The 56,639-nt window shown below is 56.4% G+C and carries 60 protein-coding genes and 1 pseudogene (1 of these 61 only partly in view); 43 read left to right on the forward strand and 18 right to left on the reverse strand.

Annotated features, from left to right (window positions below):
- Positions 1–113 precede the first annotated feature (113 nt).
- The 6 genes from B3527_RS06850 to B3527_RS06875 all read right to left on the reverse strand — a co-directional run bounded on the left by B3527_RS06850 (position 114) and on the right by B3527_RS06875 (position 2,681).
- A complete protein-coding gene (locus B3527_RS06850; protein WP_035552434.1) occupies positions 114–551 on the reverse strand; it encodes a hypothetical protein in 438 nt (145 codons plus the stop codon).
- 214 nt (positions 552–765) lie between these two features.
- Entirely contained in the window at positions 766–990 is a 225-nt protein-coding gene (locus tag B3527_RS06855) for a toxin-antitoxin system HicB family antitoxin (RefSeq protein WP_035552436.1), read from the reverse strand.
- Positions 987–1,433: a putative toxin-antitoxin system toxin component, PIN family gene (locus B3527_RS06860; RefSeq protein WP_273279171.1), complete on the reverse strand. Its 447-nt coding sequence runs from the start codon at positions 1,431–1,433 to the stop codon at positions 987–989. The genes B3527_RS06855 and B3527_RS06860 overlap by 4 nt, the downstream gene beginning before the upstream one ends.
- Before the next feature lie 80 nt (positions 1,434–1,513).
- Positions 1,514–1,972: a single-stranded DNA-binding protein gene (locus tag B3527_RS06865; protein WP_290479185.1), complete on the reverse strand. Its 459-nt coding sequence runs from the start codon at positions 1,970–1,972 to the stop codon at positions 1,514–1,516.
- Positions 1,973–2,023: 51 nt separating this feature from the next.
- Positions 2,024–2,392 carry a single-stranded DNA-binding protein gene (locus tag B3527_RS06870; protein WP_051602719.1) on the reverse strand — a complete coding sequence of 123 codons (369 nt, stop codon included), beginning with the start codon at positions 2,390–2,392 and terminating at the stop codon, positions 2,024–2,026.
- Positions 2,393–2,489: 97 nt separating this feature from the next.
- On the reverse strand, positions 2,490–2,681 hold the full coding sequence (locus B3527_RS06875; protein ID WP_035552438.1) for a hypothetical protein: 192 nt from the start codon (positions 2,679–2,681) through the stop codon (positions 2,490–2,492).
- A 212-nt stretch (positions 2,682–2,893) separates the two neighbouring features.
- Here B3527_RS06875 and B3527_RS16920 point away from each other — a divergent pair.
- The 5 genes and pseudogenes from B3527_RS16920 to B3527_RS06895 form a co-directional block, all read left to right on the forward strand.
- Positions 2,894–3,214: pseudogene (locus tag B3527_RS16920) on the forward strand (HNH endonuclease); the annotation flags it as partial.
- Positions 3,215–3,259: 45 nt separating this feature from the next.
- Complete coding sequence (locus B3527_RS06880; RefSeq protein ID WP_035552439.1) at positions 3,260–4,099, forward strand: SAVED domain-containing protein; 840 nt, start codon at positions 3,260–3,262, stop codon at positions 4,097–4,099.
- Positions 4,100–4,996, forward strand: a complete 897-nt coding sequence (locus B3527_RS06885) for a hypothetical protein (RefSeq protein ID WP_146739683.1) — start codon at positions 4,100–4,102, stop codon at positions 4,994–4,996. It begins immediately after the preceding gene.
- Positions 4,968–5,726 (forward strand): hypothetical protein, encoded by a 759-nt coding sequence (locus tag B3527_RS06890; protein WP_155841860.1) that lies wholly within the window; start codon positions 4,968–4,970, stop codon positions 5,724–5,726. The genes B3527_RS06885 and B3527_RS06890 overlap by 29 nt, the downstream gene beginning before the upstream one ends.
- Before the next feature lie 192 nt (positions 5,727–5,918).
- Positions 5,919–6,797, forward strand: coding sequence for a hypothetical protein (locus B3527_RS06895; RefSeq protein ID WP_290479187.1), 879 nt, complete (start codon positions 5,919–5,921; stop codon positions 6,795–6,797).
- Between the two features lie 54 nt (positions 6,798–6,851).
- Here B3527_RS06895 and B3527_RS06900 read toward each other — a convergent pair whose 3' ends face one another.
- The 4 genes from B3527_RS06900 to B3527_RS06915 form a co-directional block, all read right to left on the reverse strand.
- Positions 6,852–7,028 carry a hypothetical protein gene (locus B3527_RS06900; RefSeq protein WP_155841864.1) on the reverse strand — a complete coding sequence of 59 codons (177 nt, stop codon included), beginning with the start codon at positions 7,026–7,028 and terminating at the stop codon, positions 6,852–6,854.
- Positions 7,025–7,933: an ArdC family protein gene (locus tag B3527_RS06905; RefSeq protein WP_035552639.1), complete on the reverse strand. Its 909-nt coding sequence runs from the start codon at positions 7,931–7,933 to the stop codon at positions 7,025–7,027. Before B3527_RS06905 ends, B3527_RS06900 begins: the two co-directional genes overlap by 4 nt.
- Positions 7,934–8,057: 124 nt before the next feature.
- A complete protein-coding gene (locus tag B3527_RS06910) occupies positions 8,058–9,932 on the reverse strand; it encodes a ParB/RepB/Spo0J family partition protein (protein ID WP_035552452.1) in 1,875 nt (624 codons plus the stop codon).
- Between the two features lie 118 nt (positions 9,933–10,050).
- Positions 10,051–10,947, reverse strand: coding sequence for a toprim domain-containing protein (locus tag B3527_RS06915; protein ID WP_035552455.1), 897 nt, complete (start codon positions 10,945–10,947; stop codon positions 10,051–10,053).
- 263 nt (positions 10,948–11,210) lie between these two features.
- On the opposite strand from B3527_RS06915, the gene B3527_RS06920 reads away from it, so the two are divergent.
- The 22 genes from B3527_RS06920 to B3527_RS07025 all read left to right on the forward strand — a co-directional run bounded on the left by B3527_RS06920 (position 11,211) and on the right by B3527_RS07025 (position 33,851).
- Positions 11,211–11,621, forward strand: coding sequence for a copper-binding protein (locus B3527_RS06920; RefSeq protein WP_035552458.1), 411 nt, complete (start codon positions 11,211–11,213; stop codon positions 11,619–11,621).
- Between the two features lie 66 nt (positions 11,622–11,687).
- The gene (locus B3527_RS06925; RefSeq protein ID WP_290479188.1) at positions 11,688–13,601 is read left to right on the forward strand and encodes a copper resistance system multicopper oxidase; all 1,914 of its coding nucleotides are present in this window, start codon (positions 11,688–11,690) and stop codon (positions 13,599–13,601) included.
- Positions 13,601–14,404 carry a copper resistance protein B gene (locus B3527_RS06930; protein ID WP_290479189.1) on the forward strand — a complete coding sequence of 268 codons (804 nt, stop codon included), beginning with the start codon at positions 13,601–13,603 and terminating at the stop codon, positions 14,402–14,404. Before B3527_RS06925 ends, B3527_RS06930 begins: the two co-directional genes overlap by 1 nt.
- 27 nt (positions 14,405–14,431) lie before the next feature.
- Positions 14,432–14,638 (forward strand): SHOCT domain-containing protein, encoded by a 207-nt coding sequence (locus B3527_RS06935; RefSeq protein ID WP_290479234.1) that lies wholly within the window; start codon positions 14,432–14,434, stop codon positions 14,636–14,638.
- A gap of 118 nt (positions 14,639–14,756) precedes the next feature.
- Positions 14,757–15,794, forward strand: a complete 1,038-nt coding sequence (locus tag B3527_RS06940) for a DUF2231 domain-containing protein (RefSeq protein ID WP_290481968.1) — start codon at positions 14,757–14,759, stop codon at positions 15,792–15,794.
- Between the two features lie 42 nt (positions 15,795–15,836).
- On the forward strand, positions 15,837–16,871 hold the full coding sequence (locus B3527_RS06945) for an acyltransferase family protein (RefSeq protein WP_290479191.1): 1,035 nt from the start codon (positions 15,837–15,839) through the stop codon (positions 16,869–16,871).
- Complete coding sequence (locus B3527_RS06950; protein ID WP_290479192.1) at positions 16,868–17,230, forward strand: hypothetical protein; 363 nt, start codon at positions 16,868–16,870, stop codon at positions 17,228–17,230. The genes B3527_RS06945 and B3527_RS06950 overlap by 4 nt, the downstream gene beginning before the upstream one ends.
- Complete coding sequence (locus B3527_RS06955) at positions 17,227–17,952, forward strand: helix-turn-helix domain-containing protein (RefSeq protein ID WP_290479193.1); 726 nt, start codon at positions 17,227–17,229, stop codon at positions 17,950–17,952. The genes B3527_RS06950 and B3527_RS06955 overlap by 4 nt, the downstream gene beginning before the upstream one ends.
- Positions 17,953–18,129: 177 nt before the next feature.
- Entirely contained in the window at positions 18,130–18,381 is a 252-nt protein-coding gene (locus B3527_RS06960; protein WP_035552474.1) for a DUF5676 family membrane protein, read from the forward strand.
- An 86-nt stretch (positions 18,382–18,467) separates the two neighbouring features.
- Positions 18,468–20,726, forward strand: coding sequence for a copper-transporting P-type ATPase (locus B3527_RS06965; protein ID WP_290479194.1), 2,259 nt, complete (start codon positions 18,468–18,470; stop codon positions 20,724–20,726).
- A gap of 17 nt (positions 20,727–20,743) precedes the next feature.
- Positions 20,744–21,241, forward strand: a complete 498-nt coding sequence (locus B3527_RS06970; protein ID WP_290479195.1) for a DUF411 domain-containing protein — start codon at positions 20,744–20,746, stop codon at positions 21,239–21,241.
- Positions 21,238–22,569: an APC family permease gene (locus tag B3527_RS06975; RefSeq protein WP_290479196.1), complete on the forward strand. Its 1,332-nt coding sequence runs from the start codon at positions 21,238–21,240 to the stop codon at positions 22,567–22,569. Before B3527_RS06970 ends, B3527_RS06975 begins: the two co-directional genes overlap by 4 nt.
- Before the next feature lie 153 nt (positions 22,570–22,722).
- On the forward strand, positions 22,723–23,151 hold the full coding sequence (locus tag B3527_RS06980; RefSeq protein WP_290480665.1) for a potassium channel family protein: 429 nt from the start codon (positions 22,723–22,725) through the stop codon (positions 23,149–23,151).
- Between the two features lie 109 nt (positions 23,152–23,260).
- The gene (locus B3527_RS06985) at positions 23,261–24,262 is read left to right on the forward strand and encodes an efflux RND transporter periplasmic adaptor subunit (RefSeq protein ID WP_290479198.1); all 1,002 of its coding nucleotides are present in this window, start codon (positions 23,261–23,263) and stop codon (positions 24,260–24,262) included.
- 2 nt (positions 24,263–24,264) lie between these two features.
- A complete protein-coding gene (locus tag B3527_RS06990; RefSeq protein WP_290479199.1) occupies positions 24,265–25,998 on the forward strand; it encodes an ATP-binding cassette domain-containing protein in 1,734 nt (577 codons plus the stop codon).
- Complete coding sequence (locus tag B3527_RS06995) at positions 25,995–27,137, forward strand: ABC transporter permease (protein ID WP_290479200.1); 1,143 nt, start codon at positions 25,995–25,997, stop codon at positions 27,135–27,137. The genes B3527_RS06990 and B3527_RS06995 overlap by 4 nt, the downstream gene beginning before the upstream one ends.
- A gap of 4 nt (positions 27,138–27,141) precedes the next feature.
- Positions 27,142–28,248, forward strand: coding sequence for an ABC transporter permease (locus B3527_RS07000; protein WP_290479201.1), 1,107 nt, complete (start codon positions 27,142–27,144; stop codon positions 28,246–28,248).
- Positions 28,249–28,280: 32 nt separating this feature from the next.
- Positions 28,281–28,973, forward strand: a complete 693-nt coding sequence (locus B3527_RS07005) for a DUF6629 family protein (protein ID WP_290479202.1) — start codon at positions 28,281–28,283, stop codon at positions 28,971–28,973.
- Between the two features lie 230 nt (positions 28,974–29,203).
- Positions 29,204–30,706: a multicopper oxidase family protein gene (locus B3527_RS07010; RefSeq protein WP_290479203.1), complete on the forward strand. Its 1,503-nt coding sequence runs from the start codon at positions 29,204–29,206 to the stop codon at positions 30,704–30,706.
- A 188-nt stretch (positions 30,707–30,894) separates the two neighbouring features.
- Positions 30,895–32,748 (forward strand): helix-turn-helix domain-containing protein, encoded by a 1,854-nt coding sequence (locus B3527_RS07015; RefSeq protein ID WP_290479204.1) that lies wholly within the window; start codon positions 30,895–30,897, stop codon positions 32,746–32,748.
- Positions 32,749–33,007: 259 nt separating this feature from the next.
- Entirely contained in the window at positions 33,008–33,472 is a 465-nt protein-coding gene (locus tag B3527_RS07020; protein ID WP_290479205.1) for a rhodanese-like domain-containing protein, read from the forward strand.
- Between the two features lie 100 nt (positions 33,473–33,572).
- Positions 33,573–33,851 (forward strand): TMEM165/GDT1 family protein, encoded by a 279-nt coding sequence (locus B3527_RS07025; protein WP_035550595.1) that lies wholly within the window; start codon positions 33,573–33,575, stop codon positions 33,849–33,851.
- Positions 33,852–33,980: 129 nt separating this feature from the next.
- Here the strand turns inward: B3527_RS07025 and B3527_RS07030 are convergent, their stop codons facing one another.
- On the reverse strand, positions 33,981–34,838 hold the full coding sequence (locus tag B3527_RS07030) for a Rieske 2Fe-2S domain-containing protein (RefSeq protein ID WP_290479206.1): 858 nt from the start codon (positions 34,836–34,838) through the stop codon (positions 33,981–33,983).
- A 214-nt stretch (positions 34,839–35,052) separates the two neighbouring features.
- On the opposite strand from B3527_RS07030, the gene B3527_RS07035 reads away from it, so the two are divergent.
- Positions 35,053–36,191 (forward strand): IS3 family transposase gene (locus tag B3527_RS07035; protein WP_119375279.1). Its coding sequence is split into 2 segments (ribosomal slippage): positions 35,053–35,311 and positions 35,311–36,191, totalling 1,140 coding nucleotides; the frame shifts between segments, so codons are not numbered across the junction.
- Positions 36,192–36,222: 31 nt separating this feature from the next.
- Here B3527_RS07035 and B3527_RS07040 read toward each other — a convergent pair.
- Positions 36,223–36,720, reverse strand: coding sequence for a trypsin-like peptidase domain-containing protein (locus tag B3527_RS07040; RefSeq protein WP_290479207.1), 498 nt, complete (start codon positions 36,718–36,720; stop codon positions 36,223–36,225).
- Between the two features lie 361 nt (positions 36,721–37,081).
- Here B3527_RS07040 and B3527_RS07045 point away from each other — a divergent pair, with 361 nt between their 5' ends.
- Both B3527_RS07045 and B3527_RS07050 read left to right on the forward strand, forming a co-directional pair.
- Positions 37,082–37,783, forward strand: coding sequence for a hypothetical protein (locus tag B3527_RS07045; protein WP_290479208.1), 702 nt, complete (start codon positions 37,082–37,084; stop codon positions 37,781–37,783).
- A gap of 137 nt (positions 37,784–37,920) precedes the next feature.
- Positions 37,921–38,262, forward strand: coding sequence for a hypothetical protein (locus B3527_RS07050; RefSeq protein WP_290479209.1), 342 nt, complete (start codon positions 37,921–37,923; stop codon positions 38,260–38,262).
- On the opposite strand, the gene ppk2 is transcribed toward B3527_RS07050, so the two are convergent.
- Positions 38,263–39,045, reverse strand: a complete 783-nt coding sequence (gene ppk2, locus B3527_RS07055; RefSeq protein WP_290479210.1) for a polyphosphate kinase 2 — start codon at positions 39,043–39,045, stop codon at positions 38,263–38,265.
- Positions 39,032–40,306, reverse strand: coding sequence for an SAM-dependent methyltransferase (locus tag B3527_RS07060; protein WP_290479211.1), 1,275 nt, complete (start codon positions 40,304–40,306; stop codon positions 39,032–39,034). The genes ppk2 and B3527_RS07060 overlap by 14 nt, the downstream gene beginning before the upstream one ends.
- A gap of 211 nt (positions 40,307–40,517) precedes the next feature.
- On the opposite strand from B3527_RS07060, the gene B3527_RS07065 reads away from it, so the two are divergent.
- From B3527_RS07065 to B3527_RS07120, 12 genes are all read left to right on the forward strand, one after another.
- A complete protein-coding gene (locus B3527_RS07065; RefSeq protein ID WP_290479212.1) occupies positions 40,518–41,147 on the forward strand; it encodes an RNA polymerase sigma factor in 630 nt (209 codons plus the stop codon).
- Between the two features lie 499 nt (positions 41,148–41,646).
- Positions 41,647–43,290, forward strand: coding sequence for a DUF3141 domain-containing protein (locus tag B3527_RS07070; RefSeq protein ID WP_290479213.1), 1,644 nt, complete (start codon positions 41,647–41,649; stop codon positions 43,288–43,290).
- Entirely contained in the window at positions 43,287–44,522 is a 1,236-nt protein-coding gene (locus B3527_RS07075; RefSeq protein ID WP_290479214.1) for an acetate/propionate family kinase, read from the forward strand. The genes B3527_RS07070 and B3527_RS07075 overlap by 4 nt, the downstream gene beginning before the upstream one ends.
- The gene (locus B3527_RS07080; protein WP_290479215.1) at positions 44,519–45,583 is read left to right on the forward strand and encodes a bifunctional enoyl-CoA hydratase/phosphate acetyltransferase; all 1,065 of its coding nucleotides are present in this window, start codon (positions 44,519–44,521) and stop codon (positions 45,581–45,583) included. The genes B3527_RS07075 and B3527_RS07080 overlap by 4 nt, the downstream gene beginning before the upstream one ends.
- Positions 45,570–46,760 carry a thiolase family protein gene (locus B3527_RS07085; protein ID WP_290479216.1) on the forward strand — a complete coding sequence of 397 codons (1,191 nt, stop codon included), beginning with the start codon at positions 45,570–45,572 and terminating at the stop codon, positions 46,758–46,760. The genes B3527_RS07080 and B3527_RS07085 overlap by 14 nt, the downstream gene beginning before the upstream one ends.
- Before the next feature lie 117 nt (positions 46,761–46,877).
- Positions 46,878–47,666 carry an enoyl-ACP reductase FabI gene (fabI, locus tag B3527_RS07090; protein WP_290479217.1) on the forward strand — a complete coding sequence of 263 codons (789 nt, stop codon included), beginning with the start codon at positions 46,878–46,880 and terminating at the stop codon, positions 47,664–47,666.
- Positions 47,667–47,674: 8 nt separating this feature from the next.
- Entirely contained in the window at positions 47,675–47,887 is a 213-nt protein-coding gene (locus B3527_RS07095; RefSeq protein WP_290479218.1) for a YHS domain-containing protein, read from the forward strand.
- A 24-nt stretch (positions 47,888–47,911) separates the two neighbouring features.
- On the forward strand, positions 47,912–49,960 hold the full coding sequence (locus B3527_RS07100; protein WP_290479219.1) for a copper-translocating P-type ATPase: 2,049 nt from the start codon (positions 47,912–47,914) through the stop codon (positions 49,958–49,960).
- A gap of 249 nt (positions 49,961–50,209) precedes the next feature.
- Positions 50,210–50,488, forward strand: a complete 279-nt coding sequence (locus B3527_RS07105; protein ID WP_290479220.1) for a DUF2933 domain-containing protein — start codon at positions 50,210–50,212, stop codon at positions 50,486–50,488.
- 8 nt (positions 50,489–50,496) lie between these two features.
- Positions 50,497–51,168, forward strand: coding sequence for a methyltransferase family protein (locus B3527_RS07110; RefSeq protein ID WP_290480616.1), 672 nt, complete (start codon positions 50,497–50,499; stop codon positions 51,166–51,168).
- A 108-nt stretch (positions 51,169–51,276) separates the two neighbouring features.
- A complete protein-coding gene (locus B3527_RS07115) occupies positions 51,277–52,152 on the forward strand; it encodes a patatin-like phospholipase family protein (RefSeq protein WP_290479222.1) in 876 nt (291 codons plus the stop codon).
- Positions 52,153–52,278: 126 nt separating this feature from the next.
- Positions 52,279–53,265 (forward strand): fatty acid desaturase, encoded by a 987-nt coding sequence (locus B3527_RS07120; protein WP_290479223.1) that lies wholly within the window; start codon positions 52,279–52,281, stop codon positions 53,263–53,265.
- A gap of 5 nt (positions 53,266–53,270) precedes the next feature.
- Here the strand turns inward: B3527_RS07120 and B3527_RS07125 are convergent, their stop codons facing one another.
- The 3 genes from B3527_RS07125 to B3527_RS07135 form a co-directional block, all read right to left on the reverse strand.
- A complete protein-coding gene (locus B3527_RS07125) occupies positions 53,271–53,786 on the reverse strand; it encodes a hypothetical protein (RefSeq protein ID WP_290479224.1) in 516 nt (171 codons plus the stop codon).
- Between the two features lie 40 nt (positions 53,787–53,826).
- Positions 53,827–54,381 carry a ubiquinol-cytochrome c reductase iron-sulfur subunit gene (gene petA, locus B3527_RS07130; protein WP_290479225.1) on the reverse strand — a complete coding sequence of 185 codons (555 nt, stop codon included), beginning with the start codon at positions 54,379–54,381 and terminating at the stop codon, positions 53,827–53,829.
- Between the two features lie 317 nt (positions 54,382–54,698).
- The gene (locus B3527_RS07135; protein WP_290479226.1) at positions 54,699–55,160 is read right to left on the reverse strand and encodes a hypothetical protein; all 462 of its coding nucleotides are present in this window, start codon (positions 55,158–55,160) and stop codon (positions 54,699–54,701) included.
- A 126-nt stretch (positions 55,161–55,286) separates the two neighbouring features.
- Between B3527_RS07135 and B3527_RS07140 the strand changes: the two genes are divergently transcribed.
- Positions 55,287–56,195 carry a DMT family transporter gene (locus tag B3527_RS07140; RefSeq protein ID WP_290479227.1) on the forward strand — a complete coding sequence of 303 codons (909 nt, stop codon included), beginning with the start codon at positions 55,287–55,289 and terminating at the stop codon, positions 56,193–56,195.
- On the opposite strand, the gene B3527_RS07145 is transcribed toward B3527_RS07140, so the two are convergent.
- Positions 56,192–56,639, reverse strand: the 3' portion of a protein-coding gene (locus B3527_RS07145; protein WP_290479228.1) for an RNA polymerase sigma factor. The gene runs 122 nt beyond the window's last position; only the last 448 of its 570 coding nucleotides appear in the window; its start codon lies off the right edge, out of view; its stop codon occupies positions 56,192–56,194. The genes B3527_RS07140 and B3527_RS07145 overlap by 4 nt on opposite strands.

A 56,639-nucleotide genomic window follows, 5' to 3' on the forward strand; every position in this document is an offset into this window, starting at 1 on the left:
AATTTGGCACCCCGCTAAGACCAACCTACCCTCAGCTCAAAAAGCGGGCGAACCCGTCAGACCATGTGCACGAGCCGGGCGGGCTACCGTTTGGTTATACGCGCGGTTCGTGTTTAACTGAGTGGGCCAGTCTCAAGGCGCTCATGCCAGATCAGCGCAGCCTGATCGAGGCGGTCCATGTCGCCCTCTTTCAAGAGATCGATCACATGCCTGAGGCCGTCTTCATCCGGAACCGGCTGGATCAGGAACAGCCAGGCGAGATTGTGATAACCCTTGCAAATCTCATTGATCACATGGGCCATGCCGGGGATGGCGGCGCGCCGGTCCATAAGCGTATCGACGGGAATACGAAACTGATGGGCTGAATTGCGCAAGGCGAGCAATTTGCCTTCCCCGATCCATTGCAAGATCACCGTCTGCGGCAGGCAGAGCAAGATGGCGGCATCCTTGATGTCCAGGAGCGTAAGGCCTGGATAGATATCCGCCCAATCGCCTGTTTTGATCAGACGGGCGGCTTTCTCCTCCAAAGGGCCCATCTGTTCAATGCCCATCACTTGCCCCGCCTCCGTGTCTACATGCGCCCATTCGTAGACCTGACATGCCCGCCGCGTCGACTTAACTCCGGTTCAGTATCGCAAAAAGGCTCAATGCCTAGATGATAGAGATCGCAAAAGATGAAGACGCCCATTCAGCCATGAAAAACTCATATCCACTCCACGCAAAGAGCAGACCAAAAGCACCGGTGACACCTCGGTATCTGAGCGGCTAATCAGTTTTGTAATGCTCGTCCAAGCGCGCTAAAATGCGCAAGCGCTCAGCCGCATTTCCGCGCGCTGCGCGGGCTCTGAAGCGCACTTCGGTATCGGCTTCAGCGATCACCCGAGCGGTGAGTTCTTCAAGCAATTTATTTAGACTGACGCCTTTGGCGGCGGCGAGGTCTTTCAGACGCTCATGTTGGGTGTCAGGCAGACGTAATGTAATTGTGCTCATGATTGGCTCCTAGTCTCCAGATAGCCGCCCGCGGTGACGACATTTAGGCCTTCAAAGACGAGGTCTGCGCGGGCGAAATCCTTTGTGTTCGCCGTTATGATGGCTTCGGCGTTTGCAGCGACGGCAAGTTCGATCAAATGATTGTCTCCTTCATCAGGCAGGTTTGGGCGCCACAAATAGTATATGCTCCGCCATTCAGAAACGCTGAGCAAGGCATCAAGAAGCGTGTCGATATCGCCTCGCGTGGCCGGGGCTGACGCAAAAAGTCGGTCTCGCGAGAGGACGTCTTCATATTCCCGCAAAAGCGCATTGCCAAACACAGGAACAATCTGACGCTCCAATGCAAGGCGTAATACCGCTCGCGGCGCGCCGCGAGCATTCATCCGCGCAGGCACGAAGATATTCGCATCAATGACAACGCGATCCATAAAAATCGACGGCATATACGACGGCAATCATCAAACAAAAGTTCCATGCGAGCAGCCGCCCGCGAAAGCGGGCGGCTGCCTTAGGGTGTTAGGGACTAGAACGGAATTTCGTCGTAATAGTCCGACGTCGAACTTGCGGCCTCGTTGGTTTCGGTACCGGACGTGGAATCATCGCCGGGCAGATCTTCGGATCCGTAGGATGAACCCGCGCCCACCTTGTCGAGCAGGTCGATCCGATCGGCGACGATTTCGACGCCGAACCGTTCAATGCCGTCCTGATCGGTCCAGCGGGTGTTTTGCACCCGCCCTATGATTTGAAGGAAAGACCCCTTCTTCACATAAGGCTGAACGAGTTTTTCGACATAGGCCTCGCCCCAACAGATCACAGAGAACCATTCGGTATATTCTACGATCTCCCCGCTTTCCTTCTGGAATTTGCGGGTTGTGGCGATCCGGAACCGGGCGCGTGTGGCTTTCTGTTCCGGAGCGATACTGATTTGCGGATCTGCGCCGACATAGCCGTCGACGACGAAGACATTAATATCACCAGACATGGGTGATCTCCTCTTGAGTTGAATTGGGTTGAAAAGCGGGATGCAGCGATCTCACGCCGCATCCTGGTCGGTTGAGCTGCGCGTCATTGGCGCGGGCCGCTCCAGCAGTCTCAGATCGTCAATAACGACTTCAGTGCTGTAACGGGTGACCTTGTTCTGATCTTCCCAGCTACGGGTCTGCAGCCGGCCACGGATGCGCAGCCGCTTGCCCTTAGAGCAAAAGGGCTGGATCACCCGCGTGATCAGCTTTTCATTGAAAGTGACGAGATCGAAGCCTTCGACCTCCTCCACCCAATCCTCGCCTTTGCGATAGCCCCGCGTTTGCAGCACCCGCAAATTGGCGACAGGGGTTCCTGCGAGGGTGGACCGGATATCCGGGTCCCGCGCCAAGCGCCCTGAGAGGATGAATTCTTGAGACATGGTGTCTTCTCCTAGTGTTGTGGCCGGAAGGGACTGTTCCCCGCCGATCCACTTCCAAAAGGCGAAGCCCTTTCCTGTTGGATGGTGCCGCCATCATTTAAACCGGCGGCGGCTCCGAACGCTTGAAGGCGGGCCTGACGGCGATGATTGCGAATACCAGGTGACCTGTCAGATGGAACGCGGCGACCATCGGGTCGCAGGAGCGCTCACGCGTCAGCGTGAAGCTCGGGTCTTTCCCCTCCCCCACGCTCCGGCGGGCATCCCCATCACTCAGAGAGGCGATTTTCATCAGCGACTGCGTGTTTTTCTCTGCCGGCTCTGGACCGTTTCTGAGCCCTTATTATCCGTTGCCATCTCTTTTCTTTCGCCAACAAAATCGCTCGGTCTTACTTGCTTCTACCACGCAAAAGCACAAAGAGTGAACATTTTTCACCACCAGGTCTTGTATGAGAAGGTATGTGAAACCACATCATATTGCGGCATACGTAAGGGAAACTGCTGATGGCGATTTCGAGTTCAGTCTCTGGTTCTCCAGAATCTGCTGCAACAGATATTGAGCCACCTTGCGTAACGCCAACTCGTGCCATTTCACACCGCACCAGCACCATTCTCTTCGTTCGCGCCGGCGGTCGTTGCCAGCGCCGGGGCTGCAATGCACGTCTATTTGAACATCACCTCTCCAAACAACCTGGCAACTTTGCTGACCGTGCGCACATTGTCGCCTTCTCTGAAGGCGGTCCCAGAGGAAATGACGGTCCAAGACCTCCTGATATAAATGAAGTCGATAACCTCATGGCCTTGTGCAAGGCCTGTCACAAGGAGATCGATGATCACCCTGAATGGTTTTCTCGGCACGATCTGAGAGCGATGAAAGACGAACACGAACGCCGTGTCGACGCCGCGCTTGATGCATCACCAGATCTTGCTTCCCACATCATTTCGTTCGCTGCGCCGATTCGTGGATTCCGGATCGCAATTCCCCGGCAGGATATGTTTTCGGCTATTCTTCCGCGTCATGCGTTTGATGGCTTGCAGACCTCAATCGATCTTGGGGCATTGACCGGATTGGATGAGCAAGAAGATTTGCTATCTATCGCCTGCCGACGCATCGATCGGGCGGTCTCTTCCGCTTACGGCACCGCCGGTCCTGTAGAAGCGGCGGGACATGTCTCACTCTTCGCGATCGGCCCAATTCCCTTGCTCACCTTTCTGGGAGCGCAGCTCGGAGATAAAGTAGCGGTAGACTTATATCAGCGCCACCGCGACACTGAGGATTGGCGCTGGAAGCCAGACACTGCATTCGATCCGATTGGCTACTGTCTGGAATATCTGGAAGATCGAGGCGAAGATGCGCCTGTGGCCATTCTGCTCTCCCTGAGTGGCAAGATCGATATGGGGACGCTACCGGCCGAAATCTCTGAAACTCACACAATCTATGAGATATCCCTGAAGGATGTGGATCCCACGCCCACCTTCCTCAACTGCGCGCGGGACCTCATCGCGTTTCGAACCTTTTGGCACGAGACGCAGTCCAAGATCGCCGCCCGGCATGGCGATGACCAACCCATCTCCATTTTCCCGGCGGTCCCAGCGCCCATTGCTGTATCGATCGGCAAAGATCGTCTGCCGAAAGCCCGCGCGCCACTTCGCCTTTATGACAATGACACCGCCAAAGGCGGATTCACATTCCAGATGGAGATAGACTAAATGAGCAGGACGTCAGACCTACAAGCCTTATTGGAGGCGCAGCATATTTCGCCAGACAGCCGCGAAATGGCTGAGCTTCAGAATCACCGAGCGGGTGTCGAAGCGGCTATTCGCGCGGCATTCCACGGAGCCAGTATTTCGATCCAATATGGTGGATCTAAGAAGAAAGGCACGATGATCAAAGAGAGCTATGATCTCGACATCATCGTGTATGCTTATCATGACGAAACCCGCTTAGGCGAGAATCTTTCCGACATTTACAACAATGTCGCTACGGCGTTGTCGCCGGACTATTTCGTTCATCCCAAGACAAGTGCGCTACGTCTCTATGCCAAAGCCGATGGCGCGCGGGGCGACCGTTTGCACATCGATGTGGTTCCTGGGCGATATGTGGATGAGAGTCGAGGCGACGCCTATCTGCATCAGAATAGCGGCCAGAAATCGCGTCTGAAAACCAATCTCCAAACCCATGTCGATCATATCAAGACTAGCGGCGTTATCGGTACGTTGAAACTCGGCAAGCTCGCGCGTGTGCGCTACGATCTCGATATCAAACAGTTTGCGCTCGATCTCGTCCTTATCGAACTCTTGAAAGGCAAAACCGCAGAATCTCTAGATCAACAGTTTACCCATGTGCTCCAGATCATCGCTGACCGGTCGACCCCAATCACGATTGAAGATCCCGCCAACCCTGCTGGAAATGATCTGTCAGGATTGTTGGACACACAAGTGTGGTCAGAGCTCAGAAATGTCGCGACCACCATGTTGAACCAGGCCGACTCGGGCGGATGGGGGCTTGCTTTTGGCGAAGCCGAAAATCTCGGTCCCGCAAGTGCGGCTATCATAACCCGAGCGGCAGAGACCGTTGATGCGCCGACAAAACCTTGGGCGAGATAATCGCCCCCGGCGATGGTGGAAGATACGCCCGAGCGCCCTCGACGACATTACCACCGCTTTAAGCGCTCAGCCCTTGCTGAGGCTGACAGAGGTCGATGGCAAATTAATACTAAAGGGCATGTTCGGTGTAAAAAGCGAGGGACAGACCGTCGATAGTTTCCCGGTTCGCATCCACTTTCCCGGCAACTATCCACACGGGTTGCCGATCGTAGAAGTTTTGGGTGAGCGCATTCCAACTTCGCCAGATCGACACATAAACTCCGATCGTTCTGCGTGTCTGTATGTTCCCGAAGAGTGGCTTGCCCACCGGCCTGATGATCGTTTCCTCACCTTTCTTAGAATTCCCGTGCGAAACTTTTTCCTCGGGCAGCTCTATTACGAAACGCACAAACGGTTTCCACCGACTGGAGAGCGCCAGCATTATGGCGCGGGTCTGATTGATGCATATTCAGATATCCTGGGTGTTCCTGCCAAGATCAACGAGATTCATTATTGGCTCCGTATCCTGGCCAGCAATCGCTCAAAAGGTCATTGGAAATGCCCTTGTGGATCTGGAAAAATCGTTCGGCAGTGCTGTAGACAGCTTGTTTTCGACAAGCAGCAAAACACCCCTGTTTGGCTGGCGAAACGTATGAAACGTGAAATATTAAAAGAGCTTGAGCACAGAAGGCAAAAACGCACTCGTCGGCGGGTTGATGACCAGAAGCGCGACGTCAGAGAGGCTGCGTAGAATATGAGGGTTGAACGAAGAGGAAAAATTGAGCCGCTTACGCCGCGTTGGATATTATTCCTGCGCGAGGCCATGGGCGGCGTCGACTTGGACGCCATTCAATCCTCCGAGGTTCTGCGCGCGGACTTTGCCTGTCTGTCTGGCTTGATCGCACTGGAGATCAAATCCCTTGAAGAAGACGGGACCGAGCGCATGGACAACCTGACGGATGAACTTCGTCAGCGTCCCGATTGGCCGGAATTCCTTGGAAGCGCACCGGTTCAAGCCATGACCCGTCATATGGATGACCCAGAAGCGGTGAACGCAAAATTCGTAAACCGGATCGGCCGAGCGATCGTGAACCATCTAAAAAAGGCCAACAAACAATTGGGTGCGCATCAGGACAATTTCCCGCGCAAGAACCTTGTCCGACTGATGCTGCTCATCAACGAAGATCATGAACTGTATGAACCCGCGCTCATTGCGCACATCGTACAGCGCGCATTGAAGCGGACAAAGGATGGACGCCCGCTATACCCCAATATTGATACGGTAATTTTCACAAGTGAACGACATGCGACGGTCAAGAATGGCCAAGTCGTCTTTCCGCTCATCGCGGTTGAGGGTTCTGGACTCGAAACAGACATTTGGAAAAGAACGATTGTCGATCATTTGTTCGAGCGCTGGGCGAACTGGACACATACGCCAACCTACAAAGGCAATCCTAAAGACGTAGCCTTCACCACCCTGGATCACGTTCCCGAAAAGATGGCGCGCCAAGATTTGTGGCGACTTCAATATCGCCGCCGCCCATACATGGCGCATATAAGTGATGAAGACCTGAGAGACCGCTTCGATGAAGCAATGGCGACGTCGATGCTCACCATGCACAAGCATGCGCCTGTCAAACCCTCAATCGCGGTAAGAGACCAAGCGATCATTTTGTTCACCCATGTGATGATGGAAATGAGCGAACGGGGCATAACCGCCCCGAAATTTGCACTCGAATCTAAACGATTGGTCGCCGCCGCAGGGCGGCTTAACATGCCGCCCCCGGTTGTGACTTGGTTTGAAAGCATGGACAGACGTTGAAGACTTCTGTCTTTGCAAAAATAGGCCAAAGTAAGCGCATCGGCTTGCTATGCCTTACCGCACCAACTCTCCTTCCAGCATTTTGGCATGCGCCCACTCAGCTGCCGCCTGGCTCGCAAACAGATGATAGCAGCCCGCCACGAGCACGCACCACGCCCCGACATCGCCCGGCTCAAGCCCAGCGCGGCGGACGTCTTCAGACGTTAATCGGAAAGGATCAGAGACGCTCATGCTGCCACCTCTTTCCCCTGAGTCGCAATTTTCGGCGAGATCAAGCCTTTGCCCACTGAGAAGGCCAGAATGTAAGTGACCGCTTTGTCGGCATGCGACGCAGCGCTCAAAAGCGCGTTCGGATGGGACCGAATCGTTTCGGCCCAATGGCCAATATAGGCAGCGTGAGAATGCAGGTGTTCAGGCTTCAGCGCAAAGCGCGCGCAGAGCAACACTGATCCAAGCTCAGCAACGAGCTCTTCAATGGCATACCCTTCATCGCCCCAGCGTTTAGATTCGAAATTCCGATCCAGGCGTTTTTCATGGCCTGTCGCATGAATTTGCTCATGCGCTTTGGTCGTCAGATACGTCTCGGGGCTCTCAAACGCCTCTGGCATGGGCAGCTGGATGAAGTCACTGCTCGGCTGATAGAAGGCCCGGTCGCCGCCATGGCGAAGCTCAACCGGAAACGCGTCGAGCACCTTATCAACTGGCGCGTTGTCGACCTGGTCTTTTCTGACCGGATAAAAGGCGTCAGGAAGCCCGTCGCATTGGTCGGCGCAGAACACCGGATAGCATTTAAGATATCTCAGAACCCGCGCGTCCTCATCGTCGTCGCTGTCTTCAACGATGCGCGTCTTGTAAAGTATGGCTGGCATAGATCGCTCGCCTTTGCGCACTTGACCGCCCGCGCGCTTGGCTTGGGCGTAAGTCAGCCAAAAGGGCGAGGCATATCCTCCAGCCGCGCCCGCCATTAAGAGCGTGATGGCATTCATACCGCCAAAGGGCTGTCCATCGGCGCGAAGCGGCAAATGCACCTCTCCGCAGCTTCTTGCGTCCCAGGGTTTTCGCCATGGACGAACGCCTGTTTCCAACGCCGCCACGATTTGATCGACAATCCGGTCGATCGGTTTCTCACCGGCCATTTTGGCCTCCATGTTTTAAATAGTTTCAGGGTTGAGGAGAGCGATCGAGCGCCCTTAAAAAATGCGCGGCCGCTAGGACATTTGCCCCGGCGGCCGCCAGTCAGGAGGAGACGCCCGTCTGGGCTCAGGTGCCGGCGTCGCCGAGGCGCACAATGGGGTGTACCCAGGCCTGCTCTGCCGTCATGTCTTCGACTTGGCTGACGAGGCTCATCTTCTTCTGGCTCTCATCAAGCACGCTGCCGAGATCGGCCGCGATATCGACTAGAGCACCCTTAGTGAACCCGGTCAGGGTCACAGTGTCGGGCGTCCAGTGCTTGGACGCCTCCGCGCCAATCTTGGCCGCGACGGCGCCGGCAAAGCCGAGATCAGGGCTCCCGACATAAGCCTGCCGCGGCTCGGTCAGGTCGACGCATTGGGCGACCAGGACGGCGAGGCAGGCCAGTCTGTCGGTATCCTTGAGCCCAAGGAGATGTTCGATCAGATCTTTGCCGTCTGGAGGCGTCACCAATCGATCTACTTCTTCTGTGGTAGCTGCCCAGCTCGTATCCTCTTTGACCACGTCATTCCCGATCCCGGTGCTAAACACCGTTGGTGAGATCTTAAGCGGACTTGCGCCCTGACAGGTGTCACGCAGACGGCCCGAAAGCTGGGCAATGAGAAGCGCGATTGCGACATCGGGACGAGCTGCAAGATCCTTGGCGAAGACCCGCGTGCGGATTTCGCTGAGGCGCTGTTTAAGCGCGCCGGACGGATTGAGGTGACGCTTGCCGATGTCGTCTTGCATACGAACTGCTTCGTCGGCCTTTTTGGCATCAACATCCTCAGCAGCATCCAAATCAGTACCGGATCCGGTGCCGGCGGTTTCAGTCTCCACGTCAGGCAGCTTATAGGTCACCACCGGCATGGACCCAAACGCGATGCGCGCGGTCATGCGGGCGCGAATGTCGCCTGAAATGGCGCTCAGCAGAAACGTATGAAGCGCTTCGAGCGCCGCGATGACAGCGGACCGGCTTTCCAAAGTACCGGTGTCGACATGGTCTCGCCATGCTTCATAAACCGCGCTTTCGAGCGTTTCCCATGTCGTATCGAAATCGACTTCACCTGGCTCATCGCCCAGTTCAACGAGATCTTCGAGATCGACGCAGTCTGCGGGATCGTCGGTCTCCACCACAACTTCAACATCGGCGAGGCCCCTGCCCGCAATGGCTTTGAAAAGCGGCTCAACCGCGTCGGCGAACGCTGTTTTCACGGCTTCGCCGGTTATCCAGAACGTATAGTCATCGAAAAGATCGCCCTCGATCTTCCCGCCAGCCTTGGTGTAGGCGGTCTCGGTTATGAATTGGGGGAGATGCTCATCAGAGCGACGCTTTTCAGCTTTGAGAAGATTGCGAAGCTGCCAGTTTTGAAGTTCGCCCGCCAAAGCCTGCTCGATAAACCCAGCGCGCCGGTCCAAATCCGTAATCTGACACAGGGTCTTCGCCATATCGAAACTGACCTCTCGGTTTTCCAAAGCGGTGAGGAAGTCGGCCGGCAAGGCGCCAAGCGCCTGGTATTGGCGGACGGTTCGGGCTTCGACGCCTAAAACGCCAGCGATTCGGTCCGGGCTCTTGATGGATTTGGAGAGCGCGGAGACGGCTTTGAAGATCTCCACGGGCGTCATGGCCCGCCGTTGGATGTTTGCCACCAGACCCGCCGCCATATGTTTCTGGGTGACATGCATGACGGCGATCGATTGATCACTGGACAGGCGACCATCGTTTTCCAGCCGCTTGAGAGCGAGAAAACGCCGGCGGCCATCAATGACCTCGAAGCCGCCGCCGCGTTTGATCACGATCAGGGGTTGGACCAGCCCGATCGCAGCGATCGATGTGGCGAGCGCTGCAACGTCTTCATCTTCAGCCACGTCTGCACGAGGATTATCTTTGCCAATTGAAAGCTGGCTGAGCGGAAGGGATAGCGCCTTATGCTCGGGCGCTGCGAGGGTTTGAGTATCGGCCATGGGGGCCTCCTTCTGGTTTTAAAGTATCGCCTGGCCGCACCGGCCAAGCCCCCAAAAGGCGGAGCCCTTTCCTGTTAGCGCGATGTCTTTGAGATCGCTTTTCCGACAATCCATGCGGCTATGGCGCATCCGGCAGGCGGTCATCATCGTTCCAATCGGCGCCTGGTCTTGTCGGCGCGCGCAGCTCGCAGCGAACGCCTCGTCCACGATTGAGAGCGGCGCAGGCTTGCGCGGCTTTAAGCCCCGGAGCGTCATGATCATGGGCAATTACGAGCCGGTCTATGCCGGGCGGCGCCTGGAACACAGCGAGATTTCCGGTGTTCAGGAGCGCCCAGGCGGGCATCTGGAACCTTCGCGCTGCTGAGGCCGTGCTCTCCAAGCCCTCTCCGACCAGAAGTTGATTGGTCGGCTTTGCCAGATGGATTGCGAAACCTTTCTGCCGACCGAAGACAAGCCGTCGCTTCGTGAGCGTTCTACCCTCAAAGAAGAACGTCGCTTGAACGCCTTCAAACCCGCCACGTGCATTCGAGATCCGAGCGATAAGACAAGGATGCATGGCAGAGCCCGGTTTCATCGACATGGGCCACCTCGGCAGGAACCCAAGGCTTGGGTTAGAACTGAGACTGTCCAGTCCACGTTGTTTCAAATAGCGCTCTGCAAGCGCACCCCGTGCAGGCCGGCGCGACACCCAGGCCCGCCGGGCATGGTTGGTACTTTCGGGGCGGACGTTTTTGTGGGCTGTTTGCGGATCATGGCGCTTTACGCCAAACGAGCGACGGTCGCTGTTTCCGACGAAATCGCCTTCGCCGGCAATACCGTCTCTTAAAAAGGCGGCCTTTACATCTCGCCAATCGGTATCGGAAAAGCAGTGGATCAAGAGTTTTCCATCTGCATTCAGACGAAGTGAAACGGATCGATCACGTTTAGAATGACCTGGCGCGGGTATCGCGCCGCTCTGACGGTCGCAGGCCAACCGGCCTCCATACCGGGACACTATGATTTGTATGAGGCTCATGGACGGGGCTCCTGTACGCTGCCGGCTCGCCCGGCGGGCGTCGCCCTTTCCTGTTCGATTGCCTGAACGTGCAATCGACCTTTTGATAGCTCTGAAAACCGGACGGGGCGGGCCCGCATTTGCTAGAGCAAGCGTGCCGATAGGCTCACCCCTTAAGAGTTGAAATTCTTAAGGGGGACATGATGTCCGCGCGTACTATGGCTGCGGCTGCTATTCTCGCCGCAAGTCTGTGATAAGGGGATCTCGCCATGAAACTAAAACACATGTTCGCACTCAGCTTTCCAGCTTTACTCCTTTTCGGGGCCGCCGCTTGTACCAACAGCCCTAACCCAGTTGAAGAGAAGGCACCTGCCGCCAGCGAGGTGGTGAGCGACACGCCTCATGTTGCGCGCGCTTTTGGCTCTGTGCTGCAGCGCGATCTCGAGACGCGCATTCTGGAAATTACACATAGCCCGGTACCAGAAGCAGACTGGCCGATCATGCAAATGGAATTCTACGTCTCGAATGAGATTGAGTTAGCGGATTATCGGGCGGGCGACGCCGTTGAATTCATTTTCAATTTCGCGGCCGAGCAAACGCCTGTCATTATCGCCATGCGGCGGACGAGCGCTCAGGAACTAATAGGCGCGTTGTGGCCCGAGGCGTTCCCAGAAGACGACACAGAAACAGAATAAGATCTGGTCTGAGGGCTAAAACGCCCGGTCGCGTATCAGAAACTCCACCCCACTTGGAGTTTATTTATGCTATCTCGACGATCGCTCATCAAAACCACGCTTGGCGCCGGCACCGCTCTTGGAACCGCCGCTCTGCTGCCAGCGTGGGCGCGTTCCGCTGAACAAGGTAATCTTGGCCTTCCGACCCTGACCGGGACGCAATTTGACCTGACAATCGATCAATTTCCCGTCCGGCTAGACGGTCGCGCCGGACTGGCAACTGGGATCAATGGCACCTTGCCCGGTCCACTGGTTCGCTTTCGCGAAGGCGACGATATCACGATCAATGTCACCAACAATCTCGAAGAAGACACATCAATCCACTGGCATGGCTTGCTGGTCCCGTTCTATATGGACGGCGTGCCAGGCGTGGCGTTTCCTGGAATCAAGCCTGGCGAGACCTTTACCTATCGCTGGAACCTGAACCATAGCGGCACCTATTGGTACCACTCCCATTCCGGCCTGCAGGAACAGCTTGGCCATTATGGTCCGCTGATCATTGATCCGAAATCACCCGATCCATTTGCGTATGACCGCGAATACGTTCTGGTCCTCTCTGATTGGAGCTTTGAGAGCCCGCACCGCATCTTCTCCAAACTCAAGAAGATGAGTGATTCCTATAATTACAATCAGCGCACCCTACCGGACTTTTTGGCAGATGCCTCCGATAAGGGGCTCGGCGCAGCGCTAGATCAGCGTATAATGTGGGGGGCTATGCGTATGTCGCCGCGCGATCTCTCCGATGTCACGGGCGCAACCTATACTTATTTGATAAATGGCCATGCGACGGCCGACAATTGGAACGCCATATTCCAACCGGGCGAAAAAATCCGCCTACGCATCATCAATGCATCGGCCATGACGCTTTTCAACTTCCGCATTCCTGGCTTGCCGATGAAGGTCGTGGCGGCGGACGGCCTCAACCTGCAACCCGTCGAGACTGACGAGTTCCAGATCGGGGTTGCCGAAACCTATGATGTGATTGTCGCGCCCGAGACCAGCGATACTTTTGCGATGGTCGCGGAATCGATCGACCGCTCTGGTCAAGCCGTAGCGACCCTCGCGCCGCGCGCTGGAATGCAGGCAAGCGCGCCAGCGCTGCGCCCCGTACCAACTCTGACCATGGCTGACATGGGAATGGCCGGTCATGGCGACATGAATATGAGCGCGTCTGAAGATATGACCGGTATGGATCACAGCGCGATGGGCCATGGCACCAACGCGCAAACGTCCACCATGGATCATGGCGCGCATAGTATGGATGGCGGGCCTGCACCCGAAATCACGCGTGGCCCGGGTGTCGCCAATGTTGCGATGATGCCAATGAGCCGGCTCGATGAGCCCGGCATCGGCCTAGACGATCAGCCACACCGAACCCTGAGCTACAGTCAGCTGCGCAGCAAGGACGCCAATCCGGATCTGCGCCTGCCGGAGCGCGAGATCGAACTTCACCTCACCTCCAACATGGAACGCTACATGTGGTCGTTCGATGGCGTGAAGTTTTCCGAAGTTACCGAACCAATCAAATTCTATGAAGGCGAACGCGTTCGTCTAACCATGATCAATGATACGATGATGCCACATCCGATCCATTTGCACGGCATGTTCTTTGACCTTGTGAATGGCGGCGGTCACCACAAACCCCGTAAACACACTGTCATCGTCAAACCTGGCGAGAAGCTCTCGGTTGATATCACAGCCAATCATGTTGGCGATTGGGCGTTTCACTGCCACCTCCTTTATCACATGCATGCTGGCATGATGCAGGTCGTCTCGGTCATCGGTGCTGATGACGCCCCAATGCACCGGCAGATGGATCATGACGGCATGGATCACGGCGATATGGGAAAGGCCCCGCCGCCCGAACCTCAGATCGGCGACGACATGATGGGGCATGGTCATGGCGAACATGATGGCATGACCCATGGGGAGAAAAGCTGATGCGAAAGCTTTCAAAGACACTCCTCCTCGCCATGGCGGCAACGCTCGCAATCACGCCGGCATTTGCTGAAGAAGACGATGGAACCTCACCGCCCTGGTCACAAGCCGACGAATATTATGGCCGCGAAGCGATGAGCAAAGCCCGCGCTGATGTGCAACACGAAGCCGGTGGCCAAACCAATTGGTTTGTCATGGCTGACCGCTTTGAAACTCAGATTTTTGATGATGAAGAGGCATTGGTGTTTGACGCCCAGGGGTGGTATGGCGGCGATATCAACAAGCTCTGGATCAAGGCTGAAGCTGAATACAGTTTTGAGGATGAAGACCTTGAAGACGCGGAGATCCAAGCCCTCTGGTCGCGCGCAATCGCGCCCTATTTCGATGTGCAGGCAGGTTTGCGATATGATCTAGAACCCAAGGGCCGCGCCCATGCCGTGCTCGGCGTGCAAGGATTGGCACCCTATTGGTTTGAAGTTGACGCTGCTGCCTTTGTAAGCACCGAAGGCGACGTCACGGCGCGGGTCGAGGCCGAATATGAGTTGCTGCTAACCCAACGTCTGATCCTTCAACCCCGCTTAGAAGCGAGCCTCTCCGCTCAGGATATTCCTGACCTGCAGCTCGGTTCAGGTTTGACCAGCGTCGATGCCGGCCTGCGCCTTCGCTACGAAATTGTTCGCGAATTCGCACCATATATTGGCGTCGAATGGCAAAGCGCTATTGGCGATACCGCAGACTTCATTGAGGCGTCTGGAGGCGAAAAAGATCAAACGGCATTGCTCGTCGGTGTGCGAACCTGGTTCTAAACATGATGGAGATCTAAATTGGCCGATATGGGGCATATGATTTTTGGCAATCTTGGCGCGCTGATTTTTTGGGGCGTCCTGGCATTGCTGATCTATGTCGCTGTGCGTGCGACCATCAATCGGGTCGGGTCGGACTCCAAGTCCAACGACCCGGTCGATATCCTCCGGCGACGATATGTGCGCGGCGAAATAGACAAGGAAGAATTTGATCGTCGCATGAAAGACCTGACCTAAAGCCGCTTGCAGACCCCACAATTCTTGAGGGGTCGGGCAAGTGTCCGGCGTATCACCCAGACAATGCCAGTCGCTGAAGACAGCGACGCTCACGCATATGGCTAACTGGGAGGCGCTTTTGGGCGACTTGATTGAACCGAACCTGCATCCGATTCTGGTGCATTTTGCCTATGCGCTTAGCCTCACGGCTTTTGCCTCTTATGTGTTGGCGGCCTTCTCGCCTGTCGAGCGATGGCGAGCGACCCTGCGGCCGGCTGCGGACTGGATGCTGGCCTTTGGTGCGATCGCGATCGTGTTGACCATAGCAGCAGGGTTTCAGGCCTATTACACGGTAGCTCATGATGCGCCGTCGCATGCAGCGATGACCACGCACCGCAACTGGGCTGTACCATCCGGCCTCGCCATCCTGATATTGGCGGCCTGGCGCTGGACGGGAAGAACAAAAGCCCCCTCTGGTATTTTCGTCACAGGCTTGGCTGCGGCCGCGCTCGGCTTAACCGTCACAGCCTGGTGGGGCGGTAAAATCGTCTATGGCTACGGTCTTGGCGTCAAAAGCCTGCCGCAGGTAACCGGAGATGGCCACGACCATGATCATGGCGGCGGCGTCGCCGCGGCAGATCATGATATGGATCCCATGCCAGACTCGGCACCGACCGCGGATGTCCATGACAATGCCGACGGCCATCACGACACCGCCCCAACCAGCCATGACAATAGTGATGGGCACCACGACGAAGACAGCCCGTCCGCGATACCTGCGCCACAAGCCGGTTCGCCGGCGAGCGTCGCTGACGCTTTCGGCGAAGCGCTAAAAGCAGGGGATGAGGCGGCGCTGCGCGCGCTGTTTGCGCCCGGCGCTGTGATCGCAGAAGGCGGCGGCGCAGAGCGTTCATTCGAAGAGTATGCTGGCCACCATATGTCTAATGATATGGCCTATGCGGCGGCGGTTTCATTCGATCTCAAAGACCGAAACATTCTCGAGAATGGCAATATCGCTACGGTGATCTCTCAATCGGAGATTAACGGCGCCTATAGAGGCGAGCCCGTGCACCGCCAAGCTATGGAAACCATGGTTCTCAAACGCGACGCTGGGGTCTGGAAGATTCACCATGTCCATTGGTCATCCGCGCCGATCACCGAAGATCACGAGCACTGATAAATGGCTGGGGGTGGCCAAACACAGCTTGCGGACCCGCTGATGGGTCAAAACCACTTCACCGCGGTGCGGTGGGTGTTGGCGATCGCTGTAGTCCTCGGTCATATCTGGCTCCTCACGACAGGGTTCGAACCGTTCCGCATCCACGAATGGACTGCCAGCTATATGGCCGTGAACGGGTTCTTCGTCCTGTCAGGCCTCTTGATTGCCAAGAGTCTTCATACAAGGCGCGATATGAAGGCTTATGCAGTTTCACGGTTTCTGCGGATCTACCCGGCTCTGGTGATTATACTTGCAGCTTTTGTCCTCGTCTTCGCGCCTGTCTATTCGGCCGAGGGCGGCGGATCACTGTTTCAGCCGGAGACCTGGCAATACACCTACAAAGTCTTGGCGCTTGGCGATCCCGACAGCGCGCCCGCACAGATATTCTCTCAGAATTTGGAAACCGACTTTAACGGGCCGCTCTGGACCATTCGGTTCGAGCTAGCAGCGTACATCCTAGCGGGCATCGCGTTCATGTTTGGCGCCGTCAACGGCCCATGGCGTGTTCTTAGCGTCTTCTTGCTTGTGCAATCGGTCTATCTTGGCGCGCCTGTGTTCATCGATACGAGTGCGCTCCCGCCGAGCGTGATGTCCTTGCTCCGCCTCTCATCGGCCTTTCTGCTCGGAATGACGCTTTGGCAGTGGCCTATTTTGCGCAGGCCGCCCCTGTTGGCGGTCGCAGGTCTGATTGCAGCGTTCGCGCTCCTTGGCGGCGGCCCCCTCGGCGAATTGTTTGCGACCCTTGCCCTCACAAGCCTTATGCTTCGAGCTGGATTGCCAAAACGTGCGTCCGTCCGCATCGCCAAAATTCCGGACTATTCGTACGGGATTTATATCTGGCACTATCCGCTTTTACAGGTATTTCTGGTTGGCCAACCAGATCTTAGCCCCGCTGCCCTGGCTATAATGACTGCGCCGCTCATTCTGCTCGTGGCGGCCACTTCGTGGCATGTCATCGAAAAGCCAGTGCTTGCTCTGAAGCTGCGCGCCCGACCGATAAACCAAAAAACCGTATCGCCGGAGGTGGCCGCATGACATCCGCGCCGCATTCACTGATTGAAACATTGCTTCGGGCTCAAAGCCAATTTGAGAAGCTTATAAACGGCGCATCTGAAAACACACCCGCAACTAAGTTTGCAGAAATGGCATTCATGACGGCCGAGGTGTGCATTCTTCTTTCTGAGGCATTTGCGAAGTCGATCGAACACCGCCGAGAAAATCTCCTCAGGGCAATACGAGCGATGGCAGGTATTTTCAGAGGCCTTGAAAGAGCCTCGCTGGAAACGACGAGCAAAAGCCCGAACACGCTCGGGACCGTATGCGGTCAATGCGAAACAGCGATCTACGCTTTTCTTAAAGCAACCGAGCCTGACACTCAGGGGAGATTGAAATGAGCGCGGCGCCCTGGTCTGGTGCGTTGGCCATCGGGGTCGGCTGGGCCGCGCTCGACGCTCGCCTTGGCAAAAACAAGGCACATGCTCACTTGGCACATCAGGTCATACTCGGGCTGGATGGCGCAGTCGTGGTGACGACAAACTCAGAGATAATAGCCCCGAAAGGCAAGGCTATTCACATCCCTGCTGGGCAGACCCATTCCATCGGTCCTGAGGGACGCCTGACGCGCTCGATCTATATCGATCCACGCTTTTCCGGAATTCGAAACGATCAGCAATGCAATCAGCCTGCCTGCCTTTCGGATGATCTATCAGCCGCTCTAGAGCACATCAGCGACATTAATCAGGCGCGCGATTGGGCGAAAAGGTTCGCGGGCCGGTTGCCTGGTTCGGCCATAGATTCACGCCTGCAAAAAGCCCTTGGCAACGTTCGCGCACTCGCCAATCCCGCCGCTCTGGCGCGTGAGCTCGCGCTGTCTCCAACTCGGCTGCGAGAGATCGTCAAGGCGGACTTCGGTGTTCCGCCCAGCAAGCTATTGCAATGGTTGCAATTGCTCGGCGCCGCCAAGGCAATGGAGGCGTCCTCCAGTCTCGCTGATGCCGCGGCGGCGGGCGGTTTTGCAGACCAGGCGCATTTCACACGCCGACTGCAACAATGGTTCGGGGTGACCCCAAAAATTGGCCTGTCGGGTTTGGAGGTGTCCGTCGATGATCTCAGCTGATCCCTCACCCAACGCGGATTGGTCGGCGCGCTTGTCTTGCTCAAGACAAGCGATGCGGGCCCTAAGTATATATACGGAGTTACCAATACCCCCTATGGGTATTAACTCATTTTCGAAGCAACGCATCGCTGTCGCACGAATTATGTGGCGGCAACAACCAAAGAGAAGGAAAACACCATGCGCCTCATCCCCACTGGGCACGCCCTATCCATTTTTCTCGCCATCACGTTTACGCTCTGTATCGCATGGGGGTTGGTCGCACCGCCTAGTCTCCACATGCACGGTGCGTGGGAACAGCTCCTACCCGGATTTGAATTCATTTCGGTTTCAAGCTTCTTCCTCGGCCTCATCGAGTCCTACGTTTACGGCTGGTATATCGCGCTTGTCTTCGTGCCGCTCTACCGGCTGTTCAATCGCCAGAAAGCCTAATGCAAGAACTCCATTAAGGATCAGCCGCCCAACCCGGGCGTTGACCTTTAAGAGTGACACTGAAGCCAAACCCCGGAGGGGCGGATATGACCAATACCGATCATAAACATCACGACCATGGACATCATGATCACCACCACGGGGATGATCATGATTGTTGCCATGGTGGCGGAGACGCCGATGCCGGCGCGGACGGCAAATATGATCTCGTCCCGCAGGGCTACTCAGGCACGGTCTATACATGTCCGATGCATCCAAACGTTCGCGACGTCCGAAACTCCGGGTGCCCGATATGCGGCATGGCACTGGAGCCCGAAGGTGTTGTTGTAGGCGAAGAAGACACCTCAGAACTCGACGATATGACCCGTAGATTCTGGATCAGCGCCATCTTCACCATCCCACTTGCCATTTACGCCATGGGTGACCTGATCCCCGGCAAACCCCTCGAAGGGCTCTTGCCCGCCGGTTGGTCCCAATGGGCTCAATTCGCGCTGGCCGTTCCTGTCGTCCTTTGGGGCGGATGGCCCTTCTTTGTGCGCGGCGTTCGATCGGTACGCACGATGAACCTCAACATGTTCACCCTCATCTCGCTTGGCGTCGGCGTGGCTTTTGTCTTCTCGCTTGTTGCAACCGCTTTGCCAGGCATTTTTCCGCACGCCTTTCGCAATGAGGCCGGCGAAGTCGCTGTATATTATGAAGCCGCTGCGGTGATCACGACGCTCGTATTGCTCGGCCAGGTCCTGGAGCTACGAGCCCGAAGCGCGACATCGGGCGCCATCCGCGCGCTCCTTGAACTCACGCCGCCAACCGCAAACCGGATCATGGCTGACGGCCAGGAAGAAGAGGTTTCCGTCGACGATGTCCAGAGCGGTGACCGGCTACGGGTCCGGCCAGGCGAAAAAGTACCTGTCGACGGCGAGGTTGTTGAAGGGCGTTCGAATGTCGACGAATCCATGATCACTGGAGAACCTATTCCAGTCGAGAAAGCAGCAGGGGATCCAATTACCGGCGGTACAGTTAACGGCACCGGATCACTCGTTATGGCCGCGACGCGCGTCGGCGAAGATACAATGCTATCGCAAATCGTACGCATGGTCGCCGAAGCCCAGCGCTCACGCGCGCCCATCCAGAAGCTCGCCGACACAGTGGCCGGCCTGTTTGTCCCGGCCGTCGTCGTGATCGCGATTATCACATTCATCGTCTGGGCGATTTTTGGGCCGCACCCGGCCATGGCTTTTGCGATCGTCAACGCCGTGGCTGTGTTAATTATTGCGTGTCCCTGCGCACTTGGTCTTGCAACGCCGATGTCAATTATGGTCGCCACAGGAAAGGGCGCACAGAGCGGCATTCTTATCAAAAATGCTGAAGCGCTCGAGACGTTTGAGAAAGTCGACACGATCGTCGTCGATAAGACTGGCACTTTGACAGAGGGCCACCCCAAACTTGTGACAGTCGAGCCTGCGAGTGGTCTCGCAGAAGCAGACTTCCTAGCTTACGCTGCCGCGATTGAACGCGGAAGCGAGCACCCTCTTGCGCAAGCCATTGTCAACGGGGCCGAAGAGCGCGGCGCAGCGCGCCTGGAGTCGACTGATTTTGAATCGGTCACCGGAGAAGGCGCGCAGGGCCGGGTCGATGGAAAGCTTTTCGCCATCGGCAACGCCAAGATGATGCGCCGGGTCGGTGCTTTTGACGAAACACTGAAAGCCCATGCTGAAAGCTATCGCCGCGACGGCCAGACGGTGATGTTCGCCGCTTTGGACGGCAAACCGGCGGGCCTGATTGGTGTCGCCGATCCAATCAAAGAAACGACCCCTGAAGCCATAGCCGCCTTGCACAAGGCTGGCATGAAAGTCGTCATGCTGACAGGCGACAGCCTGGCAACAGCACAAGCGGTTGCACGCCAAATCGGCATTGATGAGGTAGAGGCCGATGTGTCACCAGAAGACAAAAACCGGATCGTGCGCGAACTCCAATCGAAAGGTGCGGTCGTCGCCATGTGCGGCGACGGCATCAATGACGCGCCTGCCCTTGCTCAAGCGGATATCGGAATAGCCATGGGAACCGGTACAGATGTGGCCATGGAGAGCGCCAGTGTCACCCTGGTCAAAGGCGATCTTCGCGGTGTCGCCCGCGCGCAGCGGCTGAGCCGCGCGACGATGGGCAATATTCGCGAGAACCTGTTCTTTGCCTTTATCTATAATTCGCTCGGCGTGCCGGTTGCTGCCGGCGTCCTCTATCCGTTCTTTGGACTGCTTCTCAGTCCAATTATCGCCGCCGCCGCAATGAGCCTCAGCTCATTCTCGGTCATCGCGAATGCGCTGCGACTACGCTCCGTCAAACTATAATTTCGAAGGAAACTCTTATGTCAAAATGGATTCTTGGCGCCTTGGCCACCGCCCTTTTCGCGCTTGCCGCTGGGTTTTTCGTCTCGGGCGGTTTAGCGAGCCCTGCAAATGCGCAAACCATTACCGTCTATAAAACACCCTGGTGTGGATGCTGTACGGCCTGGATAAATCACCTTCAGCGCGATGGTCTTGAAGTACGTGTTATCGAACGCGAAGACCTTGCACCTGTGCGGGCCTCGCTGAACGTGCCCGATGAACTTGCCTCCTGCCACACCGCGTCGGTTGATGGCTACGCGATTGAGGGCCATGTCCCGGCCTCGGAAATTCGTAAGCTTCTGGAAACCCGGCCAGATGCGGCGGGGCTTTCGGTGCCTGGCATGCCAATGGGCGCTCCCGGAATGGAAACGACAAGCCCGCCTGACGCCTATGATGTCATTCTGTTCAGTGCAGAACAGCAAAGCGTATTCGCGAGCTATGTCGGCCGATTCCCGGCTGAACAGGCGGTTGGGCAATGAAATCCGAAACCTATAAAAAAGGCTCGCTAAGTCTCGCAGGAACCGTCGCGATGGGCACCGGTGTCATGATTGGCGCCGGGATCTTCGCCCTGACCGGGCAAGTCGCGCAATTCTCAGGACCGGCGTTTCCGCTCGCCTTTTTACTGGCAGCTATGGTCAGCGGGTTCAGCGCCTACACCTACATCAAAATGTCGAACAAATATCCGTCGGCCGGCGGCATCGCGATGATCCTTCAAAAAGCCTATGGGCCAACGACAATTGCCGCCGCCAGCGCGCTGCTCATGACGATGTCGATGATCATCAATGAGAGCCTCGTCGCTCGCACATTCGGCGCCTACACATTGCAACTCTTTGATGTTTCGAAAGACAGTATTCTGGTACCCGTTCTGGCCGTCGGATTGATCGTTTTTGCGTTTATAATCAACATATCCGGAAACAAAATCATTGGCGGCGTATCCAAAGTTGCTGCGGTCCTGAAAGTTGGCGGCATTCTGATCTTTGCTGGCGCTGCGCTCTGGGCGTCCGGCCTTTCTTTTGAAGCAGCCTCCTCGGCCACAACAAATGAGACTGGACCTGCGGGATTCCTCGCCGGCGTCGCCCTCGCCATTCTTGCTTTTAAAGGGTTCACCACGATCACTAATAGCGGCGATGAAGTCAAAGACCCCAATAAGAATGTCGGCCGCGCGATCATTTGGTCGCTGGCGATCTGCCTTGTTGTCTACATGGCTGTCGCTCTAGCGGTCGGGTCCTCACTGACACTTGAAGAAATTGTCGCAGCCAAGGATTTCTCGCTCGCAGAAGCCTCGCGCCCGGCTTTTGGTGATTTTGGCGTGGCGTTTACCGTGATCATTGCAATCATCGCCACCGCGTCGGGACTGCTCGCCAGTGTCTTCGCGGTTTCGCGCATGCTCGCCATGCTGACGAATATGAACCTGATCCCGCACAAGCATTTTGGCATGCCCGGCGGCATCCAGAAACACACGCTTGTCTATACTGTTGTTTTGGCTGCCTTCCTGGCCGCTTTCTTCGATCTTGGGCGGATCGCTTCACTCGGCGCAATTTATTATCTCGTAATGGATATTATTATCCATTATGGCGTGCTGCGCTATTTACGCGAAGATGTCGGCGCCCGCGCCTCTATTCTAGTCGCCGCCATATTATTCGATCTGATTGCCCTTGGCGCCTTCCTGTTCATCAAAGCGACCGCAGACCCAATGATTGTCGTCATCGCGATTGGGTCAATGGCTGCAATCTTCGCTTTCGAAGCGCTCTATCTCGGCCGGATCCGCGACAAGGAGGCGCCCGATCATGCGCATTCTCACTCGTGATGTAACTGGTCCGCCGGGGGTAAACCTAATCGAGTTCTGCGAGCGAACGGTGAGCAGGACTTGGATCCTTATTGGTTTAAATGCGATGGCGCATCCTATCGCGGGGCGTATGACAATGCTTTCGCGGCCCCGGCACACCGCGAGGTTCTTGCCATGATCCTGGCGATTGTCATCTCCGCAGTCACCTTCGTGTTATCCGGCGCGCTTCATTATGCGATTGTCTCAGGCGCATTCCGCCACCTCGGAGCTGCGAGCTATCATCGTGGCCGCAAACTGGTCACTGCGCTTTGCGTCTCGGGGATTGCGCATCTCGCGGCGGCCAGTCTTTACGCCCTCGCTTACGGCCTGGGCCGCGCTCTAGAGATAGGAGATCTAAGCGGTGATACGCCGACGACAGCCATGGACGTCTTTTACTTTTCGCTCGTCAGTTACACCTCACTCGGTCTTGGCGACATTGTTCCAACCGGTCATTTGCGCTTCGTCGCCGGTGTCGAGGCGCTGAATGGTTTTCTGCTCATCAGTTGCTCGGCGGCGATGCTGTTTCTGTTCATGACGGAGCAGAGCGAGAAGAGCAGCTCATGAGAGTCTCCTCTCGCGCATCAATACAGTTACACCTGAAATGTTTGGCGCGCGCCTGCGCCTATCAGGGAAGGAACTCGGCCACGCGTATTATTGAGGAATGGGGGCACAAATGACCAATCTGGTAAAACGCTATGGTCTGATCGGCATCGCCATCGTCTTCCTCGCTGCCGCGATTGTCGGCTGGACACAGCTACGCAACCCCCATGAAGAACTCGGCCATATCGAAGTGTTCGGAAATGTCGATGTGCGCCAGGTCAATCTGGGTTTCAAAGTTCCCGGGCGCCTCGCCGAAATGATGGTCGATGAGGGCGACGAGGTCGCTGCGGGTGCAGTTGTCGCAAAACTCGAGCCGATTGACTATGAAAATGAGGTGAAACTCGCGCAAGCGCGGGTTGCGCGGTCTCAAGCTGCGCTCAACGTTTTGCTCGCCGGCTCCCGACCCCAGGAAATCGCGCAAGCTGAAGCGCAGCTCGCCGAAGCAGAAGCGGCTCTGACCGTCGCTGAAACCACCCTGTCGCGGCAGGAGTTTCTTGCCGAGCGAGATATCGCCTCACACCAGGCCCATGAGGAAGCCGAAGCGCGGCATGGCGCGGCCATTGCGCAGCGTGACGCCGCCGCAAAAGGCTTGGAGCTGGCGCGCATCGGACCGCGCTCTGAGGATATCGATCAGGCGCGTTCAATGCTAGCCGCCGAGCAAGCCGCTCTCGCCCTGGCTGAGCAACGCGTCGCCGATACGATGCTGACCGCCCCAAATGAAGGCATCATTCTGACACGTGTTCGCGAGCCGGGCGCAATCATCGGCGCAGGGGAAACCATTTATACCTTAACCTTGACGTCGCCGGTCTGGGTGCGCGCCTATATTGAAGAGCCAGATCTTGATTTGATCCAGGCCGGTATGGACGCCGAGGTGCGCACCGACTCCGGACGCGTCTACACAGGGCAAATCGGGTTCATTTCGCCGGTCGCCGAGTTCACGCCAAAGACGGTCGAAACCCGGTCATTGCGAACCAGCCTTGTCTACCGCGTGCGCATCATCGTTCAAGATCCAGAACACCGCCTGAAACAAGGCATGCCGGTTACAGTCATGCTCAGCCCCGACCGGGATGTTTGAGCGTGCCGGGCCCGCTGATCCAGATAGATCAACTCAGCAAGCGCTTTGATAAGGGTGCCCTTGCGGCGCTCGATTCTGTTACGGCCCATGTCAATGCAGGGGAAGTCACTGGTCTGGTTGGTCCCGATGGGGCTGGAAAAACCACATTGCTGCGTCTGATCGCAGGCTTACTGGTTCCCTCAACCGGTAAGATCACTGTCAACGGTCTGGATCCCGTCACGGATAACGGAGCGGTTCACCGGATTGTGTCCTATATGCCCCAGCGGTTTGGGCTCTACGAAGATCTGAGCGTCCAGGAAAACCTGACGCTGTATGCTGATCTGCGGTCAGTTCTCGGGTCAGACCGCGAAGAGGCCTTTGAGCGGCTTTTGGGATTTACAGGCCTCGCACCGTTTACAAACCGGCTGGCTGGAGCGCTTTCCGGCGGCATGAAGCAAAAGCTTGGCCTTGCCTGCGCCCTCATCAAGAAACCCGACTTGCTGTTGCTTGACGAACCAAGCGTTGGCGTCGATCCGATCTCCCGGCGAGAGCTTTGGCGCATGGTCTATGAACTGGTCGATCAGGGGATTGGCGTCGTCTGGAGCACGGCCTATTTGGATGAAGCTGAACAATGCGCCCGCGTTCTGCTCCTGAATGAAGGCGCCTTGCTTTATGCAGGCTCGCCGCAAGACCTCACAGACGGGGTCGCCGGTCGCACCTACCAGATCCGGCATATCGACACCGATCGCCGCGAAGTCCTAAGCGAAGCAACAAAGCTGGCAACCGTGATTGACGGCGTTATCCAGGGAAGCCGCGTGCGTCTGGTCATGGCCGAAGGGGCCGATCCGCCAAGTCTCACGCCGCTGAATGCTGGCGTAGCAGCTGAAATCTCGCAAACCCCGCCGCGGTTTGAAGATGCCTTCATGGATCTGATCGGCGGTGGATTTCGCGCGACGTCACCTTTTGCCAATCGAGAGGATAGCGCCGCACATACTATGAATCAGGTGGTAGAGGCGCGCGCGCTAACGCGGCGGTTCGGGGATTTCACAGCTGCTGATAATATCAGCTTCGAAGTGGGGCGCGGTGAAATCTTTGGCCTGATTGGACCCAATGGCGCTGGCAAGTCGACCACGTTCAAAATGCTGTGCGGTTTGCTCCAGCCGAGCGAGGGCTCGGCCCGTGTGGTTGGCCTTGATTTGCAAAACGCCCCAAGCAAGGCGCGCGGCCGGATCGGCTATATGGCTCAAAAATTCTCGCTCTATGGCGATCTTAGCGTTCAGCAGAACCTCGATTTTTTCGCTGGTGTTTATGGCCTGACAGGCAAATCCCGCAAAGACGCCATCTCTCAAATGATTGAGACGTTCGGTTTTGCTGACAGGCTGGATGTCAACGCCATGGGGCTGCCGCTTGGCTATAAGCAACGCTTGGCGCTCGCCTGCGCGGTTATGCACGAACCGGATGTCCTTTTCCTTGATGAGCCGACATCCGGTGTTGATCCACGCACCCGGCGAGAGTTCTGGACCCATATCAATGCGATGGTCGCCAATGGCGTCACGATCATGGTGACAACGCACTTCCTGGATGAGGCGGAATATTGCGATCGGATGGCGCTTATTTATCGCAGCAAGATGATCGCCAGTGGCTCACCTGATGAGTTGAAAGACCGCGCCCGCGCAAGCGGCATGATGGACCCAACGCTTGAGGACGCGTTCATTGCGCTGGTTGAGCAGAGTGATCGAGAGCGCGAGGCGGCATGAAGGACCGCGAACCCCTTGCGCTGCGGTGGCGACGTCTGACCGGTCTGATCGTAAAGGAGTCGCGCCAGGTTCTTCGCGACCCGAGTTCCGTCTTGATCGCGGGCGTGATGCCGCTCTTGCTTCTCTTCCTGTTCGGCTATGGCGTAACCTTTGATCCACGCCAACTTGATGTCGCATTGGTGGTTGAGCAGCAGTCATCGGAGAGTGCGAGCTTCCAAGCCTCGCTTGAAAACTCAACCCTGTTCGAGGTCGAAACGGGCCCGGATCGTCGCCTGTTCGAGCGCGCGCTGACACTTGGCGAATTGGATGGGTTAATCGTGCTGCAAGCTGATTTCGCGGAGAAGGCGTTTCGGGCCGAAGGCGCGCCTATTCAGGTTATCGTGGACGGCGGTGATCCGAACACGGCATATCTGGTCAGTGGTTATGTCGAGCTCCTATGGGCCAACTGGCTGGAACAGGAATGGATCAGCCGTGGACGACCGGCCCTGGCGCCAAGTGTGCAGCTCGAACCACAAGTCTGGTTCAATCCGGAGATTTCGAGCCGAAACTATCTCGTGCCAGGATCGATTGCGATCATTCTGACAACGATTGGCGCGCTCCTCACCGCCCTGGTCGTCGCACGCGAATGGGAGCGTGGCACGATGGAGGCATTGCTCGCGACGCCGGTTGGTATCTTGGAGCTGCTGATTGGCAAACTGGTGCCCTACTTCCTGCTCGGGCTGGGCTCCATGGCGCTCGCGGTCATCACAGCCGTGCTTTTGTTTGGCGTGCCGTTTCGGGGTTCGCTCGCCGTGCTCATTCTGTCCTCATCGCTCTTCATGCTGTGCTCGCTCGGTCAGGGCCTTCTGATCTCTACCTTGACCCGCAACCAACTGGTCGCCGCGCAAACCTCAGTTTTAACCGCCTTCCTACCGGCTTTCTATTTTTCGAACTTCGTATTCGAAATTGACAGTATGCCGCTCGCATTGCGCCTGATCAGCTATGGCGTCCCCGCCCGATACTATGTCTCGACCTTGCAAACTGAATTTCTCGCAGGCGACGTCTGGAGTGTTATCGTTCCGGATCTGATTGGGCTCGGCGTGTTTGCGCTCATCATCTTCGCTCTCACGGCGCTGACCACGCGCACGCGTCTGGAATAGCGTCATGTTTCAACGCATCTGGTCTCTCATTGTCAAGGAGCTTCTCGCCAGCGCCCGCGACCCGCAAACCCGCTGGGTCGTGCTGTTTTCGCCGCCTTTCCTTCTGGTGATTTACGCCTTCGCCATCACCCAGGAAATCTCCAGCGTCACGCTCGGCGTGTACACCCAGGATCGCGGCGTCGAGGCGCGAGAACTGATCAGCAGATTCGAGGGATCACCGACTTTTGAAGAAATTCTCTATCTGCGTCGCGACGCCGATATCGCCGCGGCAATTGATTCTCGTTCGGTCGATTTGGTCTTGAGGATCGGTCCGGACTTTTCCCGGCAATTGGAGCGCGGTGAACCAGCGAACGTACAGCTCATTCTGGATGGCCGCGCCTCCAACGCCGCCCAAATCCTTGCAGGTTATTCAGGGCGGATCGTCCAGGATTTCAACGAAGATCAAGCGACCGCGCTCGGTGTACCGACCCTCACCAAGGTCGTGACCCGTGTTTGGTACAATCCAAATCTCGATCCGCTTTGGTCAGCCGTACCAGCGCTGTTTGCCGTCCTGACCGCGATTGTCGGGTTCATGGTCTCGGCCCTGTCCATCGCACGCGAGCGCGAACTTGGCACATTCGAGCAACTGCTTGTGTCGCCGCTCAGGCCAACAGAGATTCTGATCGGCAAGGCGGTGCCGGCTCTGATGATCGCTTTGGCAAGCGCGACAGCAATGCTGATCCTTGGCTGGCTGGTTCTGGATGTTCCCCTGCGCGGGTCTCTGCTTCTGCTTTATGCCAGTATGATCATCTATCTCGCCGCGATCATCGGGATTGGTCTGTTTATCTCTTCGCTCGCAGCGACACAGCAACAGGCGATCATCGGTCTTTTCATCTACATGATGCCAGCTGTCCTGCTCTCAGGGTATGCAACCCCGGTCGCCAATATGCCCGATTGGCTCCAAGCTTTGAACGAGTCCAATCCGATCATGCATTTCATCGTGATCAGCAAGGCCGTCTATATGAAGGACGCGCCAGCTGAACTCTTCTTCCACCATACCTGGCCCATGGCGGTTATCGCTGTCGTGACCCTTACCGCAGGCGCCTGGCTGTTTCGCAGGCGCGTGTCCTGAACCACAAATAAACAATCCGGAGGGGCAGCAATATGTGTCTGTCAGCAGAAGTCAGTTTCATCGCCGCCGCAGGGCTTATCCCGGCAGGCGCGCTTAGCATGCGCCAGGCCTGGCGGGGCGACCGGCGCTATTTGCCACTGGCAACCCTGCCACTCCTGTTCGGACTGCAACAGCTTGCTGAAGGCGTTGTCTGGGTGGCCGGCGCCGGCCAGAATACTGAGCTCATTGCCACCGCTTCACTCATTTATATGTTCTTTTCCTGGCTCGCATGGCCTGTCTGGATCCCGGTCTCGACTTTCGCCTTGGAGCCGGCGAAGCGAAAGCCCTACTTCCTCATATTCGTCATTGTCGGCGCGATGCTCGGCGCCTTGCAATATGTGCCTTACTTCGCGCATGCGGATTGGCTCAACACGCGCTTCCTCTCGCACGTGATCATCTATGAAGGTACTGAGCTGCTGGACTTTGTTGGCCGCCGAGAAGTCACTTATGCAATCTATATATCGGTCGTGATCTTGCCGCTGTTGCTATCATCCGTGCGCGGTGTACGCATCTTTGGCCTGCTGGCGCTCGGTGTGCTCATCACCACCTATACATTCTTTGCATATGCCTATGTGTCAGTTTTTTGTTTCGGCGGTGCTTTGATGTCGTCCTATCTCGTCTGGATGATGTTCAAGGGCAATGGCGCGCCGCGACGCCGCTTAGAAGGTTCATTCGAGGCCGTATGAGGTCTTAGAGATAACCGCTGGTCCCTCCAATATCGGCCGGGGATTTTGAAGCGTTCACTCGCGAAACGGAAACGCATCACAAATCGTTTTCCGAGGGGGCGCGCGAGATGTCGCGTAATACAAATCAGAAGCTAAAGAACTGGTTTTTGGAGCGCTCCAGAACTTGCGACCGCGTCCACAAGGCCGACGCCGTATATCAGTTTGCTCCTTGTCTGAGAGGACCAATACTCATGCCGACAAGACGACAAACACTTTGGGGACTCGGTGGTGCAGCGGTTGCAACCGTCGGCGGCCTATCCCTGCTATCCAACTTGAGAAGCCATGCGGGGCCCTCAGCATCAGCGGTCCAATCCTCCTTCAAACTGCCTGAAATACTTAAAGGAACGCGGAAGGGGGCTGAAACAGTTTATGATCTCCAGCTTCAGACGGGCACCTCGAATTTCTTGGAAGGTTTGAAAACCGAGACAATCGGAATCAATCAACCGTATCTTGGCCCATTGCTTGAGATGCAGTCGGGTGAAAGGGTCAAACTAAATGTCCACAACACGCTCGATGAAACGGCGACACTTCATTGGCATGGCTTTCACCTGCCAGCGAGGTTCGACGGCAATCCGCATCAGGCAATTGCCCCAGGCGAAACTTGGTCAGCTCAGTTCGTCGTTCGCCAGAGAGGTGGACTCTACTGGTACCATTCGCACGCGCATAAACGCTCAGGCCCGCAAGTCTATCGCGGGCTGGCCGGACCGATCTATGTTCGCGACGAAGAAAGCGACGCACTGGATTTGCCAAGCGAGTATGGCGTAACCGACCTGCCCTTGATTGTTCAAGATCGCGCCTTCCAGCGTGATGGTCAGCTTATTTATGGCACCTCGATGCATACTTTGATGATGGGTATGCTCGGAGATACGCTTCTCGTGAATGGCGCGATCGACCCTGTGTTTGAATATACAACCGACCTGCTTCGGCTGCGCCTCCTGAACGGATCGAACGCCCGCATCTACAGATTTTCATTCAATGATGGTCGCAGCATGCGCCAAATTGCCAGCGATGGCGGTCTGCTAGCGGCACCGGTGCCTCTGACAGATATTATCCTCTCTCCTGGTGAGCGTGCAGAGATTCTCGTTGACCTTAGCAACGGCCAGCCCGCTCAGCTTGTCGCCCACCCAGTCCAGAATTCGATGATGGGCGGGCGCATGATGAGAAGCCGGATGGGCAATCGCCAAATGCGAGGGTCGGGTCCAGAGTTTCCGGTTCTATCGCTGCTGCCAGCGCCTACGCGGCGATCAGCCGAGCCGGTGCCGGGGAAACTGCTACAATTGCCTAGACCCAATCCCGCCGCCGCCGTTCGAACGCGCAGATTTGTCATGAACATGCCGATGGGGATGATGGGAGGAGGTTTTACGATCAATGGCAAGACAATGGATATGACCCGGATTGATGAACGGGTAAAACTGGACACCAGCGAAATCTGGCACATCGAGAATACCTCGATGATGGCACACCCATTCCACATCCATGATGTACAATTCAGGATACTTGACCGAAACGGTCGTCCGCCGTCGGCGGCCGAAAGCGGGTTGAAGGATACCGTTCTTGTCTCACTTGGCGAAACGGTTCGGCTTCTGCTCGCATTTTCCGACTATAGCGACCCAAACACGCCTTACATGTATCACTGCCATATTCTCGAACATGAGGATGCTGGTATGATGGGTCAATTCACCGTGGAAGCCTGACGATGCTTTGGGCCTCACCAATTAATGCTCTTCAATCACAGTGTATAACGCGCTCAGCAAGATCAAAATCGTTTGGATATCTAATCCCGCGAGCAAGGCGATGCTTATCAATAGGGTGAATTTCGGTATGGATAGGGTCTGCATGACATGAAGGCTCCGTTGATCGGGCCGCCCTTCATGGGCAGCCCATGTCACAACGTCGCGTGATATGTTGTGCCAGATATGCGGATGAATTGCGGAAGAGATGCGGAGCACATGCGCATATGAAGAAACAAAGCTTTGGCGCCGCACTGGGCGCGCTGATTAAGCAAAAACGAACGATCCTTGGTCTGACGCAATTGCAATTGTCTGAAGACGCTTACCAATCGCCGAGCAAGGTCCGTCGCATCAGCGAGCTCGAGAGCGGCACGGTCGCGAACCCACATCCCAAGACTATCGATCCATTGATTGTGGCTCTCAAAATCAGTGATGAGGAACTCACCCAGTGCATGCGCGCAAGTGACTTTCAACCGGATGCCGACCTTGAAGACGCCTACCGAAATGCAAGCAACTTGATCGACGCCCTGCTCTATCAGTTCGAACATGACAATCCAGATGCGAGTTTCGGCGAGGTCGACTCATTTCTAAAAGCCAAGGCGAGAGACTGGCGCGAACTGCGAGACCGCATCCAAACGCTCGAAGGTGCAGAAATCGAACTAACAAGGCTGAAAGACAATGCCACAGCCGCCCTGGAGCAAGGCGACTTCGGAGCAGCTGATGGATATCTCGAACAGGCCGAGGCACTGCGCCAGACTGAGCATACGCTGAGCGAGATCCGCAAGCTCGCAGCCATTCGCATCGCGCGCGGTGATGTCAAACTCCTCAGTGGTGATCGCCTGGGCGCATATGATGCCTATGTGGGCGCAGCAGATTTCTTTTGTGCCTTCGATGTGGATGAATCGGTCATGACTCTGGATGTCGTGGCCAACCGGATCTATGAGGCGGGCCGCCGATCCCTCGACAGCCATTTCCAAGTCGCCTCTGACCTGCTCGACAAGGCGACAGAAGCCAGGCTTGACCAAGGAAACGAACAATCTGCAGCGCAATTCAAATACAAAGCGGCACTTATCACCCGAAACCAAGCGCTCAAGGAAAGCCGGGATAAAGCCAGCGACCTCATCGACCGCGCGATCCGTTTGAACCGCGAGGCCAAAGCCGTTCTTGTTCACGGCGAAGATGCCTTTTTTGCCACGACAACACAGATCAACCTTGGCAACTGCCTGATGGATAAGGGCAAACAGCTCGGCGGTGAGGCGGGGATCATCTATTTTGACGAGGCCATTGCGTTATTTGAAAAAGTGTTGGCGCAAAAAGGGCTTGAACAGGATTTCCCTGAACTCGCATGTCACGCCAGCAACAATCTCGGAACGGCGCATCTCGCAAAATCCGAAAACAACGATCTCGAGGCGCTCAACGCCGCACTCGAATCGTTTAGGCGTGCGACAGCACTTAGCGCACAGGCCAATCAGCCCGACATTTGGGCTGCGGCTCACGTCAATACCGGCAACGTCTTGGCGAGCTTGTCTGATCTCAACGAGAACGCTGATGAGAAGGCGTTCATGCGCATACAAGCAATCGCCGCCTATTGCGCCGCAATCGAAGTCTATCCGCTGTCTTTCTTTCCTTATCAGTACGGCCACACCCAATATGGATTGGCGACGATATTACAGGCTCACGCCATGGCGCTGCAGAACGAATTGACGGAGCTGTATCTATTGCGCGCCATCGGCTCCTATGAGGAAGCGTTGAAAGTCTTCTCCGAAGGCAGTGATCCACTGATGTGGGCGAGGATCCAGACCTATCTGGGGACCATCTATGCCGCCCATTCAGAGCTCGATGGCACAACCAGCGTTCGCCATGATTGCGAAACCGCCATCGCCCATTTTCAAAAGGCAGCGCGGGTCTTTGAAACTGAGGGCTATACCGAACAGTTGGCAACATGCTCCCGAGCCGCCAAAACGATGCAGCAAAAGCTGGATTCTCTGCCGTCGTCGGATGTGTAGTGGATCGAACGAGTCGCTCAGAGGCGTAGCGAAAAACTTTTGAGATGGGTCACGCGCCCAATCAGTTCTGTGACAAGAGCAATTGTTGTATTAAGGGCCGACATTGGAGAATAGAGCCGGCATCGGAACGCTATTGAAGATGATTTACAGGGGTCTGATTGCGTTTCGCGTAGTAGCTTAATGCCGAGATATATCTCAAACAGGCGCTTTGAGCGCCGGGGTGAGTTGGGCAGATGAAAAACATATTGTGGAGATATCAATGATGCGGAGTTCACTAATCTATTGCGCGCTCGTGATTTTCGGAGGGGCCGCATATGCAGATGAACCCATGACCCGCGACGCAGTTGTCGAAGCGGCGAAAGATGGGATCGAATTTGTTGGGAACACGTACGTTCAGGAGCGAAAGACCGAAAATCCTGACCTGATATTGATCGATGTGCGAACCGAAGACGAATACGAACTTGGGCATATTCCGGATGCGATCTGGATTCCGCGCGGCCGGGTCGAATTTGAAGTCGCCGAAAAAGTACGCGACGCGGAAACCGAAATCATTGTTTACTGCAAGACCGGAAGTCGAGCAGCGCTCGTCAAAAAAGCGCTCGATGCGCAAGGATACCAAAGCGTTGTCGCTCATGAAGGGTTTGAGACCTGGGCGCAGGCCGGCCAGCCCCTGGAGAATGATCTGGGCGTACTGCAGCTCATTGAAGGCAAAACCGAGGAATGATCGTGTGTCGCTGCGACCTTCTGGCAAAAGCAGAAATCGCTGTAAATGCCCGTCACCCTAGCTGACGCGATCAATCACGCCATTAGGGAACAAGCGTAAAATGACAGCTTTCTTCACAGTGTTTGTAACCGTTTTCTTGGCTGAGCTGGGAGACAAGACCCAGCTGGCGACGTTGCTATTTGCATCGGACGGCGATCGGAACAAATGGTTTGTGTTCTTTGCCGCCACTGCCGCATTGACCGCTTCTACGGCGATCGCCGTCATGTTAGGAGCCGCCGCAGAGCGCTGGCTAAGCATGCTGCCATTGAAGATGATTGCAGGCTTGGGATTTGTCGCGATCGGCGCCTGGATGATCCTCGGTCACTTTCAGCGCGCATGAAACCGCGATTGCTGACCGAGCAAAGATCACCACGGATTTTAGCGCGAGCATATGGTTTCGTACTCGATCCGGAAAATGTGAGACTTCCCATTTCGCACTCACTTCAAATGCTTATGCGCACCCTGAGGTTCAGTCAAAATAGAGCTTGCCGTTGCGTTCTATCAGTCGCGGTGCTTGCGCTAGGTCATTGCACTTTCCGTCGATGTTTTGACCCGTGGCAACATCAAACCTGTAACCGTGCCATGGGCAGGTGATGTTGCCGCGTTCATCAAGTTTGGCCTCATTTAGGGGGCCGAGCATGTGAGGGCAGATGGCGCTATGAACGATCCACTCATCGCGCCATCGCCGCACACAGAAACGACCAGCTTGCGTCTCAACCAAATGAGTTCCGAGCGGGTCCAGCTCAGATACATCCCCCACCAAAACCGACGCTAGACCTGGCGGTTCATCGCGCCGCGCTATCCGATCATCCAACGCAGATTGTCGCCCCGACATTAAGCCAAGGTCTTCATCGTACAAAACGCGATACTGATCTGTCAGATACTTCAGAACGAAGTCGGCAACGGTGTTGTCCGCAGGCGCTTCGGGTAAATAGAACCGGACATCGACTTCTATCTCATCGCCAGAGAGTTCTGTCGCCTGCGTATGGATTTCGGTCCCTGTTCCCATTCCGGAAAACACCGTGGATACCCAATAGTGTCTGGTCTCATCAACGATGAGGTCCAAAAGCTGATAATCATCGCCGCCAGGAAGTCCGATCTTTGCGCGCCACCCCCAGGGGCCCTTGCTGATCAGATCGATCGACGCGAATGACGAGGCGTGAACATAAGGAAGATGCTCCCAATCATGCGCATTCTCCATCATTCGGGCCATATTCACCGGCAGACGGCGCACATAGTTTCCGAGAAAGTGGAGGTCTTGGACACGGTCATAGCTCACGCTGTTCGGGCGAGACGCACATAGATCTTTTTCGGTTTCTGTGAGCATGGCAACGGGCCTTCTGAATAGGTGTTCGGACAATCGATAGTGTCACTAAAACAGGAGTCTAGAGCGCAAATCAGCATCTGCTAAGAGCTGGCGTTCTACATGTTGATCAACCCGATATTTGTCGCGGAAAATATCTGGCATGCGAACCTGGTCTGCTCCCTGAAAAGTGGTCCATTATTTGAGTTAGTTCCGGCTTCAGATATGGAGCTGAGACATGGGCAAGAGATCTACGCCTGAAGAGATTATTGCGAAGCTGCGGGAGGTGGAGGTGCGCCTTGCTCGCGGTGAGACGACGGGTCAGGCCGTGCGTTCGATCGGCGTGACGGAGCAGACCTACTACCGGTGGCGCAAGGAGTATGGCGGGCTGCAGGTTGGCCAGGCCAAGCGGATGAAGGAGATCGAGAAGGAGAATGCGCGGCTTCGCCGGGCGATCTCCGATCTGACCCTCGACAACCAGATCCTTCAGGAAGTCATCAAGGGAAAGTTCTAAGCCCTTCACGCAAACGCGAAGCGGTCGATCATGTGGTTGAGACACTCGGCGCAACCGAGCGCCGGGCCTGCCGTGTGATCGGCCAGCACCGTTCCACTCAGCGCAAGCCGCGCGTGCCGCGTCAGGACGAGGATGTGCTGACAGCAGCCATCATCGCCCTGGCGGAACGGTTCGGCCGGTATGGCTACCGCCGGATCACGGCCCTGCTGAGACGGGATGGCTGGCATGTGAACGAGAAGCGCGTCTATCGCATCTGGCGGCGTGAGGGGCTGAAAGTGCCAATGAAACAACCGAAACGTGGGCGCCTCTGGCTGAATGACGGTTCGTGCGTAAGACTTCGGCCAGCGCACAAGGGCCATGTCTGGTCATATGACTTCGTGCAGGACCGCACCCATGACGGCAAGGTGTTCCGCATGCTGTGCGTCATAGATGAGTTCACCCGCGAATGTCTCGCCATCCGCGTCGAACGCAAGCTCAACTCGCGTGATGTGCTCGACACGCTGGGCGAGCTGTTCGTGCATCATGGCCCGCCGGAGCATATCCGCTCCGATAATGGCCCCGAGTTCATCGCCACAGCTCTACGGGACTGGCTGGCACGTATCGGCGTGAAGACGCTCTATATCGAACCGGGAAGCCCATGGGAAAACGGATACTGCGAAAGCTTCAACTCCAAGCTCAGGGACGAGTTGCTGGCGAGGGAGATCTTCTATGATCTCAGGGAGGCCAAAGTCCTGATCGAAACCTGGCGGCGGCACTACAACACCGCGCGCCCACACTCTTCTCTGGGCTACCGGCCACCCGCTCCACAAACCATCTTGCCCGCGGCGTTCATACCGCCTTACTGTGACGAGGTAGCGGCATGAACGCCGCTACGTGGAAACCGCCGGACTAACATTACCGGTGGACCACCCCTGTGGGGCAGAGCATGTCCACGACTGCGTTCACTCTGACCCGGTCGACGACGAGGATTGCATCCTTCGCGGATGGGATGGGCGGATATCCAAATACAATAGCCTCACTTAGCAACCACTGTTCATCAATGATCCAGTCATCATAATGTCCACCAAGCTGTAGTACGGGTGTATCAGAGACAAGATCGCTGACCCGAAAGGCGGCGACATCAACATTCTGATCAGGATGAAAGACGGGCTCTCCCATCAGCGTTAGCCCGGCGGCAATTTCATCCGGCGTCATTAGCACGCCTGGTGCTTTTGCCAGGATCGCATTGATTGTATTGCCTTCAAGCACGTGACGGGCAGTCAGGAAGACCCCCTCTCCAACATGAAACCCTGTACCCATGGCTACTTCGCCGTTCGGCAACAATACTTCAATGGCGACGCACCCACGCAGATACGTTCGAAAATCCCCATTATCCAAAGGCGCTGCACTCATTCTTCCAACTCTAAGCAGAGTCGTTTCAGAAGACGACTTTACTCCGATTTTTAAGATCTCAGGGCCGCATTTTTAAGGGATGGAACTTCCCCAGACGTACAGAGCCATACCTGTAAATCGACCGGTGAGCATGAAAACGTTTGGCCAAGATTATTTGCGACAATTGATGCCGGCGCGTCGCTACAGCAGCGCAGCATGCTGCGTTGGCGGCGCTCGCAATCGACGACTACGCTGCCTTATAACAATGGGTCACGCTAAGCGTGATCATCGCGTCGAGCCTTTCTGCCTTTGCCGGGATGGGCGTGCTCACCGTTGCGGCGCAGAGACCGAAGCCTGCCGAAACTGAAGAGAGACCACGCTGATGAAAATGTCCCCGCCACCTTTGCCTTGGCTAATTGGTGCGTTCCTAGTCGGGGCTGTCCTTGCCATATCCTTCCGGGTAAAACTCGCAATTGATCAGCAAGTCGTACCTACGCCCCAGATTGCGGTCTCATCGCCCGAAGAAAGTTCAACACTCGAGGCGTCCTTCGCGCGCATCGATGTCGAAGCGCGGCTGCGCGCCGCTTTGGCGGCGTACTCAGTCGGTGAAGATCTCATTTCAGATAATCTGCTCACTGACGCCGAAATGCCGATCGCATCTCTGTCTGCGAGCCTTTTAACGGATGACGACCGCGCCCGTCTCAATGAATTGGTCTACCAAGCGCGAATGGCCATTCTGACAAAGTCTGGCGTGGAGGCCAAAATCGAAACGGCGATCAAGGACCTGCGCCAAACGCCGCACCATGAATCTGGGTCTCCTGCGACGCGGTCGGCCATGGCCGGAGCCATCGCCGATCAAATCGAAAAAGCGATGAATGGGTTTGTCGAAACGCGCTCCAGTCGGGACAAGCGTACTTATCTGATGGGTTACGGCCACTACCAGACCGCCGACATGCTGTTTCAAACTCATAGAGACGAGATCCGACTCTATAGCGAGACAGCGGACGCCTTGATTGAAAAAAGCCTGCTCCTGCTGGCCGATTTCTATCCCAGTCCGCGCCTCGCTGATGCAGAGATGCCCTAAACCCTGCGACGCTTCCCCAGCTCTTGTCCACAGCATAGGGTGTAATGGCCACCCCGCCTTCCCGTCTATTCGTCCAGCACATCTATCAGCGCCAAATCAAAAGGCGCGCAAAGACGAGAACCGCAAGAAGGCACCAGATGAATCACAATCCGAGCCACGAACGACAATCCGCCGAGCATGCCAGAACCAGAAAACCTAACAATTTCAGCGGTGCAACCTGCATTCTATCGACCCTTGGGATTGGCCTTCTTGGCCTTGGCGTCGGCGCCATCACCGCACCCTATTTCAGAGCATCAGCGGCGCTGATTGCACTTCTGGGACTGACCGTTCATCTCATCGCGCTGATCCATACCGCTCGGACCAAACATCACGCATCATCTGCGGGCCGGTTCTGGCTGACAGCGATCTATGGGAGTTGCTGGATCATTCTGCTTGTTCTGACTTTTGCTCTGCTAAGGGCGTGGCTTGTACACGCGTGATCAAACGGCCAAAGCCTCAAGGCGGTCTCGCGGCGACGCGATAATAACCGCCGGATCAACAGTCGCGATCGACTTGTCGGTGTCCGGGCACTCGATCGTCCTGATCATGTGGCCAAGCGTGTTCAGCCGGGCCATGCGTTTGTCGTCGGTATGAACCGCATACCAGGGCGCAAATGGGTACTCTGTGCGGGTGAGCATCGCGTTGCGCGCGGCCGAATAGTCGTCCCATTTTTGCAGAGCGACCGCGTCAATCGGGCTTTTTTTCCACTGCTTCAAAGGGTCTTGATCTCGGGCCGCAAGTCGCCGCTCCTGTTCTTCCTGGCTGATGTCGAGATAATATTTGAGGATCTGCGTGCCATCGCGCACCAGCATTTGTTCAAATGCGCCAACATTGTCGTAAAATGCCTCGACTTCTTGATCGCTGGCAAAGCCCATAACCGGTTCAACGCCAGCCCGATTGTACCAGGATCGATTGAAGAGCGCGATTTCACCATCAGCTGGCAGATGTGGTGCGTAGCGTTGGAAGTACCAACTTCTCGTATCGCGGTCGGATGGCTTGCCAAGCGCCACAATGCGCGTCTCTCTGGGGCTGAGATGGTCCGCGATGCGCTTGATAACGCCGTCTTTGCCGGCAGCATCGCGTCCCTCGAAAATCACCAGAATCCGATGACCATGCGTGATCGCACGGCGCTGGATCTTGACCAGTTCTATTTGAAGCGCGCGCAGTCGGCGTTTGTAATCCTTCTTGGAAAGACCCGTGTCAGCGTGATCATCTTTTGGCATTCGCGCGAACCCTTTCATCATTGGCCGGCGAAACTTGTCTTATGGCCGGGCGGGCCAGTTCGGATGAATATAGATAGTCTCGCGTTAGCGGCACTGCGTCCTGGCGTTTACCGAGCTGAAGCTGGAACACATTGTGAAAGCCGTGGCGAAAAGACAGCTCACTTGTGACGAGATAAAAATCCCACATCCGCACAAACCTCGCATCATATAACTTTTCAGCATCATCCGCGCGGTTCAGAAATCGCTGCCGCCAGGCTTTTAGCGTTTCCGCATAGTGCAAGCGCAGGATCTCAATATCCAGAACCACCAGCCCGGCTTTCTCAATGACGGGGACAATTTCCGAGAGTGCTGGAATATAGCCCCCTGGAAAGATATGCCGGGCGATCCATGGATTGGTCGCCCCTGGTCCAGGCGACCGTCCAATCGTGTGAATGAGCGCCGTTCCATTCTCGCCGAGACGGGCCGCAATCTGGTCGAAATATTCGCGGTAATGCGGCACACCGACATGTTCAAACATACCAACCGAGACAATCTTGTCATACTCGCCGGTAAGGTTGCGATAATCTTGAATCTCAAAATCGACACGGTCGCTGAGCCCGGCGGTCTCAGCGCGCTCTTGAGCCAGACAGTGCTGCTCACAGGATAATGTCACACCGTGGACCCGAACATCTTCGCGCTCCGCCAGATGCATCGCTAGCCCGCCCCATCCGCACCCAATATCAAGCACCTGATCCCCGGGCTTCAAGCACAGCTTGCGCGCGATATGATCTTCCTTAAACCGCTGGGCATCGTCGAGCGATGTCTGCGGCTTCGGGAAATACGCGCAGGAATACTGCATGTCGTCATCAAGAAAGAGGCGGTAGAGATCGTTGCCGATATCATAATGGTGCGCCACGTTCCGAGCCGATCGCGCTTGCGGATTAAATTGCGCAACCGCACGAAACGTCTTTCGCAGGAAAGATGGGAGCGCCGCATGCGCGCTGCCCTTAGACAGAATATTGGTCCAGAGAAGATCCAGCAGATCATATAGATCGCCGGTTTCCAGCACGAGGCCTTCTTCCATATAGGCCTCGCCAAGCTGCAATTCAGGATCGAGCACGATGCGGCGAAGCCAGGCCTCAGATTTCACGGCGATACGAACCGGATGGTCGCAGTGCTGGCCAAAAACAGCTGTCTTGCCATTTGGAAAAACGACTTCCAGGCGTCCCTTGCGAATAGACTTTTCAAGCCGTTTTTTGGCGATTGTGCTCCATAGACTCATCAGCGGCGTCCTTCTGGCTTGGCAGCAACGCACTCCGGCGTGCTCACCATATGATCTGATACGGATAAGACGGCCCGGCCCCTGAACCATTACACTCAGGGCCCAGCGCCATATTAAAAGTGACCGAAAATCCGTTCGCGCTTGAGGGCGATTCCGGCGGCGTGCGTATCACACTCCTCAAGCCCCAAAATACGTGGAACCGCTTACGAATATGACGTCCGACCCAAGCCCTTCAGAACGGCGCAAACGAGCCATTGAAGCTGCGCTCATCGAGTCGCATCAGGACATGTTTCGGTTTCTCAAGCGAAAATTGCGCAACGACGCGGATGCCAAGGATGTGCTGCAAGAATTCTATGTTAAGGCGCTGACCCGGTTTAATGATCTTAAAGATGAAGACCGGCTTCGAGGCTGGTTGTCTCAGATTCTTCGCTCGACAATCGCTGATCATTTTCGAGCAATGACGCGCTCAGACAAAGCGTTGGAAACCTATGCGGCAGAGGCTGCCCTCCTGTTCGATGATGATGAGATCGACTTTGTTATTTGCGCATGCCTCTACAAAATGTTGCCGACACTGAATCCCGACTACGCGGATCTGATCTGGCGGGCTGACCTTATCGGTGAAGATCGCTCTGTGATTGCTCATGATCTCGGCCTGTCTGAGAATGCGCTTCGAGTGAAACTTTACCGCGCACGCCGGGCCATGCGCCAGCGCCTGGAACAAACCTGCCTGACCTGTATCGAACACGGCTATTTTCAATGCGCCTGTCCGGGCGCCGAAGACTTGCGAAAACGCGTTGAAGCGACCGCCTTGTCCATACCTCAAGGCAAGCTTGCGCCTTGATACGTTATCGCGGCGGCGGGGTGTAACGCCGCTCCGGTTCGCGCGTCTTTGTTTTCAGGTCCGCAATAGGCGGTTTTTGCTTGTGCTCGCCGAGCCAGGACGAAGTTGAAGAGAAGGAGATCGCTATGAACCGTGTCAAGAAAAGCGCCGTCCAAACGCCCAAAGCCAAAGTCAAACCGCCCGTCAAAAAGGGCTGTTGTTGCGCAGGCGGCTCGAAGCCGGGCCGAGGCAAGGAAAAATCGACGCCAGCGCCAAAAAGCGCTGGTGACGCAGCCTGACCCTTTCGTTCTCAATCGCCCCCTTACCGCGAAAGGCTCAAGCCATGCCAGATGATCAAAGTATGACAGCTAAAAAACCCCGCAAAGCCAAACGCTCTGATCCCAAAAAGAAAGCGTCCAAGAGCGCCCGCCGGGCGCAATCAAGGCCGGAGTCCGCAAAGCCCATTCAAGCCTCGTCCCGGCCCAGCCTGCCAGACGCCGCTGCTTATGGGGTTGATCTCATGCAGAGACAAACTCTGTTCTTTGACGCGTTGCGCCAGCGCGCCAACACAATGCTCGCCCATGAGCGAGACGGCATGCCACCTGTCTTGAAGTTCAAGTATGAGCTCGTGGCGGACGCAGCGACATTTGAACCTGCGTGCAATTATCAACTTCTAAAAATACTCGAGATTGGCGATATCTGCCTCGACGATTGTCTTGATCCAGACAAACCACCCGTGATCATTATCGATCCCCGCGCGGGTCATGGCCCCGGCATTGGCGGATTCAAAGACGATTCTGAAGTCGGCATCGCTCTACATGAAGGCTACCCCGTATACTTCGTCGTGTTCACGCCTGACCCTGTTTCCGGTCAAACGCTAGCCGATGTGTTGGCGGGCCTGCGCCAGTTTGTAGAACTCGTGGCCGAGCGACATGATGGCGAGGCGCCAGTGCTCTATGGCAATTGCCAAGGCGGATGGGCGGCGGCACTTCTGGCGGCTGATTGCGAAGGCCTTGCCGGACCGATTGTGATGAACGGGTCACCGCTCTCCTATTGGGCCGGTGAACCCGGTGCCAATCCGATGCGGCTTGCGGCAGGATTCCTCGGAGGGGCCTGGATCAATCACTTCTTGTCTGATCTCGGAAATGGCCGGTTCGATGGCGCCTGGCTGGTCCAGAATTTCGAAACCCTCAAACCTGAAGGGGCAATCTTCCGGAAATATGCCGATCTGTTTGAAAACGTCGATACAGCCGCCGACAGGTTCCTGGATTTCGAGCGTTGGTGGGGCGGCTTCTACCGCCTGAGCCGCGAAGAGATTCTTGCGATTGTGGAAAACCTCTTTATCGGCAACCGGCTTGAAAAAGGTCTGGTGAAACTCGGGGCCCATTGTGAGATTGATTTAAAACAGATCCGCAATCCCCTCGTCATCTTCGCCTCACATGGCGACAATATCACCCCGCCGCATCAGGCACTTGGTTGGATCCCAGCGGTTTATGAGACGACCAAGGCACTCATCGCAGCCGATCAACGCATTGTCTATCTGATCAATCAACATGCCGGGCATCTCGGCATCTTTGTATCTGCGAGTGTCGCGCGCCTCGAACATCGCGCGATGCTGGAAAACCTTTCCGATATCGAAGCGCTGGAGCCTGGGCTCTATGAAATGAGGATCGATAATCCGACCGGCGATCCTGATTGCGACCACGACCAGTACATTGTGCGGTTTGAACCCCGCCGGGTTGAGGACCTGGTATTCGAAACCCAGCCTGAGGCATTTGAGCGTGTCGGGCGTCTATCGGCGCAATTGGAGAGGGCTTATTCGAACTTCGCCAGCCCGTGGGTGCGCGCCTGGTCTAATCCGGTCACAGCAGAGCTTATGAAATGGTCTCATCCGATGCGGGTGACACGCTACATGTTCTCAGAACGGTTCAATCCAGCCATGGCGATGACCGCCGCGTTTGCGCCCATGGTTCGCGCCAATCGAAAGGCTGTCAATGAGGACAATCGCTTTCGCACAGCTGAAAAGATGGGCGTCGACTGGATCGAGACCGGCCTGACCCGCATGCGCGAGTCTCGCGATGCCGCATCCGAACTGGCCTTCAGCTGGCTCTATGACTGGCCCGTATTGCCTGAACCTATAAAGGACGAGGCGGCAAAGAAATGAGCGCCCTCGACAACCCCCAGCGCGAAAGTCATCGCGTCCTCACCGTCAATAGCGGGTCTTCAAGCCTGAAAATCGCGCTCTTCCGGGTCGGAATCGACGTGGTCAAGACAATGTCGGGCGCCGTCACCGGCATTGGCGCATCAGAGGCGAGAATGTCAGCTGAGACCGCTTATGGCGACACACTTTGGGACGAACGCACCTGCTGCATCAACCACCCCGTTGCGCTGGAAACCTTCTTTCATGAGATGGCCGCTCATGTCGATCTCGGCGGAATTTCTGCTGTCGGACACCGGGTTGTGCATGGCGGCCCGCATTATACCAGCGCCCAGCGCCTGACGCCCAAGGTTGAGGCCGATCTCCGCAAACTGATCCCATTGGCGCCGCTGCACATGCCAGCCAATCTTGACGGTATTGTCGCCGCGCGCCTGCGTCTACCGAATGCGTTGCACTATGCCTGTTTCGATACGAGCTTTCATTCAGACATGCCGATCGCGGCGCAGCGCACGGGATTGCCGCCCAAGATGGAAGACCCATTCATCCGTCGTTTCGGCTTTCACGGCCTCTCTTACGCATTCATAGTCGACGATCTCGCCGCGCGCGCTGGTAAGGCGGTGTCCAGGCAGCGCCTGCTCGTTGCCCATCTCGGCGCCGGCGCAAGCATGGCCGCAATCGAGAACCGCCAAACCGTAGACACGAGCATGGGGTTCTCGGCGCTTGCCGGACTGCCCATGGCGACCCGCAGCGGCGACGTCGATCCCGGATTGCTCTTACACCTCATCATCGAGAAAGGCTGGGCGCCATCCGTCTTGCGCGACCAATTGTATCTTGGGGCGGGTTTGCTGGGGCTTTCAGGTCTCAGCGGCGATGTGAAAACTCTGCTCAAATCACAAGACCCAAATGCAAGCGAAGCACTTGCGCAGTTTGCCTATCAAGCGCGCAAGCAGGCCGGCGCCCTGATTGCCGCCATGGGCGGCGTTGACCGGATCATATTCACCGGCGGGGTTGGCGAACACGCCCCGTCGATCCGGGCCGCGATATGCCAGCCGCTTAGCGATCTCTACAGAATCAAATTTGACGCGGCCGCAAATGATCGCGGCGAAGCGTGCATTTCAAAGCCGGACAGCGGCGTGATTGTCGAAACGGTTCACACGGACGAAGCCATGATGATTGCCCGTCATGGGCGCGAAATGTTTGAAGCCGCGCCAGCGCAGATGAAGCGGCGAGCCTCATGACGGGTTTTCGAGACTTCGCCGCCCTGCAAACTGCTGCCGACACCGGCCCGCCGGTCAAGGTCGCGATTGTCTGTGCGGCGCAACGTGAGGTTTTAGTCGCCGCCGATACGGCGTTCAAGCGCGGCTGGATCCATCCCATTCTCATCGGCGATCCGGATGCCATAAAGGCCGAAGCCGAGGCGGCAAATCTCACATTCCATCCCGATCAAGTCTTGCCTGCCTGGAGTGAGAAAGAGGCGGCCGAGCGCGCCGCCAGCTTGCTTCGATCAGGCAGCACGCATGCCGCGATGAAAGGCCTTATTCATACGAACATCTTGTTGAAGGCATTGCTCGACGCCCGTGCTGGTCTGCGTCAGCCTGGCGAGCGGGTCAGCCATGTCTTCCTGGCCGATATTCCAGCCTATCCTAAGCTGCTTGCGATTACCGACGCTGCGGTCAATATCGCCCCGGATCTCAGCGCGAAGGCCGCTATCCTGCAGCACGCGATCGATCTTATGGCGACTATTGGCGTCGATCTGCCGAAAGCCGCAATTCTGTCTGCGGTTGAGACCGTCAACCCGCTTATCAGCTCCAGCCTCGATGCCGCGGCGCTCTCGGTCATGTCACATCGCGGTCAGGTTCGCGGCGCGCTGGTTGACGGACCTCTTGCCTTCGACAATGCTATTTCGCTTAAAGCCGCAGAGGTCAAAGGCATTGCCTCGCCTGTGGCTGGGGATGCCGACATCCTGCTCGTGCCAGATCTCGTTTCTGGCAATATTCTGGCTAAGAATCTGGAATACATGGCTGACGCCACGCTGGCCGGTCTCGTCCTCGGGCTGAACGCACCCATCGTCTTGCCATCGCGCGCCGATCCAGTGGACGCACGGCTCGCAGGTCTGGCGCTGGCGCGCCTTAGCCTAACCGCCAAGGCGCGCAAATCCCCGCCGCAAGACAAAGTGCCTGTGTGGCCGGTACATGCAACGCGCAGCTCTCCGATGTCAGAAGTCGATTGCTGCCCGCCCAGCGATCCCACGCCAACCTCTCCCACATCACTCAATGGAGGCGCTCATGCCGAGCCCTGATCCTGTTGTCTGCGCGCCTGTGCGCACCGCCATCGGCGCCTTTGGCGGCAGCCTGAAAAATGTCCCGGCGTCCGATCTTGGCGCGATCGCGATCAAGGCCGCTCTGGAACGGGCAGGACTTGCACCGGATCGGGTCGATGCCGTTATTATGGGCCAGGTTCTGCAAGCCGGCGCCGGAATGAACCCGGCGCGTCAGGCAGCGATAGGTGCCGGTCTTCCTGTCAACGTCCCCGCGATGACGGTCAACCGGGTCTGCGGATCCGGCGCACAAGCGATCATAACCGCCGCGCAAGACGTCATGATTGGCCACGCGGCGTGCGCCGTCGCCGGCGGTATGGAGAATATGGACCAAGCCCCGTTTCTGCTTGGCAAAGCGCGCTATGGCTATCGCCTTGGCGACGGAGCGCTCATTGACAGCCTCCTGAATGACGGGCTGAACGATGCCTTTTCCGGCGAGCATTCCGGCTGGCATACCGAAGACTTAGCCGAACAGAACCAAATCAGTCGTGCCGTACAGGATGCATGGGCGTTGCGTTCACAAAGCCGGTTCTCGAGAGCGCAGAGCGAAGGTCTTTTCGACGCCGAGATTGTGCCCGTGGAGATGAAAACCCGTAAAGGGATTTCGGCATTTGATCGGGACGAGCACAATCGCCCGGATACGACTCTAGACACGCTTGCACATCTGAAGCCAGTCTTCCGAGAGGCGGGTACGATCACAGCCGGAAATGCTCCCGGATTGAACGCGGGCGCTGCTGCAATGATCGTTGCTGACCGGGCCTGGGCAGAGACAAACCAGTTGCAGCCTGCTGTCCGGATTGCCGGCATGGGCGTCGGCGCCGTCGAACCCGGACTGTTCGGCCTTGGTCCTGTGCCTGCTGTGAAACAGGCATTGGAGCGGGCCGACTGGCCACTTGCATCGGTGGAACGGGTCGAAATTAACGAGGCCTTCGCGGCCATTGCCGTCGCCTTGGTCGGCGAGTTGGGATTCTCCGAGGACATCGTGAATGTCGAGGGCGGCGCCATTGCACATGGCCATCCAATCGGCGCAACGGGCGCTGTTCTGACCGTACGGCTGATCCATGGCATGCAACGAGACAATCTTAAGCGCGGCATCGTTACACTCTGCATTGGCGGCGGACAGGGCGTCGCGCTCGCGCTCGAACGTATCCCATCCTGACCCGGCGCATCTCCCCCCAACTGCCCCGGCGCCGGTTGACAGGGAACGCCGTCTCTCACGTTTGCCTCCGTGAGGGACGGCGGCTTTGGCTGCGTATTATTCTGCAAGGAGCTGGATGTGAGCACACCCGATTGTGACCTTAGCGGAAAAACCGCACTTATTGTCGGCATTGCGAATAGCGATAGTCTAGCCTGGGCGGCGGCCACGTCCCTTCGCGATGCAGGCGCGCGCCTGGCGATCACCTATTTGAACGAGAAGGCTCGCCCGCATGTTGAACCTTTAGCGAAAAAGGCAGATGCAGATCTCATTCTCGAATGCGATGTCACCAAACCTGGATCGCTAGACGCTGTCTTCGACGCGGTCGAAGCAAAATGGGATCAGCTTGATCTTGTCTTTCACGGGATTGCAAGTGCGCCAAAATCTGATCTTCAGGGTCGTCTGACAGACTGTTCGGCCGACGGTTTCGCAGCCGCCATGATGGTGTCTTGCTATTCGCTCCTCCATATGGCGCGGCGGGCTGAGCCATTAATGCGACGCGGTGGCTCTCTGATCACGCTCAGTTTTTTTGGCTCAGAAAAAGTCGTTGATCACTATAATGTCATGGGCCCGGTCAAAGCTGCGCTTGAAAGCGCTGTACGCTACCTTGCCCATGAGCTCGGACCCGCCGGCATCCGCGTCAATGCCATTTCCGCCGGACCCGTTGCGACAAGAGCCGCGTCCGGCCTCACCCATTTCGAAGAATTGCTAAACGAGGCCGCAACCAAATCACCGCTGCGACGAACAATCGATGCCAGAGAAGCCGGAAAAGCGGCATTGTTTTTGGCCAGCGAACTGTCCAGCGGCGTGACCGGTGAAATCGTTCATGTCGATGCCGGGTTCCATGTCGATGGCATGATTTTTCACTGACAAGAGAAATGATGATGACCGTAGAAGACCCTGTTTGCCGCAACACGATCCCCCTCGAAAACGCTCACGCGTCTCAGGAATATGGTGGATGGGCCTATTTCTTTTGCTCTAGCCGTTGCCACGCAGACTTCAAACTAAATCCCGAACGCTATGCAGACGCGCGCATTCCCGCCGCCTTCAGCGCGCCGGGCGACGCCTCTCACCCATCCCGCAAAGCATGACTTAGCAGACAAAGACCTTCCACCATGGATCACTCCACCCACGCTCCCCCATCTGGCCACGCACCTCATGCCGATCACAGGCATAAAACAACGGACCCGCATGGCGGCCACGACCACGAAGGCATGATTGCCGATTATCGCCGGCGGTTTTGGGTCGTGCTGGTAGCGACTATCCCCATCCTCGCTTTGGCACCGATGATCCAAGGCTGGCTCGGCCTCGAAGACGCCTTGCGGTTTCCGGGTGACCGCTACGTGCTGGCGGGGCTTTCAAGTCTTGTTTTCTTCTATGGCGGCTGGCCGTTCCTGAAAGGGTTTTTGCGAGAGATCACTGCCCGCGACATCGGTATGATGACGCTGATCTCGGTCGCGATCACCGCTGCTTACGCCTATTCCATCGGCATGGTCGCAATCGGCAGTGATGAGACCTTTTTTTGGGAGCTCGCAACCCTGATTGCGGTGATGTTGCTCGGGCACTGGATCGAGATGAAATCAGTGCTTGGCGCTGGGCGCGCCTTGGAAAAACTCGCAAGTCTGATGCCGGATGAAGCCCACCTCGTGGCTGATGACGGCAGTGTAACCGATGTGCCTGTTTCGACGCTAAAAGGCGGCGAACATCTTCTCATCAAGCCAGGCGAGAAAGTCCCCGCTGACGGCATCATTGTCAGGGGCGAATCGTCTCTCAATGAATCCATGCTAACCGGAGAGTCCAAGCCGATTTTCAAGACCGTGGATACCGAAGTTATCGGCGGATCAATCAATGGCGAAGGTTCGCTAACAATCCGGGTCGACAAGACCGGTGATGAGACCTTCCTGTCGAGCGTCATCAAGCTCGTTAAGGAAGCCCAAGCCAGCAAATCCAAAACCCAGGATCTCGCCAACACGGCGGCCAAGTGGCTCACTTTTATCGCACTTGGCGGAGGCCTATCGACCGTCTTGTTCTGGACCCTGTTCACCGATCAGGGATTCGGGTTTGCTATGGCGCGCGCAGTTACCGTGATGGTCATCGCCTGCCCGCACGCGCTTGGTTTGGCTGTGCCGCTTGTGGTTGCGCGCTCGACCGCTATCGCGGCCACCAATGGATTACTCATTCGGGATCGGACGGCATTCGAAGAAGCGCGCAACATCAATGCCATCATTTTCGACAAAACCGGCACGCTAACCAAAGGCGAGTTTGGGATTACCGATACGCTCGTTTTTGATACGACATTCACTGAGAGCGATATCGTCGCCTATGCGGCGTCGATTGAAGCTCATTCCGAACACCCAATCGCCCAGGGGATCGTTCGCGATGCGCCAGAAGCATGGGGTGTCGACAAGTTTAAGGCGATCCCTGGCAAAGGTGCAGAAGGCCTCGTTAAAGACCGCGACGTGAAAGTCGTCAGCCCCGGCTATTTGCGCGACCAGGGTCTTGAAATGGATGATCCCCGGTTCGAAACCCTGAGCGCGCAGGGCAAGACAGTCGTTTTCGTGCTCATTGATGACAAGCTCGCTGGCGCAATCGCGCTGGCCGATATCATTCGTGAGGAATCGGCGAAAGCCATCCTGATGCTTCAGGCCATGGGCATTCAGTGCATCATGCTGACCGGCGACAATCAACAGGTGGCAGAATGGGTCGGTCAGGAAATTGGCCTCGACGAAGTGATTGCCGAAGTTCTGCCAGAAGAAAAAGCCGCTAAAGTCCGCGAAGTTCAGTCCCGCGGTCTGATCGTGGCGATGACCGGCGATGGTGTGAACGATGCGCCGGCGCTGGCTCAAGCGAATGTCGGGATCGCAATCGGTGCAGGCACGGATGTCGCGATCGAAACCGCCGACATTATTCTTGTTCGGTCCAGCCCGTCTGATGTCGTGGCGATCATCGAGCTGGCGCGCGCGACCTATAATAAAATGATGCAAAACCTCGCTTGGGCGACCGGCTACAACACGTTCGCCATTCCAGCGGCGGCGGGGGTGTTTTTCCCCTGGGGCGTAATTCTCACACCCGCGCTTGGCGCCGTGTTCATGTCGGCGAGCACCGTGATCTGCGCGATCAACGCCCAACTCCTTAAACTGTCTCGATCCCGGGTGTCGGCATGACAGTGCGAGGTGTTGTTCCGGGTTTCGGATTTTTGACGCTCTGCTTGAGGGCGCTCAGTATCGGAGCGCTCCTGCTCCTGGTCCTGGATCATGCCGGGCATTTGAGCTGGCAAGATTGGCTGTTGATCGTCTTTATTTTTGCGGCGCAGCTCATCGGTTTGAGGCCTTCAGGCCGGAGCCGCGTATCAAACCCATCATCTTCATCCCGCGGATCCCGTCCGTTCTGACCCTGCTATAGGAGTAATCGCTATGCACAACCATTCTGATCATGATGACGATCGCCCAAAAGGCGGACGCTTCTGGTTGCCGCTCTTAGTGTTCGCCGGCGCGATCGGCTTCCTGTTACTCTTTGAACACCGCGCTCATATCCCCGGTGATGCGGTCTTCCTTGTCAGCTTCTTACTCCTTTGCGGTGTGATGCATCTATTCATGCACAGGGCAATGGGCGGTCATGGTGGCCATGGCAATCATGGAGGTCAGAGCCCTTCCCAACTGGATGAGGATGATGACTGGGGGACACGGCGATGAATGAGAACATGGCCCATTCTGAATATGGTCTCTGGTTCCTGGTGATCCTGAACTCGGCCATCTTCATCATTTTCGCGTTCAGTTTTGCAAAACCATCCAAGTCAAAGGACTGGACGTCATTTGGCGCCTTTAGCGGTTTTGTGATCGCCCTTTTTACCGAGATGTATGGCTTCCCGCTTTCGATTTACTTCCTCTCGCCATGGCTTGAATCGCAGTTTCCCGACATCAATTGGTTCGCCCATGATTCCGGGCATTTCTGGGAGATGATTTTCGGCTGGCAAGGCAATCCACATTTTGGCCCATTCCACTTTGCCAGCCTCGGCTTCATCTTGCTGGGTTTTAGCGTTCTGTCATGGGGGTGGCCGATCCTGCACGGGGCGCTGCGCAGTGGCAAGCTCGCCAAAACCGGCATTTATGCCCGCATGCGCCACCCGCAATATGCCGGCTTCGTGCTGATCATGTTTGGGTTCCTGCTGCAATGGCCGACCATCCTAACCCTGATCATGTTCCCGGTTCTGGTGTTCATGTATGTCCGTCTTGCCCTTAGAGAGGAGAAGGACGCCGAAGCCGCATTCGGCGACGAGTATCGCGCCTACGCCGCGGTCACTCCGCGCTTCTGGCCGCGTTGGGGACGCTTAGAGACCCTCACGCAATCCCGCCCGAATGATTTGCCTTCCTAGCCCTTCTCATTCTTGCGATCCGCCGGACCAGGCGGATCGCGGACCTGAGGGATACCTAAACATTCAAGTTTACACTGCTACAGGCTCATCCAGCTTGAAGGAGGCAATATGCAGCACAAGAGCTTTGGCCTCGTTCTAGCCGGCGGCGGGGCGCGCGGAATGGCCCATGTGGGAGCCCTCAGAGCGCTAAACCATCATGGATACTTTCCGAGCGTCGTCGCGGGTGTTTCGATCGGCGCGCTTGTCGCGGCGACCTATTCGCTCAATCCGAACTGGTATCTGGATTTGAGAGAGATGGACGTATCGGGCTTCCCTCGCCTGCCAGCGTTCAAAACGCATGGCCTAAAGGAAAGGATCAAAGGTTTCGTATTGGCTGGGCGTGATCTGAAGTCTCTAACCTTTGGCTGGGGCATTGGAGAGCACACCGTCGATTGGGGCCGTTCGGTGATCGAAGATTTAACCCTTGGCAAAGACCTGCAGCAAGGCCGTGTGAAAACCCTGATTACGGCAACGGATATTCTGAGCGGTAAAAGGGTCATCAAAAAAAGGGGGCATGCCGTCGATGCCGTTTATGCCAGCTCGGCGATCGCCGGCATCTTACCACCTTTTGAAGACGGCAAGCATCTCCTGGTTGATGGCGGCTATTCTGATAGCTCACCCGTGGACATTGTCAGAAATGCAGGCGTCGATCACGTTATCACGCTCGATCCGGGTCAACGCATTAGCGATCATCCACCTCAAAATGGGCTGGATGTCTTCATGCGTTCAATCGAAATCACTCATAAAGCCTTCTCGAGATCGCGTTACGAGCACGCTGATCTGGTTTTGACCCCTCATTACGGCACTCAGGTCGGCTTGTTCGACTTTCAGCACAAGCGGCGCTGTATCGCGGCAGGAGCCGCCGCCGTGAGACGCGCCGCCCCCAGATTGAAGGACCTTCTCGCGCCAATTCAGTCACGCGCCGAAGTGGCACCCGCAGAATGAGGAATCGACCGCCGATCGGACGTTCATCGTCCCCAGAGCGTCCGGGAAGGGTCGGCTCATGAAACACTTTCGAAGGTCCCCTGGCTCTGACCCACCCCCTCCTCCAGCGCGCGATTGGGTCAAGGTTTGGCCGAATATCGGCAGCCATCGACAATCCTGAGCCTGTTTGAACTGGCCGTTACTTTGGGCCCGGTCTTGCTCCTTTCAGCCGCCGCGGTCTGGTCAACAAGCATTAGCTATTGGCTTACTGTTTTGATCGGTGCTGCCGCATCAGGTTTCCTGGTTCGATTATTCATGATTCAGCACGACTGCTCACACGGTGCCTTTTTCACATCGAAACGCGCCAATGATTGGACCGGACGTATCATCGGTGTTCTGACGCTGACGCCTTATGATGTTTGGAAGCGGTCGCATCTATTACATCATAGTACGCAGGGAAACCTGGACCGACGCGGCATCGGCGACATCAAGACTCTGACAGTCGAAGAGTACGATTCCCGCTCTTTTTCAGGCCGTCTCGCTTACAGGCTTTATCGCAATCCATTCGTCTTGTTCGGAGTCGGACCAATATTCATTTTCCTATTTCACCATCGCCTCCCGATGGGCTTTTTGCGCGCGGGCTTGAAGTATTGGATCAGCGCGATGGGCACCAATATCGCGGTCGCCGCGCTTCTCATTGGAGGCATCGCCGCGGTCGGCTGGCTCCCCTTCCTGGTGGTATATCTGCTCATTACAACGCTTGCCGCAATCGCCGGCGTTTGGCTGTTCTACGTGCAGCACCAGTTTGAACGCACCGTCTGGGACAGGAATGACACCTGGCAACTCCATGAAGCTGCACTCTATGGCAGTTCTTACTATGTCTTGCCTCAGCCTTTGCGGTGGTTGACGGCGAATATTGGTATCCATCATGTTCACCATCTCAACAGCCGCGTGCCGTTCTATCGTTTGCAGCAAGTCCTGCGAGACCACCCTCCTCTCGCAACGATCAGCCGGATGACCCTGGCAGACAGCTTCAAAACCACAAAGCTGAAACTCTGGGACCCAAGCAATAGACGTCTGGTCTCGTTCAAAACCGCGCGGGCTTTGCGCAGCGAGAATGGCGCCAAAACCTGAGCGCCTTATTTTCGCGCGCAGTTCTGCAGACATGCATCCGAATCGATTTCTAAAATTGAATCAAGCTCCGCGTATCTCACCAACGGAGATGCGTTAAGCTGCTGTGTTATTTCGTCGAGCGTTGGGCGTGGTATTCTATCATTCATACGAGCGTCGTAAATCAGCAGCACCTCACCAGAATATGCGACACGATCCAGCGTCAATCCGCGAAACGCTGGTTTGTCTCGCGCCCAAACGCCGAATGCCTGAACAGCGCGCTCGCGCTGGGGGCGGTACAGCTTAAGAATTTCAGCTAACCCCTCATCCGCATTGAACTTCACGATGAACACGTAAGACTTGTCAGATGGACGTTCTACGCCGTCGGCAGGTCCGGCCACCAGATCTGCGCGTTGCAGCTCGCCTTGAAATTGATTGGCATCGCCGCCGCCACGTGCCGCTCCTAAATGACTCAAGCCCGTCAGGACAAGGAGGCAAAGTACAAAAAAAACAATCAGGTGTGAGTTTTCAGATTGGTGTTTCATTGTCTTTCGCTCTTGGTGACAAGCGCTCCAAATCAGGTTCTCAAATCGAGATCGTCACTAAGTCGTCGGTCAGATAGACATAGTCTGGGACAGGCAGATTCAGCGGCGCCGGTCCCTTCCTGATCCGCCCGGAAATGTCATAGTGCGATCCATGGCAGGGACAGTACCACCCGCCATAGTCTCCGACCGCGCCCTGATTTGGACCAACCGGTACACAGCCAAGATGGGTACAGACGCCCGATGTAATCAATATAGCGGGGTTGAGCGGGCCATCAGAGCGGGGCCTAAGACGGGCATCATCTGTTTCCGGGTCTGGCAATCGATCAACATTCACACCATTGGCAGCGGCGATCTCCGCTTCGGTGCGGCGGCGAATAAAAAATGGCTTACCGCCGATCAGAACCCGGATTTCACCGCCGACCGGAATCTTCGAAACGTCTACATCTAGCGAACTTGACGCACGTGTGTCACTGGCGGGGTTCATCTGATCAACAAGCGGCCAGGCCGCTAAGCCTGCTCCAGCAGCGGCGGCGGCAGTGGTCGCAATAAAGACAAAATCACGTCGCTCTGGATCTGCGGGAACGGTGTCTGACATGAAATATACTCCCTGAAGCCTTCATCACTGGAACAGACGCTGGGCATACCTTTTTCATTACAGGCCTTATTGCAGCCTGCTGTCCTTCATTGAAAATCTTGCCGCGCCCCATGATGGCTTTGGAGGGCATATGGGACGCAGCAAGTTCAGAACGAGATCGCACGAGAAGTGGGGGGGAGGGCATGATCGCGTTCTGGTTCATTGTTCGTCGCAGCGAACAATTTCTGGTCCGGGCCTTCGCAATGTAAGGGGGGGGGACGCACTGCGAGGGCCCGGGACCAAGGCGGCGGCGCTGAACAACAACGCCCGAAAACGCCTTATTCTGTACCAGCCTCCTCCTTATCGCCCGTCATCATTGGGCAGTGCTCGGCTGGATCATGGCCCATAGCTTCATGCTTGGCCTGACAGTCTTCCGGAGACATTGCATGATCGCCAGACGCGTCATGCATTTGGTGGCCATCTGCGCCATGTTCCGTCATTTTGTCCATGTCCATCGCCATGCCGCCCTCGCCCATCATGGGTTTGTCGCCACTCATCATGTGATCGCCGCCATGGTCCATCATATGGCCGTCAGCCATCTTATCTTCCATGTTGGCCATACAGCCCTCCATGCCTTCCATGCCTTCATGACCAGCCATGCAGGTTTTGGCCTCGGCGCCGTCCGTCTCCGCCTCAACGGCAGGTGTTTCGCTGTGATCATGTGTGTTGTGGCCGTCTTGAGCCAATGCCATAGGCGATAAGGCAAAAACAGCCGCGGCGGTGATCCAGATCGGTTTCATGAGGGGCATCCTTTTTATAAATGTTCAGGCCCAAGGGTCTTGGGCACTTGCAACGTATTACGCAGCACAAAGGCGGCGCCCTCATAATCGGCTCCACTGTTTCAAGTGTTTCACCGGAGCCCTGGTTTGATTGTCAGCCCCCGCATTCTCGCAGCGCTCGTCATGGTCTTATGGGCGTCCTGCTATCCGCTCATCACGCTGGGACTCGACTATGCGCCTCACCTGACCTTTGCAGCGCTACGCGCCATTCTGGCTGGTAGTATTTTAATAGGCGTCGCCGCTCTGCGCCGAGCCGCGTGGCCTCGCGGGTGGAGCGTTTGGGGCTGGATCACGCTTGCTGGTCTTGGAATGACCGGCATTGGCTACTTCGGCATGTTTCACGCCGCCGAGTTTGTGTCTCCCGGTCTTGCCACCGTGATCGAAAGCCTCCAGCCGCTGATCGCCGCTGTGCTTGCCGTCGTGTTTCTGCGCGAACGCCTTGGACCGATTGGCTGGTTTGGGCTTTGCCTCGGCGTCAGCGGCGTGGCGCTCATCGCGATACCGCGCGTCCTGGCCTCGGGCGGGGGATCAACAGCTTTTGGTCTGGTCCTGGTGATTATGGCGACCAGCGGCGTCGCAGTCGGCAATATCGCCATTAAGTCCTTAGCGACACGCGTCGATGCGGCGATGGCGATGGGGTTGCAGCTTTTGATTGGAGCGATCCCGATCTCAATTTTAGCTTTCACGACCGAATCCCCAACAGCTATAGACTGGTCGCCGCAATTCATAATTTCACTTCTTAGCCTCGCCCTGCCCGGGACGGCGCTGGCCTATTGGTTATGGCAGGTGACGCTGCAGTCGCTGGATGTATCCAAGGCGGCCGCATTTAGTTTTCTCGTTCCGATCATTGGCGTTTCAGTTGGCGCGCTATTCTTCTCTGAGCCGCTGACGATAAATGTCATGGGCGGCGGCGCGCTCGCCGCCATCGGGGTCTATCTCGCATCGCGCCCGAGGTCGAAAACGTCGCCGCTAGTGCCTGCCGAAAAAGAAGCCTAATCGAGCTTTTCGACCTGTTCCTGCAAGACTTTACGGGCGCGATAGACCCGTGTTTCCACAGCCTTTATGGAGACACCAAGGATTTCGGCCACCTCACTTTGGGGCATGTCTTGAAGGACCTGCAGGGTAAAGGCCTGCCTCAATTTTTCTGGTAATGCGTCAATGAGTTTCGAGACCCGATTGAGCTCATCGCGGTGTTCATAATCGTCTTGAACATTTTGCGAGTGGTCGGCGATATCGGGCCGATCCGGGCTCTCCAGAGGTGCTGCTTGAAAGAAAAAGCTGCGCACGGCGCGTTTGCGGCCATGATCACGAATTTTGTTGAGCGCAATGTGGTAAAGCCAGGTCGAAAACTTCCGCGACGGGTCATAACGGTCAATCGACCGCCAGGCTGCGGTAAAGGCTTCCTGCAGCACATCATAGGCGTCTTCGTTGCCGCGCATC

The organism is Hyphomonas sp. UBA4505, assembly GCF_002388685.1.
GTDB lineage: Bacteria > Pseudomonadota > Alphaproteobacteria > Caulobacterales > Hyphomonadaceae > Hyphomonas.

Bases quoted from the DNA above. Each gene is read 5' to 3' on its own strand.
- B3527_RS06850 (WP_035552434.1), bottom strand. From the start codon at position 551: ATGGGCATTGAACAGATGGGCCCTTTGGAGGAGAAAGCCGCCCGTCTG.
- B3527_RS06855 (WP_035552436.1), bottom strand. From the start codon at position 990: ATGAGCACAATTACATTACGTCTGCCTGACACCCAACATGAGCGTCTG.
- B3527_RS06860 (WP_273279171.1), bottom strand. From the start codon at position 1,433: ATGCCGTCGATTTTTATGGATCGCGTTGTCATTGATGCGAATATCTTC.
- B3527_RS06865 (WP_290479185.1), bottom strand. From the start codon at position 1,972: ATGTCTGGTGATATTAATGTCTTCGTCGTCGACGGCTATGTCGGCGCA.
- B3527_RS06870 (WP_051602719.1), bottom strand. From the start codon at position 2,392: ATGTCTCAAGAATTCATCCTCTCAGGGCGCTTGGCGCGGGACCCGGAT.
- B3527_RS06875 (WP_035552438.1), bottom strand. From the start codon at position 2,681: ATGAAAATCGCCTCTCTGAGTGATGGGGATGCCCGCCGGAGCGTGGGG.
- B3527_RS06880 (WP_035552439.1), top strand. From the start codon at position 3,260: ATGAAAGACGAACACGAACGCCGTGTCGACGCCGCGCTTGATGCATCA.
- B3527_RS06885 (WP_146739683.1), top strand. From the start codon at position 4,100: ATGAGCAGGACGTCAGACCTACAAGCCTTATTGGAGGCGCAGCATATT.
- B3527_RS06890 (WP_155841860.1), top strand. From the start codon at position 4,968: ATGCGCCGACAAAACCTTGGGCGAGATAATCGCCCCCGGCGATGGTGG.
- B3527_RS06895 (WP_290479187.1), top strand. From the start codon at position 5,919: ATGGACAACCTGACGGATGAACTTCGTCAGCGTCCCGATTGGCCGGAA.
- B3527_RS06900 (WP_155841864.1), bottom strand. From the start codon at position 7,028: ATGAGCGTCTCTGATCCTTTCCGATTAACGTCTGAAGACGTCCGCCGC.
- B3527_RS06905 (WP_035552639.1), bottom strand. From the start codon at position 7,933: ATGGCCGGTGAGAAACCGATCGACCGGATTGTCGATCAAATCGTGGCG.
- B3527_RS06910 (WP_035552452.1), bottom strand. From the start codon at position 9,932: ATGGCCGATACTCAAACCCTCGCAGCGCCCGAGCATAAGGCGCTATCC.
- B3527_RS06915 (WP_035552455.1), bottom strand. From the start codon at position 10,947: ATGAGCCTCATACAAATCATAGTGTCCCGGTATGGAGGCCGGTTGGCC.
- B3527_RS06920 (WP_035552458.1), top strand. From the start codon at position 11,211: ATGTTCGCACTCAGCTTTCCAGCTTTACTCCTTTTCGGGGCCGCCGCT.
- B3527_RS06925 (WP_290479188.1), top strand. From the start codon at position 11,688: ATGCTATCTCGACGATCGCTCATCAAAACCACGCTTGGCGCCGGCACC.
- B3527_RS06930 (WP_290479189.1), top strand. From the start codon at position 13,601: ATGCGAAAGCTTTCAAAGACACTCCTCCTCGCCATGGCGGCAACGCTC.
- B3527_RS06935 (WP_290479234.1), top strand. From the start codon at position 14,432: ATGGGGCATATGATTTTTGGCAATCTTGGCGCGCTGATTTTTTGGGGC.
- B3527_RS06945 (WP_290479191.1), top strand. From the start codon at position 15,837: ATGGGTCAAAACCACTTCACCGCGGTGCGGTGGGTGTTGGCGATCGCT.
- B3527_RS06950 (WP_290479192.1), top strand. From the start codon at position 16,868: ATGACATCCGCGCCGCATTCACTGATTGAAACATTGCTTCGGGCTCAA.
- B3527_RS06955 (WP_290479193.1), top strand. From the start codon at position 17,227: ATGAGCGCGGCGCCCTGGTCTGGTGCGTTGGCCATCGGGGTCGGCTGG.
- B3527_RS06960 (WP_035552474.1), top strand. From the start codon at position 18,130: ATGCGCCTCATCCCCACTGGGCACGCCCTATCCATTTTTCTCGCCATC.
- B3527_RS06965 (WP_290479194.1), top strand. From the start codon at position 18,468: ATGACCAATACCGATCATAAACATCACGACCATGGACATCATGATCAC.
- B3527_RS06970 (WP_290479195.1), top strand. From the start codon at position 20,744: ATGTCAAAATGGATTCTTGGCGCCTTGGCCACCGCCCTTTTCGCGCTT.
- B3527_RS06975 (WP_290479196.1), top strand. From the start codon at position 21,238: ATGAAATCCGAAACCTATAAAAAAGGCTCGCTAAGTCTCGCAGGAACC.
- B3527_RS06980 (WP_290480665.1), top strand. From the start codon at position 22,723: ATGATCCTGGCGATTGTCATCTCCGCAGTCACCTTCGTGTTATCCGGC.
- B3527_RS06985 (WP_290479198.1), top strand. From the start codon at position 23,261: ATGACCAATCTGGTAAAACGCTATGGTCTGATCGGCATCGCCATCGTC.
- B3527_RS06995 (WP_290479200.1), top strand. From the start codon at position 25,995: ATGAAGGACCGCGAACCCCTTGCGCTGCGGTGGCGACGTCTGACCGGT.
- B3527_RS07000 (WP_290479201.1), top strand. From the start codon at position 27,142: ATGTTTCAACGCATCTGGTCTCTCATTGTCAAGGAGCTTCTCGCCAGC.
- B3527_RS07005 (WP_290479202.1), top strand. From the start codon at position 28,281: ATGTGTCTGTCAGCAGAAGTCAGTTTCATCGCCGCCGCAGGGCTTATC.
- B3527_RS07010 (WP_290479203.1), top strand. From the start codon at position 29,204: ATGCCGACAAGACGACAAACACTTTGGGGACTCGGTGGTGCAGCGGTT.
- B3527_RS07015 (WP_290479204.1), top strand. From the start codon at position 30,895: ATGTCACAACGTCGCGTGATATGTTGTGCCAGATATGCGGATGAATTG.
- B3527_RS07020 (WP_290479205.1), top strand. From the start codon at position 33,008: ATGATGCGGAGTTCACTAATCTATTGCGCGCTCGTGATTTTCGGAGGG.
- B3527_RS07025 (WP_035550595.1), top strand. From the start codon at position 33,573: ATGACAGCTTTCTTCACAGTGTTTGTAACCGTTTTCTTGGCTGAGCTG.
- B3527_RS07030 (WP_290479206.1), bottom strand. From the start codon at position 34,838: ATGCTCACAGAAACCGAAAAAGATCTATGTGCGTCTCGCCCGAACAGC.
- B3527_RS07040 (WP_290479207.1), bottom strand. From the start codon at position 36,720: ATGAGTGCAGCGCCTTTGGATAATGGGGATTTTCGAACGTATCTGCGT.
- B3527_RS07045 (WP_290479208.1), top strand. From the start codon at position 37,082: ATGAAAATGTCCCCGCCACCTTTGCCTTGGCTAATTGGTGCGTTCCTA.
- B3527_RS07050 (WP_290479209.1), top strand. From the start codon at position 37,921: ATGAATCACAATCCGAGCCACGAACGACAATCCGCCGAGCATGCCAGA.
- ppk2 (WP_290479210.1), bottom strand. From the start codon at position 39,045: ATGCCAAAAGATGATCACGCTGACACGGGTCTTTCCAAGAAGGATTAC.
- B3527_RS07060 (WP_290479211.1), bottom strand. From the start codon at position 40,306: ATGAGTCTATGGAGCACAATCGCCAAAAAACGGCTTGAAAAGTCTATT.
- B3527_RS07065 (WP_290479212.1), top strand. From the start codon at position 40,518: ATGACGTCCGACCCAAGCCCTTCAGAACGGCGCAAACGAGCCATTGAA.
- B3527_RS07070 (WP_290479213.1), top strand. From the start codon at position 41,647: ATGCAGAGACAAACTCTGTTCTTTGACGCGTTGCGCCAGCGCGCCAAC.
- B3527_RS07075 (WP_290479214.1), top strand. From the start codon at position 43,287: ATGAGCGCCCTCGACAACCCCCAGCGCGAAAGTCATCGCGTCCTCACC.
- B3527_RS07080 (WP_290479215.1), top strand. From the start codon at position 44,519: ATGACGGGTTTTCGAGACTTCGCCGCCCTGCAAACTGCTGCCGACACC.
- B3527_RS07085 (WP_290479216.1), top strand. From the start codon at position 45,570: ATGCCGAGCCCTGATCCTGTTGTCTGCGCGCCTGTGCGCACCGCCATC.
- B3527_RS07095 (WP_290479218.1), top strand. From the start codon at position 47,675: ATGATGATGACCGTAGAAGACCCTGTTTGCCGCAACACGATCCCCCTC.
- B3527_RS07100 (WP_290479219.1), top strand. From the start codon at position 47,912: ATGGATCACTCCACCCACGCTCCCCCATCTGGCCACGCACCTCATGCC.
- B3527_RS07105 (WP_290479220.1), top strand. From the start codon at position 50,210: ATGCACAACCATTCTGATCATGATGACGATCGCCCAAAAGGCGGACGC.
- B3527_RS07110 (WP_290480616.1), top strand. From the start codon at position 50,497: ATGGCCCATTCTGAATATGGTCTCTGGTTCCTGGTGATCCTGAACTCG.
- B3527_RS07115 (WP_290479222.1), top strand. From the start codon at position 51,277: ATGCAGCACAAGAGCTTTGGCCTCGTTCTAGCCGGCGGCGGGGCGCGC.
- B3527_RS07125 (WP_290479224.1), bottom strand. From the start codon at position 53,786: ATGAAACACCAATCTGAAAACTCACACCTGATTGTTTTTTTTGTACTT.
- petA (WP_290479225.1), bottom strand. From the start codon at position 54,381: ATGTCAGACACCGTTCCCGCAGATCCAGAGCGACGTGATTTTGTCTTT.
- B3527_RS07135 (WP_290479226.1), bottom strand. From the start codon at position 55,160: ATGAAACCGATCTGGATCACCGCCGCGGCTGTTTTTGCCTTATCGCCT.